The following is a 57,671-nucleotide window of genomic DNA, read 5'->3' on the forward strand; positions in this document are numbered from 1 at the left end:
ACGGCGTGCGCCGGTTCTCCGCATCGACCCAGACCACCGTCTCGCCGTCGATTTCCAGGCGTTGGGCCAGCGAATGGCTCCAGCCAAAACCGAGGCCGCCGTCGAGTTCCACGGCGCTGGTGCGATACAAACGGGTGAACTCGAACGGCAGCAGCCCATCAAGCACGCCGTCAGTCAGGGTCAGCAGTTCTTCGCCGGAGACCAGCGACACCGGGCAGCCGTTGGTGCACGTCAGCGCGGCACAATCGGCGCTGTCGCCGTTGGGGTTTTTCGCCTGAACCGAAACATCATCCCGATGTTCCTGCCAGCCAAGCCGTGTCTTGGCTTCGGATTTGTTGCGAGCAATGGCGACCGGATTGTCCACTAAGACATCCGCTGCTCCCGCCGCACTGATCTGTAGAGGCACCGCTGGCGCAGGCCTCAGCGGTGCGTTCCGGGCATTGAGCATCAACGGTTTGAGTGCGCTCGCATGAATGCTCAGATCAGAGCGCCTCGCCAGCTCCGACATCCGTAAACCCGCGGCAGCCAACCAACGCCGAGCACGCTCGGACTTGATCTTGTTGAGCACCTTGACGCTGATGCCGAGCTTCAAGCCTGTAGGACCGGTCAGTCGCACGAGCAGGAAACTGATCAACAGCTCTGTGCGAACTTGCGCCACGACTTCAGCGATGTATTGCGGCGGCAGCATCCGCAGCCAACTGGTGAAAGCCGCCAGATGAATGAACATCAATGGTTCGTCGCTTAGCACCAGCAACACATTGGCGATGGTTTCGGACGAGGCCTTCAGCAGCGCCTCAATTTCCGCTTCGCTCAAGTACTCCAGGAGCTTTGCGCTATTGGCCTGGAGGTCGGAGATCAGGGCGTAGAGCTGCTTAACGTCATCCCACAAGCCGTGCAGCGAGTTTTCGAAGCCACGCCAGTCAGCGCGTTGCAGCATGCCGTAGCGTTCAATGAAGGCTGCCTCGGAAAACCCGGCCCACAAAGGTTGAAACTCGGTACTCCATTCATTGCGCAACCAGCCTTCGAGTTCGCCGAGGACGCCTTGATAGGAGTCGTAAAGCGCCTTGACGTGATCGCGGGTGACGTTGGGAAAAAAGGTGATGCGATAGCGATTGCCGCGCCAGCAGTCGGCGACTTCAAGGATGCCGCTGGGGCCGATGGTTTTATGAATCGGCTTGCCATACTGCGGTTCGCCCTGGCCTTCGTTGATTAACGGCTCAAGCATCACCGGCGTATTGCCGATGGGCACGAAGCGCGCGGCTTCAAACATGTGCACCAGTGTCAGCGGGCCGTTGGCCGGGCACATGGCAATCGTTGAACTGACGGGAGTGGTGGATTTCTTCGATGCGCTGAGGCGAACTTCATGGCCGACCTTGAACACCTGCTCGACATCCAGAGTCCCGCCGGCCCAGAAGCTTTCAGCCCAGGCTTCGTAATCGTTGAGACAGAGACGGAAATCACCGAGCAGCGCTTCGATGTCCGGCTGCTTCGGGTTCATCGCAGCCACCACCAGCAAGCCGATGGTGTTGTTCAGGGCCAGCAGCTTGTCGGGATCGAACATTCGCGGTCTTTCGCTCGGGTGAAGAGGGAGCGCGAAACTCTGCGATGGATCAATCGAGAAAGAAGTCGGGAAAAACGGTATTTGGTGTAGGGCGAATCGCTAAATCATCGATATCGCTTCTGCGCGGCTCGGGTTTTGCCCGTTGCTCCATGTCGCCGCCGCCCGCTATGCTGCTGAACCCTTTAATCAATCACGGAGCCGGCTGCACCTGAGCCGCCTGGGATGTCATTGAAAACGGATCAGATGCGATGAATGCAGCGCTGGATGAGTTCGGCCCGATCAAGGCCGTGATTTTCGATATGGACGGCTTGCTGCTGGATACCGAGGGCATTTACACCGAGGTCACGTCGATCATTGCCGGGCGTTACGGGCGGACCTTCGACTGGAGCCTCAAGCAACACATCATCGGTCGCGGTGCCGGTGACCTAGCACGTTACGTGGTCGAGGCGCTGGACCTGCCAATTACAGCCGAAGAGTTTCTGCTGATCCGCGAGCCGTTGATGCGTGAGCGTTTTCCTACAGCACAGGCGATGCCTGGCGCACAGGAACTGGTCCGGCATCTGAAGGCTCACAACATTCCCATTGCGGTGGGCACCAGTTCGTCGAGTCAGTCGTTCGGCCAGAAAACCACGCTGCACCGCGATTGGTTCGCCATGTTCGACTTCATCGTCACCGCCGATGACCCGGAAGTCGGCGCGGCCAAACCGGCACCGGACATCTTTCTGACCGCAGCGCGGCGTTTGGGTGTCGCACCGCAGGATTGTCTGGTGTTCGAGGATTCGCCGTTCGGTGTCACGGCGGCGAAAGCAGCGGGGATGACGGCGATTGCGATTCCGGATGCGGCCATGGCTGACGAAAAATACGCACACGCCGATGGCATTCTTCGTACGCTGAAAGCCTTCAAGCCGAGTGCGTTTGGCTTGCCGGCGCTTGAGTGGGTTTGACGATAAAAAATGTGGGAGCAAGCCCGCTCCCACATTTGGATTGCGTTTAACTCATCAGGCGCCAAAACCACCGTCGATGGTCAGGCTCGCACCCGTGATATAGCCGGCCTCGGGACTGACGAGGTAGGCGACAAAACTGGCGATCTCTTCGGCTTTGCCATAACGCCCTACAGCCATCAGCGGGATCAGGCTGTCGGCGAAGTCGCCATCGGCCGGGTTCATGTCGGTATCGACCGGGCCCGGTTGCACGTTGTTGATGGTGATGCCTTTAGGGCCGAGGTCACGGGCCAGGCCCTTGGTCAGGCCGACCAGCGCCGATTTGCTCATGGCGTACGGACCGCCACCGGCGAAGGGCATGCGATCGGCGTTGGTGCTGCCGATGTTGATGATCCGGCCGCCTTCGGTCATGTGTTTGGCCGCGGCCTGGGTGGCGATGAACACGCTGCGCACGTTGATGGCCAGGGTCTGGTCGAAATCTTCGAGTTTGAAATCTTCCAGCGGTGCAACGGCCAGCACACCAGCGTTGTTGACCAGGATATCCAGTCGACCAAAGGTCTCTACCGTCGCCGTAACTGCGTTGCGAATGGCTTCGGCGTCGGCACTGTCAGCCTTGATGGCCAGGGCCTTGCCGCCGTTGGCGATGATGGTGTTTTGCAGTTCTTCAGCCTTTGCCGTGGAGCTGACGTAGGTGAAGGCAACGGTCGCGCCTTCAGCGGCCAGGCGTTTGACGATGGCTGCGCCGATGCCCCGGGAACCGCCTTGAATCAATGCCACTTTGCCGCTGAGGTTCTGAGTAGTCATATCGATCTCCAAGTCCCGAGGCGAGATGTCCCGGTTGATGGAGCCTAGTATCGATTCAGGATTGCAGGCTGTGTAGACGGTAATTGCTATAGTCTGTGTAAACCAGAAGTTTATAGTGATGCGCCATGGAAACCTTCAGCAGTATCGAATGCTTTGTACGCAGTGCCGAAGTCGGCAGCTTCGCCGAAGCCGCGCGGCGCTTGAGCCTGACGCCGGCGGCGGTGGGCAAAAGCGTGGCCAAACTGGAAGCACGACTGGGTGTGCGGCTGTTTCAGCGCAGCACCCGCAGCCTGACGCTGACCGAGGCCGGTCAGCTGTTCTTGAGTCAGGTCAGTGCCAGCCTGACGACCATCCAGAACGCCGTTGCTCATCTGGCCAACGCCGAAGGGCGGCCGGCGGGGACTTTGAAAGTCAGCATGGGCACGGTGTTCGGGCGATTGTATGTCGTGCCGCTGCTTGGCGAATTTCTACGGCGCTTTCCGGCGATCAATCCGGACTGGCATTTCGACAATCGCCAGGTCGACCTGATCGGCCAGGGTTTTGATGCAGCGATTGGTGGTGGCTTTGAGCTGCCCCAAGGCGTGGTAGCGCGCAAGCTGGCACCGGCGCATCGGGTGTTGTTGGCTTCAGCAGATTATCTTGCGCGACATGAAGCGATCACGGAACCGGAGGACCTTCAGCATCACGACGGCATCCTGATCCGGTCGCCGCAAACCGGACGCGTGCGTTCCTGGCAGTTGATCGGCCGCAGCCCCCAACACTGCCGCCCGTTGATGATCAAGGCTCGAATGACCATGAGCGATTCGGATGCGGCATGCGCCGCCGCAGCACAAGGCCTGGGCATTGCGCTGGTGAGCATGCCGTTTGCGGTGAATTATCTGGAGGCGGGCACGTTGCAGCGAGTGCTGCCGGACTGGTACATCGATGACGGCAGTATTTCGATCTACTACGCGGAACATAAACTGCTGCCGGGCAAGACCCGGGCGTTTGTTGATTTCATTATCGAGCAGTTTGCGGAGCAGGGGTTGGGGCAGCGGTTCAGTGCAATTTGAACAGGGCTGAAACCGAGGCGTGGCCATCGCGGGCAAGCCACGCTCACACAGGTTCTGTGCCTGCCTCAATAATGAAAACGACGCAGATCCTGTGGGAGCCAGGCTTGCCCGCGATGAACGATAACGCGGTCTATCGCATAAACTTCTGCGGCCAGCCAATGATGTTCTTTGGCCGCGGTGTCGCATAAGTCCGCACTTTCGAGGTCGACAATCCCAACCGCACCAACGACTCGGCGATGGTTACCGCCGCCGTCACACCATCAATCACCGGCACGCCGGTACGTTGGCGGATCTGCTCATCCAGCCCGGCCATGCCGCCGCAGCCCAGGCAGATCACTTCGGCTTTGTCCTGGGTCACCGCCAACTCGGCTTGATGCACGATGGCCTCCAATGCGCGTTGCGGTTCGTGCTCCAGTTCCAGCACCGCCAGACCGCTGGCTCGCACCGAAGCGCAGCGGTCCCAGAGCCCGGAGAGTTTCAGGCGATCTTCGATCAGCGGCACGGTGCGGTCGAGCGTGGTGACGACCGAATAGGCGTGACCGAGGAACATCGCGGTGCTCGCCGCAGCGTCGGTGATGTCCACCACGGGCACGTTGAGCAATTCCTGTAGACCTTCGCGGCCGTGTTCGCCATAGCCGGCCTGGATCACGGCATCGAAGGGTTGGTCGTATGACATTACCCGGTCCATGACTGCGATAGCGGCTAGGTAGCTTTCGAAATTACCTTCGATGGAGTCGGCACCGAAGAAGGGCGTCAGGCCGACGATTTCCGTGCCGGGTGCGGCCACGGCCTGGGCCGAGCGGGCGATGGCCTGGGTGATGGATTCGGTGGTGTTGACGTTGACCACGAGAATTCGCATGGGAAGTCCTTATAGCGGGTGGTTCTGCGGCCCGACGCTGCCGGGCCGCGATGGAGTTAATGGCTGACGTTGTCGACCGCGATGGCTTCGCCGCTGACGTCGGCGTAGTGCGGTTGGCGTTTGGCGATGATCAGGTAGAGCAAGCCGGCAATCGCGGCGCCAATCAGCCAGGAGAACGGCGACACCAAATGGAAGCCCGGTACCAGCGCCAGGACGATGGCGATCAGGGCTGCGGGAATGAATGCCGCCACGGCGCGCAAATTGACTCCACGGCTGTAGTAATAAGCGCCGTTCGGGTCTTCGCTGTACAACTGCGGCACGTTGACCTGACCTTTTCGTACAAGCCAGTAGTCGACCATGATCACGCCATACAACGGGCCGAGCAGCGCGCCGAGACCCGACAGGAAGTACACGATCACCAATGGGCTGTTGTAAAGGTTCCACGGCAGGATCAGCACGGCGATGGTCGCGCTGATCAACCCCGCGCGGCGGAAGGTCAGGTATTTCGGCGCCAGGTTGCTGAGCACAAAGGCCGGGGCAACGAAGTTGGCCATGATGTTCACCGCCACGGTGACGATCAGGAACGCCAGGCAACCGAGGACCAGGAAGAACGTGTTGGGAATCGAGGCGATGATTTCTGTCGGGCTTTCGATGATCCGCCCATTGATCTGAAATTGCGCGCCACACAGCAGGACGGTGATGGCGGCGAACACCAGAATGTTGACCGGCAGACCCCAGAAGTTTCCGACCTTGATGGTCTTGCGGCACGGCGACGAGCGCGCGAAGTCGCAGAAGTTGAGGATCAGCGTGCCGTAGATCGCCAGCCACAGTGCGCCGCCGGCAAAGATGTTGCGCCACATCTCGCCACCGGTCAGTGGCTCACGGATCGACCAGGCGATGGTTGCGTTGGCCTGAAAGTACATCCAGGCGGCGAGGGCGGCGACGGTCAGCAAAATCACCGGCCCGGCAAACGCCTCATAACGCCGCACCATCTCCATGCCGTAGGCGAGGATCGCCAATTGCACGAACCAGATTGCCACGAAACACACCCAGCCCAAGGTCGACAAACCGAGAATCGAGTCGTGGTCGTAGTCTGCGAATCCGGGGTGGACGGCGGTCAACAACACGCGGAAGACCACTGATGCCAGGTAAGTCTGAATGCCGAACCAGGCGATGGCGATCACGGCACGGATCAGCGCAGGAATCTGCGCGCCATGAATGCCGAAACTGATCCGGCTGATGACCGGAAACGGCACACCGGTCTTTTGGCCCATGTAGCCGGACAGGTTCATGAAGAAGTACACCAGCGCGGCGCCGATTCCCAGGGACAGGAGAATCTGCCAGCCGCCAAGGCCCAAAGCGTAAAGACCGATGGCGAACGAGTAGTTGGCGATGTTGTGCACATCGTTGGTCCACAACGCGAAGATACTGTAGCGACCCCAGCGTCGGCCTTCGGCCTTGGTTGGCGCGAGGTCTTTGTTGTGCAGGCGGGGGCTGAGCACGACAGATTCAAGTGTTGGATCAAAAGCGGTTTGGGTGGCGTGGGAGGAGGGTAGATCCAGCGCAATATTGTTGTTTGAGAGACTTGTACGCATTCCGGCAGGCTCCTGATGCTCGACACCGCGATGACTGTGCATGAGCGCTTGGCTCGACAAATCTTCGTCGCGGTGTAGCGAATATCATTGGTTACGGGGCATCTGCAGCCTGTACGGGATAGGGCGCTTCAGGCTTGCGGATCTAAAGTGTGTGTATGCTTTGATATGATTGTATACAAAACATGTATGCACTTAAGCGAGTTCCATGCCAGTGGAAGCATCTATGAAATGCGCTGCTCATTTCGTTTTGTTATGGCTTTTCGCCAAGTGACTGAAAAATAGAAAATATAAATTGACCGGTTGAACAGGTATTTATTTTTCTGAAGAGGTTCGGAAAGGTTTGGCAGGGTTGGGAGGCGAAAGAATGTAACTTTTTGGGGCGTAGAAACAAAAAATTGCACACATAAATGCCACCGATGGTGACATTCGTGTGTACACATTTTTTGAGCCGCACACGCACCCTGTAGGAGTGAGCCTGCTCGCGATAGCGGTAGATCAGCCGACACACATGTTGATTGTCAGTCCGTCATCGCGAGCAGGCTCGCTCCTACAGGGGGTTACGCTTTGGATTTGCTGATGATATTCCCCGCATGCAACCCACATTCTTTCTGGGTGGCTTCTTCCCACCACCATCGGCCTTCGCGCTCATGCTGGTTCGGCAGCACCGGGCGGGTGCACGGTTCGCAACCGATGCTGATGAACCCGCGCTCATGCAGGCTGTTGTACGGTAGCTCCAGCATGCGGATGTAGCCCCAGATCTCTTCGCTGGTCATCTGCGCCAGCGGGTTGAACTTGTACAGGGTGCGTTCCGGGGTGGAGAACGCGGTGTCGATTTCCATCACCGCGACGGCACTGCGGGTGCCCGGGCTCTGGTCACGGCGCTGGCCGGTGGCCCAGGCTTTCACGCCGGACAGCTTGCGGCGCAGCGGTTCGATCTTGCGGATGCCGCAGCATTCGCCATGGCCGTCCTTGTAGAAACTGAACAGGCCTTTTTCCTTCACGAACGGTTCGAGTTTGGTGTAGTCCGGCGACACCAGTTCGATGTCGATCTTGTAGTGCTCGCGCACCTGATCGATGAAGCGGTAGGTCTCGGGATGCAAGCGGCCGGTGTCGAGGCTGAACACCTTGACGTTCTTGTTCAGCTTCCAGGCCATGTCCACCAGCACCACATCCTCGGCGCCGCTGAAAGATATCCACAGGTCATCGCCGAACTCGGCAAACGCGAGTTTCAGGATGTCCTGGGCGGATTTGTTGGCATAGGTCGTGGCGAGTTCCACGACGTCGAACGTTGGGCTCATCAGGGCGGCTTCCTACAGGTCGGTGGCGCTGGGCGCTCTATATGGGGCCGATGGTAACAAAAAGCTGCGCCGCTCGGGGCGTCCTCTGCGTTGCGCGGTGGGGGAGGAGTCGCTAGAGTTCGGCCTCGCTCGACTTAATAAACAATACAAATGGGAGTGTCTTGTGGAAATTGCCTGTCTGGATCTTGAAGGTGTGCTGGTCCCGGAAATCTGGATCGCCTTTGCCGAAAAAACCGGGATCGAATCCCTCAGGGCCACCACCCGGGACATTCCCGACTACGACGTGCTGATGAAGCAGCGCCTGCGGATTCTCGACGAACACGGCCTGAAACTCGCCGACATCCAGGAAGTGATCGCCACTCTCAAGCCGCTGGACGGCGCGGTCGAGTTCGTCAACTGGCTGCGCGAGCGCTTCCAGGTGGTGATTCTGTCGGACACGTTCTACGAGTTTTCCCAGCCGCTGATGCGTCAATTGGGCTTCCCGACCTTGCTCTGCCATCGTCTGATTACCGACGACACCGGGCGGGTGACCAGCTATCAGTTGCGTCAGAAAGATCCCAAGCGGCAGTCGGTCCTGGCGTTCAAGAGCCTCTATTACCGGGTGATCGCGGCGGGCGATTCCTACAACGACACCACGATGCTGGGCGAGGCGGATGCCGGGATTCTGTTCCATGCGCCGGATAACGTGATTGCCGAGTTCCCGCAGTTCCCGGCGGTGCATACGTTTGAGGAATTGAAGCAGGAGTTCATCAAGGCGTCTAACCGCACTTTAGGCCTGTAAACCCGCTCACCTGTAGGAGCTGCCGAAGGCTGCGATCTTTTTATCCTGTTGTTAAGAGCAAGATCAAAGGATCGCAGCCTCGTTTCACTCGACAGCTCCTACAGGGGCAGGGTGTCAGAGGTTTTGCAGGGTATCGAGCAGCACCTTCACCTTGGTGATCGATTCCTGATATTCAGCTTGCCACTCGGAATCGGCGACGATTCCGCCACCGCCCCAGCAACACACCTGCCCATCCTTGGCCAGCAAACTGCGAATGGCGATGGAGCTGTCCATCTCGCCGCGCACGTCCAGATACAGCAATGAGCCGCAATACAACCCGCGTCGCGTCGGTTCCAGTTCGTCGATGATCTGCATCGCCCGAATCTTCGGCGCGCCGGTGATCGAGCCGCCAGGGAAGCTGCCGGCAATCAGGTCCAGCGCATCGCGATCATCCGCCAGTTCGCCGGTCACGCTGCTCACCAGGTGATGCACGTTCGGGTAGCTTTCCAGGCTGAACAATTCCGGCACCGATACCGAGCCGGTGCGGCAGGTGCGGCCGAGATCGTTGCGCAGCAAGTCGACGATCATCAGGTTTTCCGCGCGGTCCTTGGGGCTCGCCAGGAGTTCGGCGGCGTTTGCTGCGTCTTCGGCAGGCGACAGACCGCGCGGGCGCGTGCCTTTGATCGGGCGGGTTTCCACATGGCGCTCGCTGACTTTGACGAAGCGCTCCGGCGACAGGCTCAAAACGGCGCCGCCATCGGGCAGGCTCTGAAAACCGGAAAACGGTGTCGGGCACGCCAGCCGAAGTGCGCAGTACGCGGTCCATGGATCACCTTGGCAGGGTGCACGGAAACGCTGGGCGAAATTAACCTGATAGCAATCGCCAGCCTGGATGTACTGCTGGATGCGCTCGATTGCCTGGCGATACTGCTCAGCGCTCAGGTCGGCGTTCATCGGCGCTTGCAATTTGAACGGCGTGGCCGTTTCAGCTACAGGCTGACTGAACAGCTGAATCAGGCGCTGACGTTCGCTGTCGAGCAGCGTCGGGTGAAACACCAGTTGGCTGGTGGCCTGTTGGTGATCGCTGATCAGCGCCCAGGCGTACAAGCCGAAACGTGCGTCCGGCAATTGCAGATCGTCCTGTGCCTGGCTTGGCAGGTTCTCCAGGTGCCGACCGAAGTCGTAGCTCAGATAACCGATCAAACCGCCGGCGAACGGCAGGTCATGGGCGACCGTTGCTTCACCGAGTTGTTTCAGCTTGTCGCGCAGGCGTTGCAGGAAATCGCCGCCACTTTCGTCGGGCGATACCGTCAGTTGTTCCAGCGGCCAGGCGCTGAGCAAGTCGTAACGACCGCGGTCGGCGCTGGGGCGGCCACTGTCGAGCAGCACGGCGCCGGGCGCATGACGAATGGCCGCGAAGTACTCGGCGGGGTTGGCGCGATAGGGGAGCGGGTGTACGGAACAGGTCAGCATGGGCGGGGTAGATCAGCCATCGAGGCGGGGGGGCGATTGTAGTCCCCCCGGGGAGTTGCTCCTAGAGGGGATGTGTGGGATCAACCTTCAACCGGCGGAATATGCCCAAACATTTCCTGCACAAATGCCACGCGCTCTTCGACGGTTTCGATCACACCGCGAGCCTTCAGTTCTTCCAGTCGCGCCTCGACGGCATGGGTGCGCAACGTCAGGCCGCAATCGTTGGCAATCTGGATGTTCAAGCCCGGACGGGCATTGAGTTCCAGGATCAGCGGGCCTTTTTCCTGGTCCAGCACCATATCAACGCCGATGTAACCCAGCCCGCACAGCTCATAGCAACCGGCGGCGAGTTTCATGAAACCGTCCCAGTAGGGCAGTTGCACGCCGTCCACCGCATTGGTGGTGTCCGGGTGTTTGGTGATGATGTTGTTCAACCAGGTGCCGCGCAGCGTCAGGCCGGTGGCGAGGTCGACGCCGACGCCGATGGCGCCCTGGTGCAGGTTGGCCTTGCCGCCGGACTGCCGGGTCGGCAGGCGCAGCATGGCCATCACCGGGTAGCCCATCAGCACGATGATGCGGATGTCGGGCACGCCTTCATAGCTGATGCTCTTGAAGATCTGGTCCGGTATCACCCGGTATTCGATCAGCGCCCGGTCGCGGTGCCCACCGAGGGAGTACAGACCGGTGAGAATGCTGGAAATATGGTGCTCGATTTCTTCATGGGGGATGATCTTGCCGGACACCGTGCGGTAGCGACCTTCGAAGCGGTCGGCGACGACAATGATGCCGTCACCGCCGGCGCCCTGGGCCGGCTTGATCACGAAATCGTTGCGCCCGTCGATGATCTCGCCGAGCTTGTCGATTTCCTTCTCGGTGGAGATCACGCCATACAACTCCGGCACATGGATGCCGGCGGCGATCGCACGTTCCTTGGTGATGATCTTGTCATCGACAATCGGGTACAGGCTGCGCTTGTTATACTTGAGCACGTAGTCTGCGTTACGCCGATTGATGCCCATGATGCCCCGGGCTTCCAGGGCCCTCCAGGTTTTCCAGAAGCCGAACATCAAGCGTCAGCCTTTTTCAGGAAGGCCTTGAAGCGCACCAGTTCGGTCAGGCGGTAGCCGCGATAACGACCCATCGCCAACATGAAGCCCACCAGAATCAGCAGGATCGCCGGGAAGGTGAACACGAAGTACACCAGTTCCGGCACGCTCATGATCAGGTGCGCCAGGGACGCGGCGAACAGCGTGCCGATCGCCACTTTCATGGCGTGGCTGGCGCCGCGTTCTTCCCAGGTGATCGACAGGCGTTCGATGGTCATGGTCAGGATCACCATCGGGAATAGTGCCACCGACAAGCCGCGCTCCAGGCCGAGCTTGTGGCTGAACAGGCTGATCGCCGCGATCAACACCACCACGAACGTCAGCACCACCGACAGTCTCGGCAGCATTTGCAGCTTCAGGTGTTCAAGGTAGGAACGCAGCGACAGCCCCAGTGCGGTGATGATCGTGAACAGCGCGATGCCGAAGCCGAGCTGGGTTTCGCGGAAGGCCAGGGCGATCAGCACCGGGGTAAAGGTGCCGAGGGTCTGCAGGCCGATCAGGTTGCGCAGGATCAGGATCACCAGCACGCCGATCGGGATCATCACCATGATCATGAAAGTTTGCTGGGTTTGCAGCGGCAAGCCGTACAGCGAGTATTCGAGGAAATTGGCGTCGGTGTTTTCGTCGGTCAGCTTGGCGAGGCGAATGGCGTTCATTTCGCTGTTGTTCATGCTGAAAGTGACAGTGGCTTTCTTGCCGCCATCGACGGTGATCAGGTTTTCGTCGCCGGTCCACCACAGCAGGCGGTCGGTCGGCAGGCCTTGTTCACCGGTTTCCGGGTTGAAGTACAGCCAGTCGGTGCCATTGAAGCTGCGCAGCCAGAGTTCCGGGGTCTGCGGTTGGTCGGCCACCAGACGGATGGTGTGGACTTTTTCCACCGGCACGTGGGCGATGGACAGCAACAGTTCGACGATCTTCGCCTTGTGCGCCGGCGTCGGGTCACCGGCCAGCAGCATCTTGGCATTGTCGTCGTTGCTGTTGTTGACCCGCTTGATCGCTTCGCTGATGAAGGTCTCGACGTCCGCCGAATGCTGGCGGATCGGCGCGAGCAGCGCTTCGGCGGCGAGTTTCTCCGCGCCTTCCACGGCAATGCTGTCGCGGAAGGTCGGGCCTTTGATCTTGGCTTTTTCAGCGGTGTAGCGCTTGGTCAGCACCAGGCGGTAATAAAGCGTCTGGTTGCCCTTGGCCCGACGTGCCGACCAGGTGACCTTGCGGTTACCGTCGACCCGGTTCACGGCCACGCCGTAGTTATTGGAGATGAAGCTCTCGTTGAGGCTCACGTAGTCGCGGCTCAGTGGCGGCACGAACATCTGGATCTTGACCGGGTCCTTGGCACTGGCGACGAACTCGACCTTGGCGTCGATGTTCCACAAGTCGTCGGTGGCGTCTTCGGTCACGGGAATGCCCAGCACGAAGATCTGATAGGCCGTAACTGAAATGCCCAGCACCACCAGGATGGCGATCAGCATTTTCAGATGAAGGGTAAGAGAGCGCATTGGAATTACTCTGCGGTATGAGCGTCGGTAGCGCAGGCGGGTTTGCCGGCAGCGTATTTAAGACTGGGGTCGACCAGCGCATCGAAGCGTTTGAGCGCTTCGGAGCCGATCAAGAGCGGGTATTGGAAGGCACTTCGGTCAGTAAGGTTCACTTCGATGCTGCGCAAAGCCGAGCCCATGCAGATATCCAGCTCGATCACCGGACGGGCGGTGTACTTCTTGCCTTCTTCCGGATCGTAGTCGCCGGCCCGGCGCTTGATCTTGCTGACGCGGGCCAGCGGGCGTTCGATCGGGTGTGAATGCGCGGCGTCGATGGCCAGATAGAAACGCACCCAGGATTCGCCATTGCGTTTGAAACGCTTGATGTCGCGGGCGCTCAGGGAAGCGGTTTTCGCCCCGGTATCGAGTTTGGCGGCCACTTCCAGGTCGATGCCGCCCAGCGACGCGTATTCGTTGAGGCCATACACAGTCTTTTCCCCCGCCATCGCTGCGCCAGGCAAGAAAAGAAAATAAAGGAATGCGGGGAAGGGCTTGAGTCTCATAAATCCTGGTGCGCAGCGGTCCGTACTTTGATTCAAGACCCTGGCATCGCTGCGCAAGCTCCTCGTATGCCTATCAGCTATTTATGACAGACAGTGCAGATGTGACAAACAAATGCGGGCGGCATTCTAGCACGGTGGGTTTGTGGCGCCAGCGCTGGCGGCTGGCTATAAGCAGACGGACTGCTTCGTTATGGTGCGGTCGGTTATTAGCCGATTGTCAACAATATCCAATTATCCTTTGACTAAGGCGGGCGTATTCGCTAGTTTTTGCGGCATTGGCTTTCAAGGTGTCGACAATATGCTGGATCAACTCGATCCCCCGGTTTCTACCCAAGATGATACGGAGACGCTTTCCGAGAATGTCTTCCGCCGTATTCAAGCGGCCATCGTCAAAGGCGAGATCGCTCCGGGCAGCAAAATCTCCGAACCGGAACTGGCGCGCACCTATGGCATCAGTCGTGGGCCGCTGCGCGAAGCTATCCATCGCCTGGAAGGTCAGCGCCTGCTGGTGCGCGTGCCGCACGTCGGGGCGCGGGTGGTTTCGCTCAATCACGCCGAGCTGCTGGAGCTCTATGAGATTCGCGAATCCCTCGAAGGCATGGCCTGTCGTCTGGCCGCCGAGCGCATGACCGTCGAAGAAATCAACGAATTACGCCAAGTGCTGGAAACCCACGAGCGCGATGAGGCTTTCCAGGCCGGTCGCGGCTACTACCAGCAGGAAGGCGATTTCGACTTTCACTACCGAATCATCCAGGGCAGCGGCAACCGCACCCTGACGCAAATGCTCTGCGGCGAGCTCTATCAACTGGTGCGCATGTACCGCATCCAGTTTTCCACCACGCCCAATCGCCCGCACCAGGCCTTTGCCGAACACCACCGAATTCTCGATGCCATCGCCGACCGTGACGGTGAACTGGCCGAGTTGTTGATGCGCCGTCACATCGGCGCCTCCAAACGCAACATCGCCCGTCACTACCAGGACGGCGCCAACCCGACAGCCAAACGAGGTGAGTCATGAGTTTGAACAAGAGCACTCCAGGCCAGCGTTTCCGCGATGCGGTCGCCAGCGAGCATCCATTGCAAGTGGTCGGCGCGATCAACGCCAACCACGCGCTGCTGGCCAAGCGCGCCGGTTTCAAGGCGATCTACCTGTCGGGTGGCGGTGTGGCTGCCGGCTCCCTCGGCGTGCCGGACCTGGGCATCACCGGCCTGGATGACGTGCTGACCGACGTGCGCCGCATCACCGACGTCTGCGACCTGCCGTTGCTGGTGGATGTAGACACCGGTTTCGGTTCCTCGGCGTTCAACGTGGCGCGCACCGTCAAGTCGATGATCAAGTTCGGCGCGGCGGCGATTCACATCGAAGACCAGGTCGGCGCCAAGCGTTGCGGCCACCGTCCTAATAAAGAAATCGTTTCGCAGCAGGAAATGGTCGACCGCATCAAGGCAGCCGTTGATGCGCGTACTGACGACAGCTTCGTGATCATGGCCCGCACCGACGCCCTGGCGGTGGAAGGTCTGGAGTCTGCCCTGGATCGCGCCGCCGCGTGCATCGAGGCTGGCGCCGACATGGTGTTCCCGGAAGCCATCACCGAACTGGATATGTACAAGCTGTTCGCCAACCGCGTGAAAGCGCCGATCCTGGCCAACATCACCGAATTCGGCGCGACCCCGCTGTACACCACCGAGCAACTCGCCGCTGCCGACGTGTCGCTGGTGCTGTATCCGCTGTCCGCCTTCCGTGCCATGAACAAAGCTGCGGAAAACGTCTACACCGCGATCCGCCGCGACGGCACGCAACAGAACGTCATCGACACCATGCAGACTCGCATGGAGCTTTACGATCGCATCGACTACCACACCTTCGAGCAGAAGCTCGATGCGTTGTTTGCGGCGAAAAAATGAAGATCAAAAGATCGCAGCCTCCGGCAGCTCCTACATGAATCGCGCTCCCCTGTAGGAGCTGTCGAGTGCAACGAGGCTGCGATCTTTCGAGAACCACCCGAATAACCTGATGAAGCACAATTTGCCGATTCCCTAACAAATTCAAGAAAATTGGAGGCAGAAATGGCCGAAGCAAAAGTACTCAGTGGCGCCGGGCTCCGTGGCCAGGTAGCCGGGCAAACCGCACTGTCCACCGTGGGCCAGTCGGGTGCCGGTCTGACCTATCGTGGTTATGACGTTCGTGAACTGGCGGCTGACGCACAGTTCGAAGAAGTCGCTTACCTGCTGCTGTACGGCGAACTGCCGAGCAAGGCGCAACTGAGCGCCTACATCACCAAGCTGAGCAAGCTGCGTGACCTGCCGCAAGCGCTGAAAGAAGTGCTGGAACGCATCCCCGCCGACGCCCACCCGATGGACGTGATGCGTACTGGCTGCTCGTTCCTGGGCAACCTGGAACCGGAGAACAACTTCTCCGAGCAACACGACAAGACTGACCGCCTGCTGGCTGCATTCCCGGCGATCATGACCTACTGGTATCGCTTCAGCCACGAAGGCAAGCGCATCGATTGCGTGAGCGACGAGCAGTCCATCGGCGGCCACTTCCTGCACCTGCTGCACGGCAAGAAGCCGAGCGAGTTGCACGTCAAGGTGATGAACGTTTCGCTGATCCTCTACGCAGAGCACGAGTTCAACGCTTCGACCTTCACTGCACGTGTTTGCGCGTCGACCCTGTCCGACCTGTATTCGTGCATCACCGCAGCCATCGGTTCGCTGCGCGGTCCGCTGCACGGCGGCGCCAACGAAGCGGCGATGGAAATGATCGAGCGCTTCTCGTCGCCGGAAGACGCGATCAAAGGCACCTTGGGCATGCTGGAGCGCAAGGACAAGATCATGGGCTTCGGCCACGCGATCTACAAGGACAACGATCCGCGCAACGAGGTGATCAAGGGCTGGTCGAAAAAACTCGCCGACGAAGTGGGCGACAAAGTGTTGTTCCCGGTTTCCGAAGCCATCGACAAGACCATGTGGGAACAAAAGAAATTGTTCCCGAACGCCGACTTCTACCATGCCTCGGCGTACCACTTCATGGGCATTCCGACCAAGCTGTTCACACCGATTTTCGTCTGCTCGCGCCTGACCGGCTGGGCCGCCCACGTGTACGAACAACGCGCGAATAACCGCATCATCCGTCCAAGCGCCGAATACACCGGCGTTGAACAGCGCAAGTTCGTGCCAATCGAACAACGCTGAATGGTGAGGGCCGGTTAACCGCGAACCTGTAGGAGCCGAGCTTGCTCGCGATGACGGACTGACATTCAACATTGATGTCGACTGATACACCGCTATCGCGAGCAAGCTCGGCTCCTACAGGGGATCGGTTTCAATGCAATACCAGGCCCCACCTTTTGAAACTACCGTGACCCGAGTCCTGACCGATGAACACTGAATTCCGCAAATCGCTGCCCGGCAGCCAACTGGATTACTTCGACGTCCGTGCGGCAGTCGAAGCCATTCAGCCCGGCGCCTACGACACCCTGCCGTACACCTCTCGCGTACTGGCGGAAAACCTTGTGCGTCGCTGCGACCCGGCCACGCTTACCGAATCCCTGAAGCAATTCATCGAGCGCAAACGCGACCTCGATTTCCCTTGGTTCCCGGCCCGCGTGGTGTGCCACGACATTCTCGGCCAGACCGCACTGGTCGACCTCGCCGGCCTGCGTGACGCCATCGCCCTGCAAGGCGGTGACCCTGCGCAAGTCAACCCGGTGGTGCCGACGCAACTGATCGTCGACCACTCCCTGGCCGTCGAGCGCGGTGGCTTCGATCCGGAAGCGTTCGAGAAGAACCGCGCCATCGAAGATCGTCGCAACGAAGACCGTTTCCACTTCATCAACTGGACCAAGAAGGCGTTCAAGAACGTCGACGTGATTCCGCCGGGCAACGGCATCATGCACCAGATCAACCTGGAGAAAATGTCTCCGGTGATCCAGGTGCGTGACGGCGTGGCGTTCCCTGACACCTGCGTCGGTACCGACAGCCATACCCCGCACGTCGATGCGCTGGGCGTGATTGCCATCGGTGTCGGTGGTCTGGAAGCCGAGAGCGTGATGCTCGGTCGCGCATCGTGGATGCGTCTGCCGGAAAGCGTCGGCGTCGAACTGACCGGCAAGCTGCAACCGGGCATAACCGCCACCGACATGGTGCTGGCGTTGACCGAGTTCCTGCGCAAGCAAAAAGTGGTTGGCGCATGGCTGGAATTCTTCGGCGAAGGCGCATCAAAGCTGACCCTCGGCGACCGCGCGACCATCTCCAACATGGCCCCGGAATACGGCGCCACCGCGGCGATGTTCTACATCGACCAGCAAACCATCGACTATCTCAAGCTGACCGGTCGTGAAGACGAGCAGGTGCAACTGGTCGAGAACTACGCCAAGACCACAGGCCTGTGGGCTGACAGCCTGAAAGGCGCGCAATACGAGCGCGGCCTGACCTTCGACTTGTCCTCGGTGGTGCGCAACATGGCCGGCCCGAGTAACCCGCACGCCCGCGTCGCGGTGTCGGATCTGGCCGCCAAAGGCATCGCCGGTCAGTGGGACGATGTGCCGGGTCAAATGCCGGACGGCGCGGTCATCATTGCCGCCATTACCAGCTGCACCAACACCAGCAACCCGCGCAACGTGATTGCCGCCGGCCTGCTGGCACGCAACGCCAACAAGCTCGGCCTGACCCGCAAGCCATGGGTCAAGTCGTCCCTGGCACCGGGTTCGAAAACCGTCGCGCTGTACCTCGATGAAGCTGGTTTGACCGATGAACTGGACAAGCTCGGCTTCGGCGTCGTCGCCTTCGCCTGCACCACGTGCAACGGCATGTCCGGCGCACTGGACCCGGTGATCCAGCAAGAGATCATCGACCGTGACCTGTACGCCACTGCCGTACTCTCCGGCAACCGTAACTTCGACGGCCGGATTCACCCGTACGCCAAGCAAGCGTTCCTTGCATCGCCGCCACTGGTGGTCGCTTACGCCATTGCCGGGACCATCCGTTTCGACATCGAAAAAGATGTGCTGGGCGTGGTCGATGGCAAGGAAATTCGTCTGAAAGACATCTGGCCGAGCGACGAAGAAATCGACGCCGTGGTGAAGGCCTCGGTGAAGCCTGAGCAGTTCCGTCAGGTCTATATCCCGATGTTCGCCATCCACGAAGACACCGGCCCGAAAGTTACGCCACTGTACGACTGGCGTGAGATGAGCACCTACATCCGCCGTCCGCCGTACTGGGAAGGCGCACTGGCCGGTGCACGTCCGCTCAAGGGCATGCGCCCGCTGGCGGTGCTGCCGGACAACATCACCACCGATCACCTGTCGCCGTCCAACGCGATCATGCTCGACAGCGCCGCTGGCGAATACCTGGCGAAAATGGGCTTGCCGGAAGAGGATTTCAACTCTTACGCGACTCACCGCGGTGACCACCTGACTGCGCAGCGCGCAACCTTCGCCAACCCGAAACTGTTCAACGAAATGGTTCAGGAAAACGGCAAGGTCAAGCAGGGTTCGCTGGCTCGCGTAGAGCCGGAAGGTCAGGTCATGCGCATGTGGGAAGCCATTGAAACCTACATGGATCGCAAGCAGCCGCTGATCATCATCGCCGGTGCAGACTACGGTCAGGGTTCGTCCCGCGACTGGGCGGCGAAAGGCGTGCGTCTGGCCGGTGTGGAAGCGATTGCCGCCGAAGGTTTCGAGCGCATTCACCGCACCAACCTGGTGGGCATGGGCGTGTTGCCGCTGGAGTTCAAGCCGGGCACCAACCGCCACACCCTGGCGATTGATGGCAGCGAAACCTACGACGTCATCGGTGAGCGCACCCCGCGTGCCGATCTGACACTGGTGATCCATCGCAAGAACGGCGAGCGCGTCGACGTGCCGGTGACCTGCCGCCTCGACACCGCCGAAGAAGTGTCGATCTACGAGGCTGGCGGCGTGCTGCAACGCTTCGCCCAGGACTTCCTCGAAGAATCGGCGGTTGCCGTTTAATACTGCTGTGCAAACACGGGACTTTAAGTCCCGTGTCTGTTTTCAAGGTTAGGAGTAAGAGCACATGGCTCACGCAGCTCAGATCAAGATTCCCGCAACCTACATGCGCGGCGGCACCAGCAAAGGCGTGTTTTTCAGCCTGAAAGATTTGCCTGAAGCGGCACAGGTTCCCGGCCCGGCCCGCGACGCTTTGCTGCTGCGCGTGATCGGTAGCCCCGACCCGTACGACAAGCAGATCGACGGCATGGGCGGCGCGACGTCCAGCACCAGCAAAACCGTGATCCTGTCGAAAAGCATCAAAGCCGATCACGACGTCGATTACCTGTTCGGTCAGGTGTCCATCGACAAGCCATTCGTGGACTGGAGCGGCAACTGCGGCAACCTGTCGGCGGCCGTCGGTTCGTTCGCCGTCAGCAATGGTCTGGTCGATGCCAGCCGCATTCCGCACAACGGTGTGGCGGTGGTTCGCGTGTGGCAGGCCAACATCGGCAAGACCATCATCGCCCACGTGCCGATCACCAACGGTGAAGTGCAGGAAACCGGCGACTTCGAACTCGATGGCGTGACCTTCCCGGCGGCTGAAGTGCAGATCGAGTTCCTCGATCCGGCGGCGGACGAAGAGGGCGGTGGCGGTTCGATGTTCCCTACCGGCAACCTCGTGGATGATCTAGAAGTACCCGGTGTGGGCACCTTCAAGGCGACCATGATCAACGCTGGCATCCCGACGATTTTCGTCAATGCCGAAGACATCGGCTACAAGGGCACCGAGCTGCAAGGCGCGATCAACGGCGACCCGAAAGCCTTGCTGATGTTCGAAACCATCCGCGCTTACGGCGCACTGCGCATGGGCCTGATTTCCAACGTCGACGAAGCAGCCAAGCGCCAACACACGCCGAAAGTGGCGTTCGTGGCCCAGCCGGCGGACTACGTTTCGTCCAGCGGCAAAGCCATTGCGGCAGGCGATGTCGACCTGTTGGTGCGTGCGCTGTCCATGGGCAAGCTGCACCACGCGATGATGGGCACGGCGGCAGTCGCCATCGGCACGGCGGCAGCGATCACCGGCACGCTGGTCAACCTCGCGGCGGGTGGCACTGAACGCAACGCGGTGCGCTTCGGCCATCCGTCCGGCACCTTGCGCGTTGGCGCCGAGGCCAGCCTGGTGAACGGCGAATGGACTGTGAACAAGGCGATCATGAGCCGCAGTGCGCGGGTGTTGATGGAAGGGTTTGTGCGAGTGCCGGGTGATTCGTTCTAACCAACACAACCTCCTGTAGGAGCTGCCGAAGGCTGCGATCTTTTGATCTTGATTCTAAAAACAAAGTCAAAAGATCGCAGCCTTCGGCAGCTCCTACAGTTGATCTGATTGCAAAAAAAGAATGAAGTAACCAACCGAGATTTGTCCCTGAACCGAGGTCCCATCAACGACCCACTTCATAGAGTGAATCGAACATGAGTGCCAACGTCGACCTGAACAACCGCCCCGACTACGACAAGGTCCTGCAGGACATTGCCGATTACGTTCTCAACTACAGGATCGAGTCCAAAGAGGCGCTGGATACCGCGCGCAATTGCCTGATCGATACCTTGGGTTGCGGCCTGCTGGCCCTGCGTTTTCCCGAGTGCACAAAGCATCTTGGACCTGTGGTCGAAGGCACTGTCGTGCCATTCGGTGCGCGCGTGCCGGGGACCAGTTACCGACTCGATCCGGTGAAGGCGGCGTGGGACATCGGTTGCATCGTGCGCTGGCTCGACTACAACGACACCTGGCTCGCCGCCGAGTGGGGGCATCCGTCGGACAACCTCGGCGGCATTCTCGCGGTGGCTGACCATTTTTCACAAAAACGCCTGGCCAATGGCGAAGCGCCGCTGACTGTTCGTATAGTTCTTGAAGCGATGATCATGGCCCATGAGATTCAAGGCGTGATCGCACTGGAAAACTCGTTCAACCGCGTCGGCCTCGATCACGTCATCCTGGTGAAAGTCGCTTCGACCGCGGTCACTGCCAAACTGATGGGTGCCAACCGCGAGCAGTTGTTGTCGGCGTTGTCCCATGCGTTTGCTGACGGTCAGGCGTTGCGCACCTATCGGCATGCGCCGAATGCCGGCTCGCGCAAGTCGTGGGCGGCAGGCGATGCGTCGAGTCGTGGTGTGCGTCTGGCGGATATTGCGATGCGCGGCGAGATGGGTATTCCCGGTGTTCTGAGTGCCAAACAGTGGGGGTTCTACGACGTATTGTTCAGCCATACCAACAATGATCTGGCGCTCAAGCCTGAAGACAAGCGGGAGTTCAGCTTCTCGCGGCCGTACGGCAGTTATGTGATGGAAAACGTGCTGTTCAAGATCAGTTTTCCGGCCGAGTTCCACGCACAAACGGCGTGTGAGGCGGCGGTGACGTTGCACCCGCAGGTGCGTAATCGTTTGCATGAAATCGACAAAATCGTCATCACCACGCATGAGTCGGCGATCCGCATTATTTCCAAGGTCGGCCCGCTGGCCAATGCCGCTGATCGCGATCACTGCATCCAGTACATGACCGCTGTACCGCTGGCCTTCGGCAATCTGGTGGCCGAGTACTACGAGGACGATTTCCACAAGGCGCATCCAATCATCGATGTGCTGCGCGACAAAATGGTCATCGTCGAAGAGCCGCGCTACACCCGTGAATATCTGGAGGCGGATAAACGCTCGATCGCCAATGCGGTTCAGGTATTTTTCAAGGATGGGTCCAGCACCGAGAACGTGGTGGTGGAGTACCCGATTGGCCATCGTCGGCGTCGGGTCGAAGGCATTCCGTTGCTGGAAGACAAGTTCAAGGCGAACTTGCTGACACGATTCACCGTGCAGCGCAGCGAGGAGATTTTTGCGTTGTGCAAGGATCAGCAGAAGCTTGAAGCGACAGCGGTGAACCGGTTTGTGGATTTGTTCGTGATGTAGAAAGAATCTTGTAGGAGCTGCCGCAGGCTGCGATCTTTTGACTTTGATTTCTATAAACAAGATCAAAAGATCGCAGCCTGCGGCAGCTCCTACAGAAGCGTGACCGGAATTACTTGAACCGCCGCTCCACACCTTTCTCCACAAGGATTTTCGCGGAGATTTCTTCCACGGAAAAATGCGTCGAGTTGATGTTCGGAATGTTCTCGCGGCGGAACAGGTTTTCCACCTCGCGTACTTCGAACTCGCATTGGGCGTAGCTCGAATAGCGGCTGTTGGGCTTGCGCTCGTTGCGGATCGCGGTGAGGCGGTCGGGGTCGATGGTCAGGCCGAACAGCTTGTGCTGGTGGGCGCGCAGGGCAGCGGGCAGTTGCAGGCGCTCCATGTCGTCTTCGGTCAGCGGGTAGTTGGCCGCGCGGATGCCGAATTGCATCGCCATGTACAGGCACGTCGGCGTCTTACCACATCGCGACACGCCTACTAGTATCAGGTCGGCCTTGTCGTAATAGTGCGTGCGGGCGCCGTCGTCGTTGTCGAGGGCGAAGTTGACCGCCTCGATACGCTCCATGTAATTGGTGTTGGCACCGATGGAGTGGGACTTGCCCACGGTATAGGAAGAATGCTCGGTCAGTTCCTGCTCAAGGGGTGCCAGGAACGTCGAGAAAATGTCGATCATGAAACCATTCGAGGTAGCGAGAATCTCACGAATGTCCTGATTGACGATGGTGTCGAAGATAATCGGACGGAAGCCGTCGGCTTCGGCGGCTTTGTTGATTTGTTGTACCATGGCCCGCGCTTTGTCCACGTTGTCGATGTACGGCCGCGTGACTTTGCTGAAGGTAATGTTTTCGAACTGCGCCAGGAGGCTCTGGCCGAGGGTTTCGGCGGTAATGCCCGTGCCATCGGAGATAAAGAAAGCAGATCGTTTCATTTGCACCTTGGGCCTTAAGCTAGTGACGAATCTTGGATATGATAGGCGCGATTTGCCGGCCGCCATTGGCCCGCATTCTCACTTATTTTCCAGGTCCAGGCCATATAGCCGGCAAATGCCCATTCAAGCAGCCGGCTTCTGAGCTTTTCCAACACAGTTAGTGGAGAGATCACCTTGGTAGAGTACGTAGTTTCCCTCGACAAGCTCGGCAAAGACGACGTTGAGCACGTGGGGGGCAAGAACGCATCCCTGGGCGAGATGATCAGCAACCTTGCAGGTGCCGGTGTATCGGTGCCCGGTGGCTTCGCCACGACCGCTCAGGCGTATCGTGATTTCCTGGAACTGAGCGGCCTGAACGATCAGATCCATGCGGCCCTCGACGCCCTGGACGTCGACGATGTCAACGCCCTGGCCAAGACCGGTGCCCAGATCCGTCAATGGATCATGGAAGCCGAGTTCCCTGAAAAACTGAATGCCGAGATCCGCACCGCGTTCGCCGCGCTGTCGGCCGGCAACCCTGACGTGGCCGTGGCCGTGCGTTCTTCCGCTACCGCAGAAGACCTGCCGGACGCTTCTTTCGCCGGTCAGCAGGAAACCTTCCTCAACATCCGTGGTGTCGAAAACGTCATTCGCGCCGCCAAGGAAGTGTTTGCCTCCCTTTTCAACGATCGCGCGATTTCCTATCGCGTGCACCAGGGCTTCGACCACAAGTTGGTAGCCCTGTCGGCCGGCGTACAGCGCATGGTCCGCTCCGAAACCGGCACTGCCGGCGTGATGTTCACCCTCGATACCGAATCGGGCTTCCGTGACGTCGTGTTCATCACCGGCGCCTACGGCCTGGGTGAAACCGTCGTGCAAGGCGCGGTGAACCCGGATGAATTCTATGTCCACAAAGGTACGCTGGAAGCCGGTCGCCCTGCGATCCTGCGCCGCAACCTGGGCAGCAAAGCCATCAAGATGATCTACGGCGACGAGGCCAAGGCCGGTCGTTCGGTCAAGACCGTCGATGTCGACAAGGCTGATCGCGCACATTTCTGCCTGAGCGACGCCGAAGTCAGCGAACTGGCCAAACAAGCGATGATCATCGAGAAGCACTACCAGTGCCCGATGGACATCGAATGGGCCAAGGACGGTGACGACGGCAAGCTGTACATCGTGCAGGCCCGTCCGGAAACCGTGAAGAGCCGCACCCAGGCCAACGTCATGGAACGTTACCTGTTGAAAGAAACCGGCACCGTGCTGGTCGAAGGTCGCGCCATCGGCCAGCGCATCGGCGCCGGCAAGGTCCGCATCATCAAGGACGTGTCCGAGATGGACAAAGTCCAGCCAGGCGACGTTCTGGTGTCCGACATGACCGACCCGGACTGGGAACCGGTCATGAAGCGCGCCAGCGCCATCGTCACCAACCGTGGCGGTCGTACCTGCCACGCGGCGATCATCGCCCGTGAGCTGGGTATCCCGGCCGTGGTCGGTTGCGGCAACGCCACCCAGCTGTTGAAAGACGGCCAGGGCGTGACCGTTTCCTGTGCTGAAGGCGACACCGGTTTCATCTTCGAAGGCGAGCTGGGCTTCGACATCAAGAAGAACTCCGTGGACGCCATGCCGGACCTGCCGTTCAAGATCATGATGAACGTCGGCAACCCGGACCGCGCCTTCGACTTCGCACAGCTGCCGAACGCCGGTGTGGGCCTGGCCCGCCTGGAGTTCATCATCAACCGCATGATCGGCGTGCACCCCAAGGCACTGCTGAACTACGACGGTCTGCCGCTGGACATCAAGGAAAGCGTCGACAAGCGCATTGCCGGTTACAACGATCCGGTCGGCTTCTACGTCGAGAAACTGGTTGAAGGCATCAGCACCCTGGCTGCAGCGTTCTGGCCGAAAAAGGTCATCGTGCGTCTGTCGGACTTCAAGTCCAACGAATACGCCAACCTGATCGGCGGCAAGCTCTACGAGCCGGAAGAAGAGAACCCGATGCTGGGCTTCCGTGGCGCTTCGCGTTACATCAGCGAATCGTTCCGTGATTGCTTCGAACTCGAATGCCGCGCCCTCAAGCGCGTGCGCAACGAGATGGGCCTGACCAACGTCGAAATCATGGTGCCGTTCGTCCGTACTCTGGGCGAAGCGAGCCAGGTGGTGGATCTGCTGGCCGAAAACGGCCTGGCCCGTGGCCAGAACGGCCTGCGTGTGATCATGATGTGCGAGCTGCCGTCCAACGCCATTCTGGCGGAAGAGTTCCTCGAATTCTTCGACGGTTTCTCCATCGGTTCCAACGACCTGACCCAGCTGACGCTTGGCCTGGACCGTGACTCCGGTATCATCGCGCACCTGTTCGACGAGCGTAATCCGGCCGTCAAGAAACTGTTGGCCAATGCCATTGCCGCCTGTAACAAGGCTGGCAAGTACATCGGCATCTGCGGTCAGGGCCCTTCGGACCACCCGGACCTGGCCAAGTGGCTGATGGAACAAGGCATCGAAAGCGTTTCGTTGAACCCGGACTCCGTGCTGGAAACCTGGTTCTTCCTGGCGGAAGGTCAAGCTTCGGCCTGACAGTGTGAGAACGGCTCGCTCCCTGTAGGAGCACAGCTTGCTGGCGATGGCGATTTTGAAGACGCCATCGCGGGCATGCCTTGCTCCTACAGGGGTGGTCGTTTTTTGAGATTGAAGTAGGGCGGGCTCCATCTGGATGCCGCCCTTTTTTGTGCAAGAGATTATGCAAAGCAGCAGCAACCTATTTCCTGTCGCTCTGATCAGCGCCGAGCGGCGCGGTGATCTGAGCGAAGATGTTTATCGTTTGAAACCGGCCAACAGCCCGGATCCGAGTGTCGAGCTGGCGGTCACCCGCCTGGGCTTGGCCGATGAGCCTGCCGTGCGCGGCGTGCCGGTGATCCTGCTGCACGGCAGCTTTTCCAATCGACGCTTCTGGTTTTCCCCTAAAGGCCTGGGCCTTGGAGCTCATCTGACGCGTCTGGGATTCGATGTGTGGATTCCGGAAATGCGCGGTCACGGCTTGTCCCAACGCAACCAGAACTACCGCAAGAACCGCGTTGCCGACTACGCGCGTTACGATCTGCCGGCCATTGGCGCCTTCGTGCGCGAGCAGAGCGGCCAGGTCCCGCACTGGATCGGCCATTCACTCGGCGGCATAACCTTGGCAGCCGCGCTGGGCGGTGAGTACATCGGCGAGCCTGTGGTCGCGTCTGCGGCGTTTTTCGGTACGCAAGTCAGCCGCACCTACTGGCCGCTGAAAATCCCGCCGGTGGAGTGGAGCGGTCGCTTCATCCTCAAGCGCTTTGCCCAGCTGTCCGGTTCCCGACTCAAGCGCGGCCCGGAGGACGAGCCGATTGGCCTGGCCCTGGAAAGCATGCGTTGGTACGGTTTGTTCGGGCGCTTCGGCGATGCCGACAAGGACTGGTGGGCCGGCTTGGCTAACGTTCAGGTGCCGGTGCTGGCCGTGAGTGCCGTCAGCGATCATCAGGACCCGGCCTGGGCTTGTCGCAAGCTGTTCGAGCAGATCGGTTCCGAGCACAAGCAATTCATCAACCTGGGGCGCGAGCAGGGCTTTGGCGACAATTTCGGTCATGTAGAAATGCTGGTCAGCAAAGCCGCACAGGCGGAGGTCTGGCCGATGGTGGCCCGTTGGCTGGCGGATCAGCAAACACCTCTGTTGGGTGAGCAAGCGAACCTGGCCACGGCAAACTAAGCTGGACGCTCTATCAGGGGCATTTCGCTCTGATCGGCTTGCGGCTAAGATATGACGGATTGAGCTGTTCTGGTCATTTTCGATGATTGATTCATCAATGATGTTCGTGCCGTCTTCCTCTTTACAGGAGTTTTTCGATGAACCATTACCTCACGCCTGACCTGTGCGACGCCTATCCGGAGCTGGTGCAGGTGCTGGAACCGATGTTCAGCAATTTCGGCGGCCGTGATTCCTTCGGCGGCGAAATCGTGACCATCAAGTGCTTCGAAGACAACTCGCTGGTCAAGGAGCAAGTCGAGCTGAAGGGTGATGGCAAGGTCCTGGTGGTCGACGGTGGCGGTTCCCTGCGTCGCGCGTTGCTCGGCGACATGCTGGCCGAGAAAGCCTCGAAAAACGGTTGGGAAGGGCTGGTGATCTACGGTTGCATCCGTGACGTCGACGTCATCGCGCAAACCGATCTGGGGGTTCAGGCCCTGGCCAGCCACCCGATGAAAACCGACAAGCGCGGTATCGGCGACCTCAACGTTGCCGTGACATTCGCCGGCGTGACCTTCCATCCTGGCCACTACATCTACGCGGACAACAACGGCGTGATCATCTCGCCGAGCCCGCTGAAAATGCCTGAGTAAGATTTGATCCAAGGAATGCGGATGTTCGAGGAAGAAAACGCGCAATGGGGGCTGGTACATGCCTTGGTGCTGGATGGAAAAGGCGGCGCGCGTTCGATAGCCCGGACAGAACTCGATGACTTGCAGCTGCAGGCCCATGAAAGCCTGTGGCTGCACTGGGATCGCAGTCACCCGCAAACCCAGACCTGGCTGCGCAAATCCAGTGGCCTGAGTGAGTTCAGCTGTGACCTTTTGCTGGAAGAAAACACCCGTCCGCGGCTTTTACAGCTTTCCGACAGCGAACTGCTGCTATTTTTGCGTGGGGTAAACCTTAATCCGGGTGCCGAACCTGAAGACATGGTGTCGGTACGGATCTTCGGTTCCGCCCAGCGGGTGATTTCCCTGCGTTTGCGCCCGTTGCGCGCCACCGAAGAGCTGCTGGTGCAACTGGAGGAGGGCAAGGGACCGAAAACCGCCTCCGAGCTCATTCTTTATATGGCGCAGTACCTCACCAACAAGGTCCAGGATCTGGTCAGTTGCCTCTCGGAAGTGGTCGATGAGGAAGAAGAAAAGCTGGATGCCGACGAACGGTATACACCGGAACACGGTGCTGTTTTGCAAATCCGTCGCCGGGCTGCTGCGTTGAAGCGGTTCCTCGCTCCGCAGCGGGATATTTTTGGTCAGCTGACGCGGATCAAATTGCCCTGGTTCGTCGAAGACGATGGTGATTACTGGAACGAATTGAACAACAGCCTGACCCGCTATCTCGAAGAGCTCGAATTGACCCGAGAGCGCGTGGGGCTTGTCCTGGAGACTGAAGACCGGCGATTGAGCGTGCGCATGAACCGCACGATGTATCGCTTCGGGATCATTACCGGGATCTTTTTGCCGATGAGTTTTTTGACCGGTCTTTTGGGGATCAACGTCGGGGGAATTCCGTTTTCCGAAAGCCCTTACGGCTTCCTCGTCGCCTGCCTGCTGATGCTCTCGGTGGCGCTCGGGCAGTGGTGGTTGTTCCGACGTTTGCGCTGGGTGTAACGGTAAAGCATGTGACCCGACCAAATTTGACCGCGTCTTTCACAGACATCACGAGAGGTGCGTATGCACGATCCGTTTGAACAGTCTTTGCGCGACATGCTCAAGGCATCACCGTCCACCCGGGACGACGATGCGTGCCTTGGCCGTGTACTGAAAACCGCCAACCGCCAGGTCGGCGCCGGCGATCTGTTCAGTCTGCTGGGCCGCTGGCTGCCCGCGCTGATGATCGCCCTGAATAACGGATCGGCCCACGTTGCGCCGGTGTCCCGTCTTCGTAAACCTACCGCTCGCACTGCTGATAAGGCTGATTGAATATGGAACTTGATCTCTGGACACAGAGCCTCGTCACTGCAATGACTGCGTTATGGACCAAAGTTGCGAACTTCATTCCAAACCTGTTCGGCGCACTGGTTGTGCTGCTGTTGGGTTTTGTCGTAGCCAAGTTGCTGGACACGCTGCTTTCCAAATTGCTCGCCAAACTGGGCCTCGATCGCCTGATGGGCGGCACCGGCCTGACCAAGTTGTTGTCCCGCGCCGGCCTGCAAGTGCCGATTTCCACGCTGATCGGCAAAATCGTCTATTGGTTCGTTCTGCTGATTTTTCTGGTTTCTGCCGCAGAATCCCTTGGACTTGAGCGAGTTTCAGCTACGCTGGATATGCTTGCGTTGTATTTGCCGAAGGTATTCGGCGCGGCGCTGGTGTTGCTGGTCGGTGTCTTGCTGGCGCAATTGGCCAATGGCCTGGTGCGCGGTGCGGCAGAAGGCGTAGGTCTGGACTACGCTTCAGGGCTTGGGCGAATTGCCCAGGGCTTGGTGATCATCATCAGTATTTCGGTTGCGATCAGCCAGTTGGAGGTCAAGACTGACCTGCTCAACCATGTGATTGTGATCGTTTTGATTACCGTTGGTCTGGCGGTTGCGCTGGCCATGGGTTTGGGAAGCCGGGAAATTGCCGGTCAGATTCTTGCGGGAATCTATGTGCGTGAGTTGTATCAGGTTGGGCAACAAGTGCGTGTTGGAGAGGTCGAAGGCCAGATCGAAGAGATCGGCACGGTTAAAACCACATTGCTGACCGATGAGGGTGAGCTAGTCTCTCTTTCCAATCGGATCCTCCTTGAGCAGCATGTGAGTAGCCGCTAACCCGGCAAACCCTGCTAATGTATGCCGCCGCAAAATGCCGCCTGATGCTGGCTGCGGCGGACATTGACCTGACTGTCGGCCCGACTTGTTTTGAATAAAGCCCAATCGTTATCCATGCGCTACGACCCCCGCGAGCTCTCTGATGAGGAGTTGGTCGCGCGCTCGCATACCGAGCTGTTTCACGTAACGCGCGCCTATGAAGAACTGATGCGGCGTTACCAACGAACATTATTTAACGTCTGTGCACGATATCTCGGGAACGATCGCGATGCAGATGATGTCTGTCAGGAAGTCATGTTGAAGGTGCTGTATGGCCTGAAGAACTTCGAGGGCAAATCGAAGTTCAAGACATGGCTATATAGCATCACGTACAACGAGTGTATTACGCAGTATCGGAAGGAACGGCGAAAGCGTCGCTTGATGGACGCATTGAGTCTTGACCCCCTTGAGGAAGCGTCCGAAGAAAAGACGCCGAAACCCGAGGAGAAGGGCGGACTTGATCGCTGGCTGGTGTATGTGAACCCGATTGACCGTGAAATTCTGGTGCTACGATTTGTCGCAGAGCTGGAGTTTCAGGAGATCGCAGACATCATGCACATGGGTTTGAGTGCAACAAAAATGCGGTACAAACGCGCTCTAGATAAATTGCGTGAGAAATTTGCAGGCATTGCTGAAACTTAGTTCAGCGCAAATATCTCTTACGTGTAGGCAAGTTCTGTTAGACTTGCCGCCGAGTTGTCCCCCGGTTTGCGGGACTGCTTCACAATCACCAGATGGGGATTTAACGGATGAAACTGAAAAACACCTTGGGCTTGGCCATTGGTTCTCTTATTGCCGCCACTTCGTTCGGCGCTCTGGCACAGGGCCAAGGCGCAGTTGAAATCGAAGGCTTCGCAAAGAAAGAGTACTACGACAGCACTCGTAACTTCAAAAACGACGGCAACCTGTTCGGTGGTTCTGTTGGTTACTTCCTGACCGACGACGTTGAACTGCGTCTGGCTTACGACGAAGTGCACAACGTACGTTCCGACTCCGGTCAGAACATCAAGGGCGCGGATACCGCTCTGGACGCTCTGTACCACTTCAACAACCCGGGCGACATGCTGCGTCCTTACGTCTCGGCCGGCTTCTCCGACCAGAGCATCGACCAGAACGGTTCGAACGGTCGTGACCGTTCCACCTTCGCCAACGTTGGTGGCGGCGCCAAGCTGTACTTCACCGACAACTTCTACGCCCGTGCCGGCGTTGAAGCTCAGTACAACATCGACCAGGGCAACACCGAGTGGGCTCCTAGCGTCGGTATCGGTGTGAACTTCGGTGGTGGCTCCAAGCCTGCTGCTGCTCCAGTTCCAGCACCAGCTGAAGTTTGCTCCGACAGCGACAACGATGGCGTTTGCGACAACGTTGACAAGTGCCCTGACACCCCAGCCAACGTAACTGTTGATGCTGATGGCTGCCCAGCAGTTGCTGAAGTTGTACGTGTTGAGCTGGACGTGAAATTCGACTTCGACAAGTCGGTAGTCAAGCCAAACAGCTACGGCGACATCAAGAACCTGGCTGACTTCATGAAGCAGTACCCATCCACCACCACTACTGTTGAAGGTCACACTGACTCCGTCGGTCCTGACGCTTACAACCAGAAACTGTCCGAGCGTCGTGCAAACGCCGTTAAGCAAGTTCTGACCAACCAGTACGGTGTTGAATCGTCCCGCGTTCAGTCTGTTGGCTACGGCGAATCCCGCCCAGTTGCCGACAACAAAACTGACGCTGGCCGCGCTGTAAACCGTCGCGTAGAAGCGCAGGTTGAAGCTCAAGCTAAGTAATTAGCCCGCAGCTCTGAGAAAAGCCCGGCTTAGGCCGGGCTTTTCTTTGTCTGCGATTTGGTGTTCCTACCCGGTTTATGCGGTGATATCGAAAGATCGCAGCCTGCGGCAGCTCCTACACAGATACCGCTTGCAACCTGTAGGAGTTGCCGAAGGCTGCGATCTTCTGCTCTTCTTCGCAGGCCGCAACCGCTCCAATAACCAAAATAGCCGGGCTTTTCAGCTCGAAGTCATGGGCATCTTTTTCCATTGCTGCCAGATCGCTTCGGCATTCCCGCTGATGCGGCAGCGAAGCGTTTTCGATCATCGCCACCGGCATGTCTGCCGTCATCCCGCCGGCCAGCAACTGCTCACGAATTTCGCTGAGCTTGGCCACACCCATGTAGATCACTAAAGTCGTGCCGCTTTGGGCCAGTGCTTGCCAGTTAAGGCTGCTGTCGTCCTGGGTATGGGCGGTGACCAGTGTCACGCCGCGCGCCACACCGCGCAGGGTCAACGGTATATCGCATTGCGTCGCACCGGCGAGCCCGGCCGTGATGCCATTAACCAGTTCCACCTCAACCCCACGTTCGCGCAGCCACTGCGCCTCTTCACCGCCACGTCCGAAAATGCACGGGTCGCCGCCCTTGAGTCGCACCACGCATTTGCCCTGGCGCGCATAACGCAGCATCAGACGATGAATGAACGCTTGCGGGGTAGACCGGCAGCCTCCGCGTTTGCCCACGGGAATGATCCGCGCCTGGTTGCAATGTTCGAGGATGGCGGCATTCACCAGATCATCGATCAGCACCACATCCGCCTCGCTCAACGCCCGCACAGCTTTGAGGGTCAGCAATTCCGGATCACCAGGGCCCGCGCCCACCAGCCAGACTTTTGCGTTCATCGTGTTTTCCTCATTTGGGCCGACATCAGCCATGAAATACCGCAAACAACAGCGCCAGATTTGCCACCAATGACAGCAGCGCCAGCGTTCGCCATACCTTCAACGGTTCGCGCTCCAGCAGCGGTCGTGGGCGCACGGTCAAGCTGTGCCGCTCGCCCTGTTCGATCAGCAGCAGCCATTCTTCCGCCGTTTCAAAACGCAGCGTTGGATCCGCGGCAACCGCGCGTTCCAGACTTTGTGTGAGCCACTCCGGCAAGTCGGGCCGATAGCGACTGGCGCTGACCGGTACGCCGAATCGTGGGCGTTGAAACGCTTCGATTTCGCCGTAGGGGAAATGCCCGGTCAGCAGGTAATACAAGGTCACGCCGACTGCATAGAGATCCTGTTGCGGGGTCGGCGCTTCACCGCGAAACGCTTCTGGTGCAATGAAACTTGGCGTTCCGGGCAGGGTAGAAGGCTGGTCTTCGGACAATCCGGGGCAGTAAGCAAGTCCGAAATCCAGCAGGCGCAACTCACCATCGTCCCCCAGCAGCAGGTTCTCCGGTTTGATGTCGCGGTGCAGAATCTGCCGCCGATGCAGCATGCCGACCGCTCGAAGCAAGCGTTCGGCGAGGTCCTGCCATTGCGCCAGCGGCATTGGCCCGACCTGTTCATGCAGTTGCGCCAGGGTCGCTCCGGGATATTCGCGCATCACATAGTACAAATGCTGGCGCTGACTGGCGGCATGAACTTCAGGAAAATGCCGCCCGGCCACGCGCTTGAGAAACCATTCCTCCGACAGCAAGGCTTGCCCCGCCTGATGATCGTCATGCAGGCGGCCGGGCAAGGTTTTCAGCAACCAGGGTTGCTGCTGGGTGTCACGCACCCGATAGAGCAATGATTGCTGGCTCTGACCGAGGATTGCTTCGACGTGCCAGCCCTCGAAATCCTGTCCCGGTTTCAGTGCCGGCGGCAGCGGCCATTGCTGCAAGTGAATCAAAGCATCGCCAATGCTGGTTTCACCGAGGGCATCGACCCGCACCAGTAAGGCGCTGGCGTTATCCTGGCTGCCGGCCAAGTGCGCGGCGCTGACCAGCGTTTGCGCGGCACTGTGCAGATCCGGTTGATCACGCAGGATCGCGGCAATCGCGGTGTCGCCCAGAACCGCCCAGATCCCGTCGCTGAGCAGGACGAAGCTCTCATCGAGACGCAGTTCACCGTCGAGAAAATCCAGCACCAGATGCTGATCCAGGCCTAGCGCCCGCTTGAGCACATGCTGCATGCCGGGCTGATCCCAGACGTGATCCTCGCTGACTCGCTGCAAATTATCCCCGTGCCAGCGATACACCCGGCAATCGCCGACGTGAGCCAGGGTAAAACGCCTGCCACGCAGCACCAGAGCGCTCACAGTGGTCAATAGCGGTTGTCCGCCACCGTTGGCCTGCAACCAGCGGTTCTGCGCCAGCAGCAGGCGATCAAGGGCTTGTGCGACGCCCCAGGTTTCCGGGGTGGCGTAGTAATCCAGTGCCAGGGCCTGCAACGTCGAACGCGCGGCCAGGCCACCATCGGCGCACTGGCTGACGCCGTCGGCGATGGCGAACAGATAACCCTTGCTGGCTGCCAGCGCCGGGGCCGGCGTCACCAGGCGCAGGGCGTCCTGATTCTCGGCCCGTGGGCCGGTGGCGCTGGCTTCGGCGAAACTCAGTTGCAGGCTCATTAAGACCTCAGACCCGCGCAGCCGTCACGGCAGCCGAACCCCAGGTGGTTCTCCAGCGGCGTTTCACACCGTGCAGACCGAACCACGCGAGCACCGCGAGGCTGGCGAACAACCACAAGGCCATCTGGTAGCTGCCGGTGCTTTGCTTGATCGCACCCATGCCAGCCGCGAGGGCAAAGCCACCGATGCCGCCGGCCATGCCGATCAGGCCGGTCATCACGCCGATCTCACGGCGAAAACGCTGCGGGACCAGTTGGAAAACCGCACCGTTGCCTGCACCCAAACCGAGCATGGTGCAGACGAAAAGCGCCAGGGCTGCGTAGGAACTTGGCAGGTTGAAACCGACGGCTGCAATGCAAATCGCGGCGACCGTGTACATCCCCAAAAGAGTTCGAATACCACCGAAACGGTCGGCCAGGGCACCGCCCAATGGGCGCATCAGGCTGCCACCGAACACGCAGGCAGCGGTGTAGTAACCGGCGGTCACCGGGCTCAGGCCGTATTGGTCGTTGAAGTAGCCGGGCAGGGCGCTGGCCAGGCCGATGAAACCACCGAAGGTCACGCTGTAGAAAAACATGAACCACCAGCTGTCACGGTCGCCCAGCGCCTTGAAGTAATCAGCCACCGACTTGGCTTTCGGCCGCTCAGGGGCATTTTTGGCCAGCCAGGCGAAGACAATCAGGGTCAGGATCAGCGGGATCAGCGCGAAGCCGAACACGTTGCTCCAGCCAAACGCGGCGGCCAGCACCGGCGCAATCAGTGCGGCCAGCACGGTGCCTGAGTTGCCCGCGCCGGCAATGCCCATCGCCTTGCCTTGGTGCTGCGGCGGATACCACTGCGAGGCTAGCGGCAGGGCAACGGCGAATGACGCGCCAGCCATGCCGAGGAACAGTCCCAACAGCAGCGCTTGCTCATAACTGTGGATACCGAGTTTCCAGGCGCCGAACAGCGCGCAGATGACGATCACCTGACCGATCAGGCCGGCGGTTTTCGGTGACAGGCGATCAGCCAGCATGCCCATCACAAAGCGCAGGATCGCCCCGGCCAGGATCGGCGTTGCCACCACCAGTCCACGTTGTTGGGTGGTCAGATGCAGGTCGCCGGCGATCTGCACCGCCAAAGGGCCGAGCAGGTACCAGACCATGAAACTCAGGTCGAAGTAGAGGAAGGCTGCGAACAGGGTCGGGGTATGGCCGGATTTCCAGAAGCTTGAATTCATCGCGCACCTCAAACTGAATAGGAGTCTCGAACGGGAGCCAAAACAAAAAAACGCCGCCACCTGATTCGCCGGGAGGCAAATGAGGTGAGCGACGTCTTTGTCGTAGATTGGGCAACCGCCGTTGGTTACCTGTGGTGATTACTTAGCCAGATCTGTGCCACATGCCGATTTTTGTGGTGTAGGGAAAAGATCGCAGCCTTCGGCAGCTCCTACAGTCGGAATGCGTACACCCTGTAGGAGCTGCCGAAGGCTGCGATCTTTTGATGCTCAACCCAATAATTCACTCATCGCAATAATCTGCTCCGCCACCTGAATCAACTTCTGCTGGCGGCTCATGGCCTGGCGGCGCATCAGGGTGTAGGCCTCTTCCTCGTTGCAATCCTTCATCTTCATTAGCAGTCCTTTGGCCAGCTCGATGCGCTTGCGCTCGGCCAGTTGCTGGTCGCGGGCGTGCAGTTGGGCGCGCAGGGCCTGGTCGCTTTCGAAGCGCGCCATAGCCACGTCGAGAATCGGCTGCAAGCGTTGGGCATGAATACCTTCGACGATGTAGGCGCTGACCCCGGACTTGATCGCCTGGCGCATCACATCGGGGTCGTGTTCGTCGGTAAACATGACGATGGGTCGCGGCTGGTCGCGGCTGACCAGCACCACTTGCTCCATGACATCGCGGCTCGGTGACTCGGTATCGATCAAAATCACATCCGGACGCACCGTTTCGACGCGTTCGGGCAGGTCGATGGTCAACCCGGACTCGTCGATCACTTCGAATCCGGCCTCGGTGAGGGCCGCTTTCAGGCGTCCGACTTTTTTCGCGGTGTCGTTGATCAGCAGGATACGCAACATGTTCGCAGTCTCCTGTCAGCGGCTGGCGAGGCGGGGCGAGCTGTCGCTCATGGCGTGCAGCTTGAAGCTGCGGGCATAGCCGACCGGATCGGAACCGTCCCAGACTTTGCCGTCGATCAACTGGCTGCTGCGCATCTCTTTGCCCAGTGATGCGACGCCGACTGCACTGGCGGCCTCACGGTACAAGTCTAGTTGCTGGACCTGGCGGGCAACGGCGAGGTAATCCGGGTCGTCGCGCAACAAGCCCCAGCGACGGAACTGGGTCATAAACCACATGCCATCGGACAGGTACGGCAGATTGACTTCGCCAGCGCCATGGAAGCGCAAGGCGTGCGGGTCTTGCCAGCGATTACCCAGGCCGTCGGCGTAGTCGCCCAGCAGGCGCGGTTCGATGCATTCGAGCGGTGCGTCGAGGTACTGCGGTGCACTGAGCAATTGCGCGGTGCTGCGACGATTCTCGGTGTTGTCTTCGATGAAGCGGCTGGCTTCGAGGATCGCCATCACCAACGCTCGGGCGGTGTTGGGATACTGCTCGACGAAGGCGCGGGTGCAGCCGAGGACTTTTTCCGGATGATCGGGCCAGATCGTTTGAGTGGTGGCCAGGGTAAATCCGAGATCCTGTTGAACCGCGCTGGCAGACCACGGTTCGCCAACGCAGAAGCCGTCGATGCGCCCCGCTTGCAGGTGCGCGACCATTTGCGGCGGCGGCACCACCACACTGTCGACATCCAGTAGCGGATGAATGCCCTGGCTTGCGAGCCAGTAATACAGCCACATGGCGTGGGTGCCGGTAGGAAAAGTCTGGGCGAAGGTCAGTTTTGGGCGACTTTGGTGCACGTGCCGGTGAAGTGCTTCAGGACCGGTCACGCCAAGGCCCTGCAAGCCATGGGAGAGGTTGATGCTCTGGCCGTTCTGGTTCAGGCCCATGAGAACCGCCATGTCGGTCGCAGCCACGCCGCCGATGCCCAGGTGCACGGCGTAGATCAAGCCGTACAGGCTATGGGCGGCATCGAGTTCACCGCTGACCAGTTTGTCCCGCAGATTGGCCCAGGATGATTGACGCTTGAGATTCAGGGTCAGGCCGTAGGGCTGGGCGAAACCCTGGGTAGCAGCCACCACCACCGAGGCGCAGTCGCTCAAGGCCATGAAGCCGAGGTTGATTTCGGTCTTTTCCGGGGCATCGCTGCCATTGACCCAGGCCAGAGGGCCGGCTGATGGTTCGTTCATCGATTTCGCACCTTCAAAAAAAACGTCGTCCCAGACCTTTCTACAAGCAAGGCCGGGTGACGACGCCATTGTCCTTGCACACATTCCGCCGTTGGCCTGTGTGCTGATGACCGAACGGCTGCAAGGCATATGCCATCGCCCGCTGTTTTTATCGTTGCGCCTCGCTAGCGCCCCCCATGCCCGGCTATAATCGCCGCCTCATTTCGCCGCCAATCGAGTCAAATCCGCCCATGTACACCCTGGCCCGTCAGCTGTTGTTCAAACTTTCCCCGGAAACCTCCCACGATCTGTCCCTCGACCTGATCGGCGCAGGCGGACGCCTGGGGCTCAACGGCTTGCTGTGCAAGGCGCCGGCGAAAGTACCGGTGAATGTCATGGGCCTGGACTTCCCGAACCCGGTGGGTCTGGCGGCGGGCCTGGACAAGAACGGTGCGGCCATCGACGGCTTTGCGCAGCTGGGTTTCGGTTTTGTCGAAATCGGCACCATCACTCCGCGTCCGCAGCCGGGCAATCCGAAGCCGCGCCTGTTCCGTCTGCCGGAAGCCGAGGCGATCATCAATCGCATGGGTTTCAACAACCTCGGCGTCGATCACCTGCTGGCCCGCGTCGCAGCGGCCAAGTACAAGGGCGTGCTGGGCATCAACATCGGCAAGAATTTCGATACGCCGGTTGAGCGTGCGGTCGACGATTACCTGATCTGCCTGGACAAGGTTTATGCCCATGCCAGCTATGTGACGGTCAACGTCAGCTCGCCGAACACGCCGGGCCTGCGCAGCCTGCAATTTGGCGATTCGCTCAAGCAATTGCTGGCCGACCTGGCTACACGCCGTGCGGAACTGGCGCTGCGTCACGGCAAACACGTGCCGCTGGCGATCAAGATCGCTCCGGACATGACCGACGAAGAAACCGCGCAGGTTGCGCAAGCATTGATCGAAACCGGCATGGACGCGGTCATCGCCACCAACACCACCCTGAGCCGCGTGGGCGTCGAAGGCATGGAACATGGTGACGAGGCGGGCGGTCTGTCCGGCGCACCGGTTCGCGACAAGAGCACCAATACCGTGAAAGTGCTGGCGTCGGAGCTGGGCGGTCGCTTGCCGATCATCGCGGCGGGTGGCATCACTGAAGGCAAGCATGCGGCAGAGAAGATTACCGCGGGTGCGAGCCTGGTGCAGATCTACTCGGGCTTCATCTACAAAGGCCCGGCGTTGATCCGTGAGTCGGTAGACGCGATCGCAGCCCTGCGCTGATCCTTTGTAGGAGCTGCCGAAGGCTGCGATCTTTTGATCTTGTCTTTTACAAAAGCAAAATCAAAAGATCGCAGCCTTCGGCAGCTCCTACAGGGTAATAGTGTTTTTTGCAGACATAAAAAAGGGCTCCTTTATAGGAGCCCCTGGGCCGGAGCCCGCCGTCCGGATGGGACGTGCGTGGTTAATTCAGTACAAATCAGATTGTCGTGTCGGAGTGTTGTGCCCTGTGTTAGCCGACGGCGTGAAGTTCGTTGAGTCTGTGGATTCCCGCAGTGCCGGTCATACCGTCCCAGTTGTCGCCGCGTCCTTCTCGCCAGCCGTTAATCCAGGCTTGACGTACCGACGGTAGAGTAAATGGGCAAAGCTCACGGGATTTGCCACCAACGCCATATTGATATCCGCGCAAAAATGCTCTTTCCAACGGATCACGCTTAAGTCTTCTCATAGGGTGTTGCCCTCACTTGTTGACTGTATTTATCGCGTCGACCTCAATCGAGGTCAGGCAGAAAAACTCTGCCGTTGGGGGCTCGTTGCCGGCGTGACGAGCCAAGGTGTTGGCGTCATTGCGGCGCCAACCTGTGTTGAGTTCTAACCAATGCGTCACATCGAGGGAATGATCGTTTTGTCATAAAGAAGTAACTGTTCATGTGCTAAGGCCATAAGTAACTGGATGTTCGCTGCGTATTTTTTAGGCAAACCCCGGTATGATCGGCCCTGCGTTGGATGATCGGCTTAATCCTTTGGCGAGAATGCCTCCCGTTACCGGGAAGGACTATTCGACGAAGGGTCGACTTATGTCATTTTGTTGCATCAACTTTTTTATCTGTCCTTGCATCTAAGCTCACTTAACCCGGGCAGCAGGGGTGGAACGGCACACCTTCGTGCCACGCGGGCGCTCTTCGAGAAAAGCGCCTGATTGAAAACCGGGCCGGCAATGCGTTGCCGGTCCACTCAGCCAAAGGCTCTGAAATCCTCATGTCCGACCGTTTCGAACTCTTCCTCACTTGCCCAAAAGGCCTTGAAGGCCTGCTCATCGAGGAAGCCGTCGGGCTTGGCCTTGAGGAAGCACGTGAGCACACCTCAGCCGTGCGCGGCATGGCCACCATGGAAACCGCTTATCGCCTGTGCCTGTGGTCGCGTCTGGCCAACCGGGTACTGCTGGTGCTCAAGCGTTTCCCGATGAAAGACGCTGAAGACCTCTATCACGGCGTACTCGACATCGAGTGGCAAGACCACATGCTCAACGACGGCACCCTGGCCGTTGAATTCAGCGGTCACGGCTCCGGCATCGACAACACCCACTTCGGCGCCTTGAAGGTCAAGGATGCCATCGTCGACAAACTGCGTACCCCGCAGGGTGACCGTCCGTCTATCGACAAGCTCAACCCGGACCTGCGCATTCACCTGCGTCTGGACCGTGGCGAAGCAATTCTCTCCCTTGACCTGTCCGGCCACAGCCTGCACCAGCGCGGCTATCGCCTGCAGCAAGGTGCGGCGCCGCTGAAGGAAAACCTTGCGGCCGCCATCCTGATCCGTTCCGGCTGGCCGCGCATTGCAGCCGAAGGCGGCGCACTGGCTGACCCAATGTGCGGTGTCGGTACGTTCCTCGTCGAAGCAGCGATGATCGCCGCCGATATGGCGCCGAACCTGCGTCGTGAGCAGTGGGGCTTCACCGCCTGGCTTGGTCACGTCCCGGCACTGTGGAAAAAGCTTCACGAAGAAGCGTCCGAGCGTGCCGCTGCCGGTCTGGCCAAGCCGCCGCTGTGGATTCGCGGTTACGAAGCCGATCCGCGCCTGATTCAACCGGGCCGCAACAACGTCGAGCGTGCCGGCCTGAGCGAGTGGATCAAGATCTATCAGGGCGAAGTCGCGACGTTCGAGCCGCGTCCGGACCAGAACCAGAAAGGCCTGGTGATCTGCAACCCTCCGTACGGCGAGCGTCTGGGTGACGAGGCGAGCCTGCTCTATCTCTACCAGAACCTCGGCGAGCGTCTGCGTCAGGCCTGCCTGAACTGGGAAGCGGCGGTGTTCACCGGCGCGCCGGACCTGGGCAAGCGCATGGGCATCCGCAGCCACAAACAGTATTCGTTCTGGAACGGCGCGCTGCCGTGCAAGCTGCTGCTGATCAAGGTGCTGCCGGATCAATTCGTCACTGGCGAACGTCGTACCCCGGAACAGCGTCAGGCCGAGCGTGAGCAGGCGGCATACGATGAGGCGCCGAGCGAACCGCAAGAACGCCAGTACAACAAGAATGGCAACCCGATCAAACCGGCTCCCGCACCGGCCCCGGTGATCGAGCAGCCGCGCCTGAGCGAAGGCGGGCAGATGTTTGCCAACCGCCTGCAAAAGAATCTCAAGGCGATGGGCAAGTGGGTCAAGCGTGAAGGCATCGATTGCTACCGCGTCTACGATGCCGACATGCCGGAATACTCCATGGCCATCGACTTGTATCACGATTGGGTACACGTCCAGGAATACGCCGCGCCGAAATCCATCGATCCGGAAAAAGCCTCGGCGCGCATGTTCGATGCGCTGGCGGCAATCCCGCAGGCGTTGAACATCGACAAGAGCCGCGTGGTGGTCAAGCGCCGCGAGCGTCAGAGCGGCACCAAGCAGTACGAGCGTCAGGCTGCGCAGGGCAAGTTCGTTGAGGTCAATGAAGGCGGGATCAAGCTGCTGGTGAACCTCACCGACTACCTCGACACCGGTCTGTTCCTCGACCACCGGCCAATGCGCATGCGGATTCAGAAAGAGGCGGCCGGCAAGCGCTTTCTCAACCTGTTCTGCTACACCGCCACCGCCAGTGTGCACGCGGCCAAGGGCGGCGCGCGCAGCACCACCAGCGTCGACTTGTCGAAAACTTATCTGGACTGGGCGCGGCGCAATCTGTCGCTGAACGGTTTCTCCGACAAGAACCGTCTGGAACAGGGCGACGTGATGGCCTGGCTCGAAGCCAGCCGCGACGAATACGACCTGATCTTCATCGACCCGCCGACCTTCTCCAACTCCAAGCGCATGGAAGGGGTGTTCGACGTGCAGCGGGATCAGGTGCAATTGATCGACCTGGCCATGGCACGCCTGGCAGCGGGTGGGGTTTTGTACTTCTCCAACAACTTCCGCAAGTTCGATCTGGAGCCAAATCTCAGCGAGCGTTATGCGGTCGAAGAGATCAGCGCACAGACCATCGATCCGGATTTTGCGCGTAATCCCAAGATCCACCGCGCCTGGAAAATCACGGCTCGTTGACACCTGACCTCCTTGGATCCACAGAGCCTTGATTTTCAAAGGCTCTGGGATTCTTTCAGGGCTGGTCAAATTAGTGGCTAATAGCTATAACTCAACTCAGGGCCAAAGGGCTTTCCCGCACCTGGCGTTTTGAGTTGGGTTTTATGTCGTTGCACGCCGTGCGCCCAAAGATCCTGGGTTTTATCAGCGAAGATGTCTCGGCCTGGCTGGTCGCGCTCCTGGTTTTGCTCGTCGGCGGGATTCTCACGGGATTGCTGGCGTGGTCGACGCTCAATCTGTTTCACCATCAATTGCGGCAACGTTTCCAACTGCTGGCCAGTGAACGTTACAGCCGTATCGAAGAACGTTTCGAAGATCAGGAGCAGCGCCTCGATGGCCTGCGCCGGTTCTTTGCCAATTCCGATTCGGTTTCCCGAGAGGAATTCAACGGTTACACCCAACCTCTTTTGCATCGCACCCAGGCGTATTCGTTTGCCGAACGGGTGAGTCGCGACGAACGCGCAGCCTTCGAGCGCCGCGCGCGGGATGAGGGCTTGAGTGACTTTACCCTGCGCGAACTCAACGCTGACGGCCAGCTGCAATTGGCCGCAGAACGGGATGAGTACGTGGTGGTGCTGTACAGCCAGACGCAAAGCAAACTCGGCTCGCCGCTGGGCTACGATTTGCTGGCGCAACCGTTGCGGCGCGCGACCCTGGAACGGGCCGACCAGCATGGTCGCATGGCGGTCTCGCAACCGATGCACCTGGTCAGCATTGAACCGGCGTATGCGCGTGGTGTGCTGCTGGTCGCGCCGGTGATGCTGCGCAATCAACCGGACGCGTCGACGAGCAAACCGTTCGGCTACGTCATGGCCGTGATCAGCATGCGTCAGCTGCTGGCTGACGGTCTGCCGGAGGCGGGCCGGGATTATCTCTCGGTGCGTATCCTCGACCTGTCCATCGATGACCAGCATGAAGTCCTGTTTGAATCGCCGAATCCGCCAGCCGTCAGCGAATTGTCCGCGACCCGGCTGTTGCGCCTCGCGGATCACGAGTATCAAGTCGACATCCAGCCCAGCGAAGCTTTCCTGCAGGCCAACCATTCCTCGGTAACCACATTGGTGGTGCTCGGCGGTTTGCTCAGTGTGCTGCTCAGTGCCTTGCTCTACGTGCTGGTCAGTCAGCGGCAACGGGCGTTGAAAATGGTGGAGCAACGGACCGAAGAACTGCGCGCCCGCGAACTGGAATTGCGCGGCACCCACGGCCAGTTGCGCGGCGTGCTGAATGCCGCGACCCAAGTGGCGATCATCGCCACGGATCTGCGAGGGGTGATCAGCACCTTCAATGCCGGCGCCGAGCAGATGCTCGGATATACCAACGCCGAAGTAGTGGGGCACATGACCCTGGAGAATCTGCACCTGCCCCGGGAGCTTGCCGCGCGTTCCGTCGAGTTGAGCGCGCGTTTCGGCAAACCGGTCCCGACCTGTCACGCGATGTTGGTCGAAGGTAGCGTGGGTGGCGGTCATGAGGCGCGGGAGTGGACGCTGGTGCGGGGCGATGGCAGCCATTTGAGCGTCAACATGCTGGCCACGCCGGTACTCGACGAGCAAGGCCTGTGGGTCGGGCATCTGGCGGTGTGCATCGACATCACCGAGCGCAAACGCGTGCATGAAGCCTTGGCCGCGCGGGATCTGTTGTTGAAGAAACTCAGTGCCCATGTGCCCGGCGGCATCTATCAATTCAAGATGGAATTCGACGGGCGCTTCAGCGTCATCTATGCCAGCGACGGCATTCGCGAGATCTACGAACTCGAACCCGACGTGCTTCTGCTCAACGCCGAGGCGATCTTCACGCGGATTCATCCCCAGGACACCACGCGCGTACGCGCTTCGATCCGTGATTCGGCGGATACCCTCGGCCATTGGCGCGAAGAGTACCGCGTGCAGTTGCCGCAACGTGGCCTGCGCTGGGTCCGTGGCGAGGCGACGCCGGAAGAACTGCCGGGCGGTGGTGTGCTGTGGCATGGCTACATTTCGGACATTACCGACATGAAGCGGGTGGAAGAAGAACTGCGTGCGCTGTCGGTCACCGATTCGCTGACCGGCATCCATAACCGCCGCTATTTCCAGGAGCGCCTGACCACCGAGATGGCCCGGGTGGAGCGTGGCGGCGGTGAACTGTCAGTGATCATGCTCGACATCGACCATTTCAAGCGCATCAATGATCAGCACGGCCACGCCGTCGGCGATCGGGTGCTGCAAGTGGTGTGCGAGCGCATCGGCCATCGGTTGCGGCGCACGGACGTGTTCTGTCGCCTTGGCGGTGAGGAATTCATGGTGTTGTGCCCGGACATCGACGGCGAACAGGCTTATGTGCTGGCGCTGGAGTTGTGGCAAGGCTTGCGCAGCTCACCGATCGATGAGGTCGGTGTCGTCACCGCGAGTTTCGGGATTGCCAGTTGGCGGGTCGGCGAGGGCGCGGATGCGCTGCTGCTGAGAGCGGACTCGGGGGTGTATGCGGCGAAGCAGGAAGGCAGGGATCGGGTGCAGGGCGAGACGAATTAAAAACGGCAGCTCCTACAGGGCTGTGTAAACCTGTAGGAGCTGCCGAAGGCTGCGATCTTTTGACTTTTGGGGCTTACAACACGGATGCCGTCTGCGGCAATTTCGGCTGGCGATACAGGTCCAGCAGCACCTGATCCAGAACCGACGATGCACCGAACGGGGCCTTGTCGTTGAGGATCGCCACCACCGCCCAGGTATTGCCGTTGACGTCGCGGCTGAAACCGGCGATGGCGCGCACGGTGTTCAGGGTGCCGGTCTTGACGTGGGCTTCACCGCGCATCGCGGTGGTCTTCAGGCGTTTGCGCATGGTGCCGTCGGTGCCGGCAATCGGCATCGAGCTGATGTACTCGGCAGCGTAAGGGCTGTGCCACGCGGCTTGCAGCATCGAAGCCATTTCCCGGGCGCTGACGCGTTCGGCGCGGGACAGGCCGGAGCCGTTCTCCATCACCAGGTGCGGCGCGGTGATGCCTTTCTTCGCCAGCCACTGGCGCACTACGCGCTGGGCAGCCTTGGCGTCATCGCCATCGGCGTCGGTGCGGAATTTCTGCCCCAGGCTCAGGAACAGCTGCTGGGCCATGGTGTTGTTACTGTACTTGTTGATGTCGCGGATGATTTCCGCGAGGTCCGGCGAGAATGCCCGCGCCAGCACCTTGGCATCTTTCGGCGTCGGCGCCAGCACATCCTTGCCCTGAATGCTGCCACCCAACTCTTTCCAGATCGCGCGCACGGCGCCAGCGGTGTAGGTCGCGTGGTCGAGCAGTGACAGGTAAGTCTGCGAGCTGCAGCCTTCACCCAGCTGACCGCCGACCGTCACGGTCACGCTGCCATCGGCCTGAGGCACCGGGTTGTAGCGCACGCCGCCGGTGCATTGCTTGGAGTTGAGGGCCTTGACCTGATTGTCGATGCGGATGCTGGCGATCGGAGGCTCAACGGAGACCAGCACCTTGCCCGAATCGTTACGTGCAACGAATCGCAGGGCCTTGAGGTTGACCAGCAGCGCATCGGGTTTGACCAGGAACGGCTTGTTCTCGTCGTTGCCGTCGTCGTTGAACTCGGGCAGTTGCGGTTGCACGAAGAAGTTCTTGTCCAGCACCAGGTCGCCGGTGACCTGGGTCACGCCGTTGGCGCGCAGATCGCGCATCAGCAGCCAGAGTTTTTCCATGTTCAGCTTCGGATCACCGCCACCCTTGAGGTAGAGGTTGCCGTTGAGGATGCCGCCGCTGAGGGTGCCGTCGGTGTAGAACTCGGTTTTCCACTGGTGATTCGGGCCGAGCATTTCCAGTGCCGCATAGGTGGTGACCAGTTTCATGGTCGACGCCGGGTTGACCGACACATCGGCGTTGAAAATGGTCGCAGTGCCGGGGCCGGTGAGCGGAATCATCACCAGCGACAGGGCGTTGTCTTGCAACTTGCTGGCCTTGAGGGCTTTTTCAACGTTGGGCGACAGAGCGGTGTTGATCGATTCAGCGGAAGCGGGGAGGGCCAGCGGCAAAAGAAGGCTGGCGAGCAGCAATGGACGCAACGATTTGATCATGTGAAATAAAACCCTACAGCCGAGGGGGAAAAGACGAGGGCATGAACATGAAAGCCCTCCGCGGTCATGAAAGTGTCGGCATTATGCCCCAAGGTGTCCTGGCTTGTGCCGTGCCTTGGCCTTCTAATCCGCTATTTTTTTACCGGCGGTAGGCTGCGGCCGTTCAGAGACGGGCAATTGGCGGCTTAAACTGCTAAAGTGCCGGCCGTTATTACTTAAGAGGATTGTTCCAATGGCGACTAACCGTTCCCAGCGTCTGCGCAAAAAACTGTGCGTCGATGAATTTCAAGAGCTGGGTTTCGAGCTGAACCTGGATTTCAAAGAAGATTTGGCTGATGAAGCCATTGATGCTTTCCTCGATGCGTTCCTTAAAGAAGCCATGGAAGCCAACGGTCTGGGTTATGTTGGCGGCGACGACTACGGTCTGGTTTGCCTGCAGAAGCGTGGCTCGGTCAGCGCTGAACAACGCGCCGCCGTTGAAGCCTGGCTCAAAGGCCGCACCGAGCTGACCAGCGTTGAAGTCAGCCCGCTGCTGGACGTCTGGTACCCGGAAAAGCCGATCAATCCGGTAGCTTGATGTTCTGAAGAACGGCGACCTTTGAGTCGCCGTTTTTTTTGATCAAAGGATCGCAGCCTCGTTGCACTCGACAGCTCCTACAAAGGAATGCGAACTCTGTAGGAGCTGTCGAGTGCAACGAGGCTGCGATCTTTCAGCTTTTACGCCAGTTCAAAATCAGCAAAGTCACCACCCCTGCCACAATTCCCCAGAACGCCGATCCGATGGAAAACAGCGTCAGCCCCGATGCCGTGACCATGAAGGTGATCAGCGCCGCTTCACGTTCCTTCACTTCACTCATGGCAATGCTCAGGCCATTGATGATCGAGCCGAACAGCGCCAGTGCGGCAATCGACAGCACCAGCTCCTTGGGCAACGCGGCAAACAGCGCCGCCAATGTCGCGCCGAACACTCCGGCGATCCCGTAGAAAATCCCGCACCACACCGCCGCCGTGTAGCGTTTGCTGCGATCTTCATGGGCATGCGGCCCGGTGCAGATTGCCGCGCTAATGGCGGCCAGGTTGATTCCGTGGGAGCCGAACGGCGCCAGCAGCAACGAGGCGATGCCGGTGGTGGTGATCAGCGGCGAGGCCGGCACGCTGTAGCCATCGGCGCGCAATACGGCGATGCCCGGCATGTTTTGCGAAGTCATCGCCACCACGAACAGCGGGATGCCGATGCTGATCGTCGCCGCCAGGGAGAAATGCGGCGTGGTCCAGACCGGCGTCGCCACTTCCAGATGGAAACCGCTGAAGTCCAGTAACCCCATGAGCCCCGACAGCGCCGTGCCGATCAACAACGCGCCCAATACCGCGTAGCGCGGTGACAGGCGCTTGATCACCAGGTAAGTGAAGAACATGCCCAGCACCAGCGCGGTGCGGTGCTGGGCAGCGACGAAAATTTCGCTGCCGATCTTGAACAGAATCCCCGCCAGCAAGGCCGCCGCCAAGGATGCTGGAATTTTTTTCACCAGCCGTTCGAAGCTGCCGGTCAGGCCACAAATAGTCACCAGCACCGCGCAGGTAATATAGGCGCCGATGGCTTCGCCGTAACTGACACCGCCCAGGCTGGTGATCAGCAGCGCCGCGCCCGGAGTCGACCAGGCAATGGTGATCGGCGTGCGATAGCGCAGCGACAGGCCGATCGAGCAAATCGCCATGCCGATGGAAATCGCCCAGATCCACGAGGAAATCTGCCCGCTGGTCAGGCCCGCCGCTTGTCCGGCCTGGAACATCAGGACCAGGGAGCTGGTGTAGCCGGTCATCATCGCGATGAACCCGGCGACGATGGCCGAAGGTGAAGTGTCGGCCCATGGGCGCAGGCGGGTTTGCGTGGCGTCGTTCATGACAGCGCTGTTCCTGTACTTTTCGAAGGTAAAACCAGGGTTCAAGCCTAAACTCAAAAGTAACCGAACGTTGCTATACAGCAGAAGCGACAAACAGCCATACAGTCGTGTTGCCACTAACCATTGTGTACAATCGCAGTGTTTTTTACGCGATACTTGCCAGCGACCCACTGTGCCGTATTACAGTCACGGTCAATTCGCCGCAGTTCTCCCGACTCGAGTGCCCATGAACGAACAGTTGCAGCCCCTAAAGAAACAACCGCGAGCAGGCAAAGCCGGCCGTAGCGGTACCCAGGACGATATTGTCTACGCGCATATCTTCGAGGCCATCCTCGAACAGCGTCTGGCGCCCGGCACCAAGTTGAGCGAAGAAGCGCTGGGGGAAATTTTCGGGGTCAGCCGCACCATCATTCGCCGCGCCTTGTCGCGCCTGGCCCATGAAGGCGTGGTGTTGCTGCGTCCGAATCGCGGCGCCGTGGTCGCCAGCCCGAGCGTGGAGGAAGCCCGTCAGGTGTTCATGGCCCGCCGTCTGGTGGAGCGCGCGATCACCGAACTGGCCGTGCAACACGCGACCGCCGAGCAGATCGCCGAATTGCGCCAGATGGTCAACGACGAACGCGACAGCTTCTCCCGTGGCGATCGCGGCGCCGGCATCCGTCTGTCGGGCGAATTCCACCTGAAACTGGCCGAAGCGGCGAAAAACGCGCCGCTGATCAGCTTCCAGCGCAGCCTCGTATCCCAGACGTCGCTGATCATCGCCCAGTACGAAAGCGGCAACCGTTCCCACTGCTCCTACGACGAGCACACCCAGTTGATCGACGCCATCGAAAAACGCGACGGTGAACTGGCGGTGAACCTGATGATGCATCACATGGATCACATCGACAGCAAACTCAACCTCGATGAGGAAAGTGCGTCGGATGATCTGCATGCGGTGTTCTCGCATTTGTTGCAGACCAAAAAGCCAGGGCGCTCGCCGGCCAAGCTCTGAAAGATCGCAGCCTCGTTTCACTCGACAGCTCCTACAGAGGAATGCGCTCCATGTAGGAGCTGCCGCAGGCTGCGATCTTTTGATCTTTCTGACAGGCAATAAAAATCCTCCGGACTGAAAAGTGCGGGGGATTTTTTATGCCCGAAGAAAACTCAGCGCTGATGCACCAGATTCCCCGCCGCATACGTCTGCTGCACAGTCCGGTCATCCCCCAGCGTCATCAACACAAACAACGACTCGGCGATGTTGTTGGCCTGTTTCAGGCGATAGCTCAGCAGTGGTGTGGCGTTGTAGTCCAGCACCAGGAAGTCGGCATCGGTGCCCGGTTGCAGGTTGCCGATCTTGTCCTCAAGACGCAGTGCGCGAGCGCCGCCGAGGGTCGCCAGGTACAGCGACTTGAACGGACTCAAACGCGCACCTTGCAGCTGCATGACCTTGTAGGCTTCGTTGAGGGTTTGCAGCAGCGAGAAACTGGTGCCGCCACCGACGTCGGTGCCGATGCCGACATTCAGTTTGTGCTTCTCGGCCATTGGCAGGTTGAACAGGCCGCTGCCGAGGAAGAAGTTCGAGGTCGGGCAGAACGAGATGGCCGAACCGGTTTCCGCCAGGCGCGCGCACTCGTCATCGCACAAATGCACGCCGTGGGCGAACACCGAACGCTCGCCGAGCAACTGGTAGTGGTCATAGACGTCCAGGTAGCCCTTGCGCTCCGGGAACAGCTCCTTGACCCACTCGATTTCCTTGAGGTTTTCGCTGATGTGGGTCTGCATGTACAGATCCGGGTATTCGGTCAGCAACTGGCCGGCGAGAGTCAGCTGTTCCGGGGTACTGGTCGGCGCGAAGCGTGGGGTCACCGCATAGTGCAGGCGGCCCTTGCCGTGCCAGCGCTCGATCAGCGCCTTGCTTTCGAGGTAGCTGGATTCAGCGGTGTCGGTCAGGTAGTCGGGGGCGTTGCGGTCCATCATCACTTTGCCGGCGATCATGCGCAGGTCGAGCTGCTCGGCGGCTTCGAAGAACGAGTTCACCGATTGCGGATGCACGCTGCCGAACACCAGCGCGGTGGTGGTGCCGTTGCGCAGCAGTTCCTTGATGAAAATGTCTGCGACTTCGTCAGCGTGGGTCTTGTCGGCGAACTGGCTTTCGCACGGGAAGGTGTAGGTGTTGAGCCAGTCCAGCAGCTGCTCGCCGTAGGCACCGACCATGCCGGTTTGCGGCAGGTGGATGTGGGTGTCGATGAAGCCGGGGGTGATCAGCGCGTCCTGATAATGGGTGATTTCAATGTCTGCGGGCAGGGTCGGCAGCAATTCGCTGGCGTGGCCAAGGGCGCTGATTTTGCCGTTATCGACCACCAGCAAACCGTCTTCGAAATACTCGTACGAGGCTTCGATGCCCACTTCGGCAGGGTCGGCGATGCTGTGCAGGATGGCGGCGCGGTAGGCTTTGCGAGTCAGAGGCATGAGAATTCTCAGTTAGAGGCTTGGCTGCGGCGTGAGGCAGGCAGCAGTTTGGCAATCGATCCGGCGCTGGAAGTTTGCTGGCCGAAATTCGCGTTATAGGTGGCGATGATTTCGCCGGCGATGGAGATGGCGATTTCCACAGGCAACTTGCCTTTGACTTCGCCGATGCCCATCGGGCAGCGCATGCGTTGCACGACGCCGCTGTCGAAACCACGGTCGCGCAGGCGATGTTCGAACTTCACCCGTTTGGTCTTCGAGCCGATCAGGCCGAAGTAGGCGAAGTCGTTGCGCTTGAGGATCGCGGCGGTGAGTTCGAGGTCGAGTTGGTGGTTGTGGGTCATCACGATGCAATAGCTGCCGACCGGCAGATCGTCGATTTCATCCACAGGCTCTTCGGAAACGATCTTGCGTACGCCGTGGGGGATCTGCTCGGGAAACTCTTCTTCCCGCGAGTCGATCCAGCGCACCCGGCAGGGCAGGCCAGCGAGCAATGGCACCAGCGCGCGGCCGACGTGGCCGGCACCGAACACGGCGATCTGCGCTTGCACCTGGCCCATGGGTTCAAACAGCAAAACGGTCGCGCCGCCGCAGCACTGGCCGAGGCTGGCGCCGAGGCTGAAGCGCTCCAGATGCGTGTCCTGCTTACCGCTGGCGAGCATGTCGCGGGCGATCTGCATGGCTTTGTATTCCAGGTGTCCGCCACCGATGGTGTCGAAAGTCTGGTTCGCGCTGATGACCATCTTCGAACCGGCATTGCGCGGCGTCGAGCCGAGCTCTTCGATGATAGTCACCAACACGCAGGGCTCACCCTGGTTTTGCAGGTCGGCGAGGGCGTCGATCCAGTTGTACATAAACACCTCAACATCTCTGTTGTCAGTTCGGGCCTCATCGCTGGCAAGCCAGCTCCCACAGGATTTGAGTTGATCCAAACTCTGTGAACACCACAAAACACTGTGGGAGCTGGCTTGCCAGCGATGGCCGCACCTCGGTCCTAGAGCGGAGCCAACTCGACTTCAGCTTCGGCCGCTTTCGCCACCTTCAACTGGCGCATCTGCTCGCAACCCCACAACACCCGCTCCGGCGTCGCCGGTGCGTCGATTTTCGGTTGATGCTTGTAATCACCGAGGCTCGCCACGGCGTCCTTGATCGCGCACCACGCGGCGATGCCGAGCATGAACGGCGGTTCGCCCACGGCCTTGGAATGGAACACCGTGTCTTCCGGGTTCTTGCGGTTTTCCACCAGCTTCACCCGCAGATCCAGCGGCATGTCGGCCACGGCCGGGATTTTGTAGCTGGCCGGGCCGTTGGTCATCAGCTTGCCTTTGTTGTTCCACACCAGTTCTTCCATGGTCAGCCAACCCATGCCCTGGATGAAACCGCCCTCGACCTGGCCAATGTCGATGGCCGGGTTCAGCGAGGCGCCGACGTCGTGGAGGATGTCGGTGCGCAGCATCTTGTATTCGCCGGTCAGGGTGTCGACCAGCACTTCGCAGCACGCCGCGCCAAAGGCGAAGTAGTAGAACGGACGACCGCGCGCCTGGCTGCGGTCGTAGTAGATTTTCGGGGTCTTGTAGAAGCCGGTGCTCGACAGCGACACCTGGGCGAAATACGCCTGCTGGATCAACGCTTCAAAGGTCAGGATGTGATCGCGAACCCGTACGTGGCCGTTGTGGAATTCGACGTCTTCTTCGGTGACTTTGTACTGACGCGCAGCAAATTCGACGAGGCGTTTTTTGATGATTTCTGCCGCGTTCTGCGCAGCCTTGCCGTTCAAGTCGGCACCGCTGGACGCTGCGGTTGGCGAGGTGTTTGGCACCTTGTCAGTGTTGGTCGCGGTGATCTGCACGCGGTCCATTTCCACCTGGAACACTTCGGCCACGACCTGCGCGACCTTGGTGTTCAGGCCCTGGCCCATTTCGGTGCCGCCATGGTTCAGGTGGATGCTGCCGTCGGTGTAAACGTGCACCAGTGCACCGGCCTGATTGAGGAAGCTTGCGGTGAAGGAAATGCCGAATTTTACCGGGGTCAGCGCCAGGCCTTTTTTCAGGATCGGGCTGTTGGCGTTGTAGCGACGGATCGCTTCGCGGCGCTCGGCGTACTGGCTGCTTTCTTCCAGTTCGGCGGTCATCTCTTCGAGCATGTTGTGCTCGACGGTCTGGTAGTAGTGGGTGACGTTGCGCTCGGTCTTGCCGTAGTAGTTGGCCTTGCGCACGGACAGCGGATCAAGGGCCAGATGGCGCGAGATGGCGTCCATCACTTCTTCGATGGCGACCATGCCTTGCGGGCCGCCGAAACCACGGTAGGCGGTGTTCGACGCGGTGTTGGTCTTGCAACGGTGACCGTTGATGGTCGCGTCGCCCAGGTAGTACGAGTTGTCGGAGTGGAACATCGCGCGGTCGACAATCGAGGCCGACAGGTCCGGCGAGCAACCGCAGTTGCCGGCCAATTCCAGGTTGATGCCGTGCAGACGACCGGTGCTGTCAAAGCCCACGTCGTACTCGACGTAGAACGGGTGACGCTTGCCGGTCATCAGCATGTCTTCGACGCGCGGCAGGCGCATCTTGGTCGGCTGGCCGGTGAGGTGCGCGATCACCGCGCACAAACAGGCCGGGCTCGCCGCCTGGGTTTCCTTGCCACCGAAACCACCGCCCATGCGGCGCATGTCGACGACGATCTTGTTCATCGACACGTCCAGCACTTCCGCCACCAACTTCTGCACTTCGGTGGGGTTCTGCGTGGAGCAGTAGACGATCATTCCGCCGTCTTCGGTCGGCATCACCGAAGAGATTTGCGTTTCCAGGTAGAAGTGCTCCTGGCCGCCGATGTGCAGCGTGCCCTGGATACGATGTTCGGCAGTCGCCAGCGCCGTGGCCGAATCGCCACGTTGATGGGTATGACTGTCGAGTACGAAGTGGCGCTTGCGCAGGGCTTCGACCACGTCCAGCACCGGCTCCAGATCTTCGTATTCGATGATCGCGGCCATGGCAGCCTTGCGTGCGGTTTCCAGGTCTTTCGCCGCGACGGCGATCACCGGTTGGCCGACGAATTCCACGGTGTCGATGGCCAGCAACGGATCGCCAGGCAGCAGCGGACCGATGTCTTTCAGGCCCGGTACGTCTTCGTGGGTGATGGCGATGCGCACGCCTTCGAAGGCGTAGCAGGGCGAGGTGTCGATGCTGATGATTTTCGCGTGGGCGCGGTCCGACAGGCGCGCATAAACGTGCAGTTGGTTCGGAAACTCCAGGCGGTCGTCGATGTACTGCGCTTCGCCGGACACATGCTTGGCGGCGCTGTCGTGCTTGACGCTGCGGCCGACACCGGTGGTCAGGTCCTTGGCGAACAGTTCAGCCAGTTCGGCCTGGGTCTTCTCTACGGCGTGATGATTAGACATAAGCGGTCACCCGAGTCTCGATGTGCGGTGTTTGCAGTTCGATGAAGTATTTGCGCAGCAGGTTTTGCGCGCTGAGCAGTCGATATTCCTTGCTGGCGCGGAAGTCCGAGAGCGGTGTGAAGTCTTCGGCCAAAGCGGCGCAGGCGCGTTCAATCGTGGCGTTGTTGAACGACGCACCGATCAGCGCGGTTTCGCAACTGTTGGCACGTTTCGGAATGGCCGCCATGCCGCCGAAGGCCACGCGGGCATCGGCGATCACGCCGTTGTCGAGGCGGATGTTGAAGGCTGCGCACACCGCAGAAATGTCATCGTCCAGACGCTTGGAAACTTTGTAGGCGCGGAACAACTGCTCGGCGCTGGCACGCGGCACGATGATCTTCTCGATGAACTCGCTTTCCTGACGCGCGGTCACGCGGTAATCGATGAAGTAGTCTTCCAGCGCCATGGTGCGGCGGGTTTCACCCTTGCACAGGACGATTTGCGCGCCGAGGGCGATCAGCAGCGGAGGCGAGTCACCGATTGGCGAGGCGTTACCGATGTTGCCGCCCAGGGTGCCCTGGTTGCGGATCTGCAAGGAGGCGAAGCGGTGCAGCAATTCACCGAAGTCCGGGTACTCGGCGTTCAAGGCCTCGTAGCAGTCGGAGAGGGCGGTCGCGGCGCCGATTTCCAGTCGATCGTCGAAGCGTTCAATGCGCTTCATCTCGGCGACGTTGCCGACGTAGATCATCACCGGCAGGGTGCGGTGGAACTGCGTGACTTCCAGCGCCAGGTCCGTACCGCCGGCCAGCAGGCGCGCCTGGGGATAAGCGTCGTAGAGATCAGCCAGATCGGCCACGGTCAGCGGCACCAGGCAACGCTTGTCACCGCTGTTCAGTTCCCCGATGTCGGTAGGCGCGATGGCTTTCAGGCGCGCAATGGTTTCGGCTTCACGGGCATCGAACTGATCCGGTTTTTTGCCGCGGCAGGACTGCTCGGCGGCTTCCAGGATCGGCCGGTAGCCGGTGCAACGGCAGAGGTTGCCGGCCAGCGCTTCGTGAGCCTTGGCATGATCCGGTGCATCGCTGTTCTTTTGCAGGGCAAACAGCGACATCACGAAACCGGGAGTGCAAAAGCCGCACTGCGAACCGTGGCATTCGACCATGGCTTTCTGCACGCTGTGCAGTTCGCCTTTGTGTTTGAGGTCTTCAACGCTGATGAGCTGTTTGCCGTGCAGTGACGAAACGAACGTCAGGCACGAGTTGAGGCTGCGATAGCGAATATGTTCGCGGCCCGAGTCATCCGTCTGCAACTCGCCGACCACCACGGTACACGCGCCACAGTCACCGCTGGCGCAGCCTTCTTTGGTGCCGGGTTTGCCCACATGGTCGCGCAGATAATTGAGCACGGTCAGGTTCGGGTCCAGGGCGTGCTCGCTACGGAGTTCCTGGTTTAGTAAAAACTGGATCACGGAAGGCCTCGCAGACTCATTATTGTTGTTAACCGATGTGACCGAATTTAGCAGGTCTGACTTTTCGGTCAATGATTTTCTGACTTAAAGGTCAGGAAAATGCATTTTGTCGACTAACAACCTGTTTCTTCATTATTGACCCTCGCGGGCTTGCCTGCTTTTTGCTTGAATCGTGCCAAAACCCCCGGTAGGGCTCTGCGCCATGACGTATCAATTGCGCTACACTGCGCCGCTTGTGCAGATCGAAGAGTTTGAAGGACAACCATGACGTTCAAGGCGCCGGACAGCCTCGCCGAGCAAATCGCTCATCACCTCGCCGAACGCATCATTCGCGGCGAAATGAAGCCCGGGGAGCGCATCCAGGAACAGAAGGTCACGCAGGCGCTCGACGTCAGCCGCGGTTCGGTCCGCGAGGCCTTGCTGATCCTTGAGCGTCGCCACCTGATTGCGATTCTGCCGCGACGTGGCGCCCATGTGACGGAACTCACCCCGCACAAGGTACAGAGCCTGTGCACGCTGATGAGCGAGATGTACATCCTGCTCGCCAACGCCGTGGCCACTGGCTGGAAAGTCCAGGCCGACCTGGCGCCGTTCGTGCAGATTCAGCAGCGCCTGACGGCCAGCTACGAGCGCCAGGACATCCATACCTTCGTCGACGACAGTTTCAGCGTGATGCGCGCCACGTATGGGTTCGCCAACAACCCGTATTTGCAGGAAACCGTCGAGAATCTGCAGCCGGCCATGAGCCGTGCCTATTTCCTTGCACTGGATCAGCGCAAGGCTTCGATGAGCGAGTACCTCGAACTGTTCGAACGCCTGCTCGCCGCCGTGATTGCCCGTGACTTTCCACAGATTCGCGAAGTGCTGACCGCCTATGGCCAGCGCAGCTGCGATCTGGTGATCTCCGCCCTGACGGACGCCTGATCTTGCGGCTCAAGTGCATCAAACTGGCGGGGTTCAAGTCCTTCGTCGATCCGACCACGGTGAACTTCCCCAGCAATATGGCGGCGGTGGTCGGGCCCAATGGTTGCGGCAAGTCGAACATCATCGATGCCGTGCGTTGGGTGATGGGCGAGAGCTCGGCCAAGAACCTGCGCGGCGAGTCGATGACCGACGTCATCTTCAACGGTTCGACCAGCCGCAAACCGGTGAGCCAGGCGAGCATCGAGCTGGTCTTCGATAACTCCGACGGCACCTTGCTCGGTGAATTTGCCGCTTATGCGGAAATTTCCATTCGCCGCAAAGTCACCCGCGACAGCCAGACCACTTATTACCTCAACGGCACCAAATGCCGTCGCCGTGACATCACCGACATCTTCCTCGGTACCGGTCTCGGCCCGCGCAGTTACTCGATCATCGAGCAGGGGATGATCTCCAAACTGATCGAGTCCAAACCGGAAGACCTGCGTAACTTCATCGAAGAAGCGGCGGGCATCTCCAAGTACAAGGAGCGTCGGCGCGAGACCGAAAACCGTATCCGCCGCACCCACGAAAACCTCGAACGCCTGACCGACCTGCGCGAAGAGCTTGAGCGTCAACTCGAACGCTTGCACCGCCAGGCCGAGGCCGCGAAGAAGTATCAGGAATACAAAGGCGAGGAGCGTCAGCTCAAGGCCCAGTTGTCGGCCCTGCGCTGGCAAGACCTGAACGATCAGGTCGGCCAGCGCGAAGCGATCATCGGCACCCAGGAAATCAGTTTCGAAGCCTTGGTGGCCGAGCAGCGCAACGCCGATGCCAGCATCGAACGCTTGCGCGACGGGCACCATGACCTGTCCGAGCGCTTCAATCTGGTGCAGGGGCGCTTCTATTCGGTCGGCGGCGACATCGCCCGGGTCGAGCAGAGCATCCAGCACGGCCAGCAGCGCTTGCGTCAGTTGCAGGACGATTTGAAAGAAGCCGAGCGTGCGCGCCTGGAAACCGAGTCGCACCTGGGCCACGACCGCACGTTGCTGCTGACCCTCGGCGAAGAGCTGGACATGCTCACGCCCGAGCAGGAAGTCACCAGCGCCGCCGCTGAAGAAGCGGCCGCCGCGCTGGAAGAATCAGAAACCACCATGCACGGCTGGCAGGAGCAGTGGGACACGTTCAACCTCACCGCCGCCGAGCCGCGTCGTCAGGCCGAAGTGCAGCAGTCGCGGATCCAGCAACTTGAAACCAGCATGGAGCGTCTGGCCGATCGTCAGAAGCGTCTCGGCGAAGAACGGACTTTGCTTTCGGCGGACCCGGAAGACGCGGCGATCATGGAGCTCAGCGAGCAGCTCGCTGAATCCGAGGCGACCCTTGAAGATTTGCAGACCAGTGAAGAGGCTCAGGTCGAAAAGCTTGAGCAACTGCGCCAGCAATTGCAGCAGACGCTGACGGCGCAGCAACAGGCTCAAGGCGATTTGCAGCGACTCAATGGGCGTCTG

Annotated in this window: 46 protein-coding genes (1 of these 46 running past the window's edge); 24 read left to right on the top strand and 22 right to left on the bottom strand. The window is 59.8% G+C overall.

What is annotated here, in order from left to right; translation table 11 throughout:
* Positions 1-1,561 (bottom strand): DUF6531 domain-containing protein (locus ACM110_RS17990; protein WP_416128825.1); only part of this gene is annotated, 1,561 nt, incomplete at its 3' end.
* A gap of 248 nt (positions 1,562-1,809) precedes the next feature.
* Between ACM110_RS17990 and ACM110_RS17995 the strand changes: the two genes are divergently transcribed.
* The gene (locus ACM110_RS17995; RefSeq protein WP_416128826.1) at positions 1,810-2,505 is read left to right on the top strand and encodes an HAD-IA family hydrolase; all 696 of its coding nucleotides are present in this window, start codon (positions 1,810-1,812) and stop codon (positions 2,503-2,505) included.
* A gap of 54 nt (positions 2,506-2,559) precedes the next feature.
* Here the strand turns inward: ACM110_RS17995 and ACM110_RS18000 are convergent, their stop codons facing one another.
* On the bottom strand, positions 2,560-3,306 hold the full coding sequence (locus ACM110_RS18000; protein WP_416128827.1) for a 3-oxoacyl-ACP reductase family protein: 747 nt from the start codon (positions 3,304-3,306) through the stop codon (positions 2,560-2,562).
* Positions 3,307-3,431: 125 nt separating this feature from the next.
* Here ACM110_RS18000 and ACM110_RS18005 point away from each other — a divergent pair, with 125 nt between their 5' ends.
* Entirely contained in the window at positions 3,432-4,358 is a 927-nt protein-coding gene (locus tag ACM110_RS18005; protein WP_338585525.1) for a LysR family transcriptional regulator, read from the top strand.
* Positions 4,359-4,488: 130 nt separating this feature from the next.
* Here ACM110_RS18005 and ACM110_RS18010 read toward each other — a convergent pair whose 3' ends face one another.
* From ACM110_RS18010 to ACM110_RS18020, 3 genes are all read right to left on the bottom strand, one after another.
* On the bottom strand, positions 4,489-5,217 hold the full coding sequence (locus ACM110_RS18010; protein WP_416128828.1) for an aspartate/glutamate racemase family protein: 729 nt from the start codon (positions 5,215-5,217) through the stop codon (positions 4,489-4,491).
* 56 nt (positions 5,218-5,273) lie between these two features.
* Positions 5,274-6,812 carry an NCS1 family nucleobase:cation symporter-1 gene (locus tag ACM110_RS18015; protein WP_338585528.1) on the bottom strand — a complete coding sequence of 513 codons (1,539 nt, stop codon included), beginning with the start codon at positions 6,810-6,812 and terminating at the stop codon, positions 5,274-5,276.
* 557 nt (positions 6,813-7,369) lie between these two features.
* Entirely contained in the window at positions 7,370-8,110 is a 741-nt protein-coding gene (locus ACM110_RS18020; protein ID WP_007971943.1) for a phosphoadenylyl-sulfate reductase, read from the bottom strand.
* Between the two features lie 163 nt (positions 8,111-8,273).
* Here ACM110_RS18020 and thrH point away from each other — a divergent pair, with 163 nt between their 5' ends.
* Entirely contained in the window at positions 8,274-8,891 is a 618-nt protein-coding gene (thrH, locus tag ACM110_RS18025; protein ID WP_416128829.1) for a bifunctional phosphoserine phosphatase/homoserine phosphotransferase ThrH, read from the top strand.
* A 114-nt stretch (positions 8,892-9,005) separates the two neighbouring features.
* On the opposite strand, the gene pabB is transcribed toward thrH, so the two are convergent.
* The 4 genes from pabB to ACM110_RS18045 all read right to left on the bottom strand — a co-directional run bounded on the left by pabB (position 9,006) and on the right by ACM110_RS18045 (position 13,487).
* On the bottom strand, positions 9,006-10,343 hold the full coding sequence (gene pabB, locus ACM110_RS18030) for an aminodeoxychorismate synthase component I (RefSeq protein ID WP_416128830.1): 1,338 nt from the start codon (positions 10,341-10,343) through the stop codon (positions 9,006-9,008).
* An 80-nt stretch (positions 10,344-10,423) separates the two neighbouring features.
* Entirely contained in the window at positions 10,424-11,410 is a 987-nt protein-coding gene (locus ACM110_RS18035; protein WP_416128831.1) for an alpha-L-glutamate ligase-like protein, read from the bottom strand.
* Positions 11,410-12,945, bottom strand: a complete 1,536-nt coding sequence (locus ACM110_RS18040) for an inactive transglutaminase family protein (RefSeq protein ID WP_416128832.1) — start codon at positions 12,943-12,945, stop codon at positions 11,410-11,412. Before ACM110_RS18040 ends, ACM110_RS18035 begins: the two co-directional genes overlap by 1 nt.
* A 5-nt stretch (positions 12,946-12,950) precedes the next feature.
* A complete protein-coding gene (locus tag ACM110_RS18045) occupies positions 12,951-13,487 on the bottom strand; it encodes an ATP-dependent zinc protease (RefSeq protein WP_338585533.1) in 537 nt (178 codons plus the stop codon).
* Positions 13,488-13,785: 298 nt separating this feature from the next.
* On the opposite strand from ACM110_RS18045, the gene ACM110_RS18050 reads away from it, so the two are divergent.
* The 6 genes from ACM110_RS18050 to prpD all read left to right on the top strand — a co-directional run bounded on the left by ACM110_RS18050 (position 13,786) and on the right by prpD (position 22,396).
* The gene (locus tag ACM110_RS18050; protein ID WP_416128833.1) at positions 13,786-14,505 is read left to right on the top strand and encodes a GntR family transcriptional regulator; all 720 of its coding nucleotides are present in this window, start codon (positions 13,786-13,788) and stop codon (positions 14,503-14,505) included.
* Positions 14,502-15,392 (top strand): methylisocitrate lyase, encoded by an 891-nt coding sequence (gene prpB, locus ACM110_RS18055; RefSeq protein ID WP_223544170.1) that lies wholly within the window; start codon positions 14,502-14,504, stop codon positions 15,390-15,392. Before ACM110_RS18050 ends, prpB begins: the two co-directional genes overlap by 4 nt.
* A gap of 162 nt (positions 15,393-15,554) precedes the next feature.
* On the top strand, positions 15,555-16,682 hold the full coding sequence (gene prpC / locus ACM110_RS18060) for a 2-methylcitrate synthase (protein WP_416128834.1): 1,128 nt from the start codon (positions 15,555-15,557) through the stop codon (positions 16,680-16,682).
* Positions 16,683-16,867: 185 nt separating this feature from the next.
* Positions 16,868-19,462, top strand: a complete 2,595-nt coding sequence (acnD, locus tag ACM110_RS18065; RefSeq protein ID WP_416128835.1) for a Fe/S-dependent 2-methylisocitrate dehydratase AcnD — start codon at positions 16,868-16,870, stop codon at positions 19,460-19,462.
* Positions 19,463-19,526: 64 nt separating this feature from the next.
* Positions 19,527-20,717: a 2-methylaconitate cis-trans isomerase PrpF gene (prpF, locus tag ACM110_RS18070; protein ID WP_416128836.1), complete on the top strand. Its 1,191-nt coding sequence runs from the start codon at positions 19,527-19,529 to the stop codon at positions 20,715-20,717.
* A gap of 194 nt (positions 20,718-20,911) precedes the next feature.
* Entirely contained in the window at positions 20,912-22,396 is a 1,485-nt protein-coding gene (gene prpD / locus ACM110_RS18075; protein WP_416128837.1) for a 2-methylcitrate dehydratase, read from the top strand.
* Between the two features lie 109 nt (positions 22,397-22,505).
* Here prpD and ACM110_RS18080 read toward each other — a convergent pair whose 3' ends face one another.
* On the bottom strand, positions 22,506-23,324 hold the full coding sequence (locus ACM110_RS18080; protein ID WP_416128838.1) for a pyruvate, water dikinase regulatory protein: 819 nt from the start codon (positions 23,322-23,324) through the stop codon (positions 22,506-22,508).
* Positions 23,325-23,498: 174 nt separating this feature from the next.
* Here ACM110_RS18080 and ppsA point away from each other — a divergent pair, with 174 nt between their 5' ends.
* The 8 genes from ppsA (at position 23,499) to ACM110_RS18120 (ending at position 31,635) form a co-directional block, all read left to right on the top strand.
* The gene (gene ppsA / locus ACM110_RS18085; protein WP_416128839.1) at positions 23,499-25,874 is read left to right on the top strand and encodes a phosphoenolpyruvate synthase; all 2,376 of its coding nucleotides are present in this window, start codon (positions 23,499-23,501) and stop codon (positions 25,872-25,874) included.
* A gap of 163 nt (positions 25,875-26,037) precedes the next feature.
* Positions 26,038-27,027, top strand: coding sequence for an alpha/beta fold hydrolase (locus ACM110_RS18090; RefSeq protein ID WP_416128840.1), 990 nt, complete (start codon positions 26,038-26,040; stop codon positions 27,025-27,027).
* A gap of 137 nt (positions 27,028-27,164) precedes the next feature.
* Entirely contained in the window at positions 27,165-27,656 is a 492-nt protein-coding gene (gene rraA / locus ACM110_RS18095; protein WP_416128841.1) for a ribonuclease E activity regulator RraA, read from the top strand.
* Between the two features lie 21 nt (positions 27,657-27,677).
* The gene (locus ACM110_RS18100) at positions 27,678-28,673 is read left to right on the top strand and encodes a zinc transporter ZntB (protein WP_338585541.1); all 996 of its coding nucleotides are present in this window, start codon (positions 27,678-27,680) and stop codon (positions 28,671-28,673) included.
* A gap of 63 nt (positions 28,674-28,736) precedes the next feature.
* Positions 28,737-28,985 carry a hypothetical protein gene (locus ACM110_RS18105; protein WP_020801096.1) on the top strand — a complete coding sequence of 83 codons (249 nt, stop codon included), beginning with the start codon at positions 28,737-28,739 and terminating at the stop codon, positions 28,983-28,985.
* 2 nt (positions 28,986-28,987) lie between these two features.
* Entirely contained in the window at positions 28,988-29,812 is an 825-nt protein-coding gene (locus ACM110_RS18110) for a mechanosensitive ion channel family protein (protein ID WP_008048604.1), read from the top strand.
* 90 nt (positions 29,813-29,902) lie between these two features.
* A complete protein-coding gene (sigX, locus tag ACM110_RS18115; protein WP_015096065.1) occupies positions 29,903-30,493 on the top strand; it encodes an RNA polymerase sigma factor SigX in 591 nt (196 codons plus the stop codon).
* Positions 30,494-30,600: 107 nt separating this feature from the next.
* Positions 30,601-31,635 (top strand): OmpA family protein, encoded by a 1,035-nt coding sequence (locus tag ACM110_RS18120; protein WP_416128842.1) that lies wholly within the window; start codon positions 30,601-30,603, stop codon positions 31,633-31,635.
* 115 nt (positions 31,636-31,750) lie between these two features.
* On the opposite strand, the gene cobA is transcribed toward ACM110_RS18120, so the two are convergent.
* The 5 genes from cobA to ACM110_RS18145 all read right to left on the bottom strand — a co-directional run bounded on the left by cobA (position 31,751) and on the right by ACM110_RS18145 (position 37,503).
* Entirely contained in the window at positions 31,751-32,518 is a 768-nt protein-coding gene (gene cobA, locus ACM110_RS18125) for a uroporphyrinogen-III C-methyltransferase (protein ID WP_416128843.1), read from the bottom strand.
* Positions 32,519-32,543: 25 nt separating this feature from the next.
* Entirely contained in the window at positions 32,544-34,214 is a 1,671-nt protein-coding gene (locus ACM110_RS18130; protein ID WP_416128844.1) for a protein kinase domain-containing protein, read from the bottom strand.
* A gap of 7 nt (positions 34,215-34,221) precedes the next feature.
* Positions 34,222-35,433: a nitrate/nitrite transporter gene (locus ACM110_RS18135; protein ID WP_416128845.1), complete on the bottom strand. Its 1,212-nt coding sequence runs from the start codon at positions 35,431-35,433 to the stop codon at positions 34,222-34,224.
* Between the two features lie 267 nt (positions 35,434-35,700).
* A complete protein-coding gene (locus ACM110_RS18140) occupies positions 35,701-36,276 on the bottom strand; it encodes an ANTAR domain-containing response regulator (protein ID WP_008056396.1) in 576 nt (191 codons plus the stop codon).
* 15 nt (positions 36,277-36,291) lie between these two features.
* Positions 36,292-37,503, bottom strand: coding sequence for a CmpA/NrtA family ABC transporter substrate-binding protein (locus ACM110_RS18145; protein ID WP_416128846.1), 1,212 nt, complete (start codon positions 37,501-37,503; stop codon positions 36,292-36,294).
* A gap of 230 nt (positions 37,504-37,733) precedes the next feature.
* On the opposite strand from ACM110_RS18145, the gene ACM110_RS18150 reads away from it, so the two are divergent.
* Positions 37,734-38,753, top strand: a complete 1,020-nt coding sequence (locus ACM110_RS18150) for a quinone-dependent dihydroorotate dehydrogenase (RefSeq protein ID WP_416128847.1) — start codon at positions 37,734-37,736, stop codon at positions 38,751-38,753.
* Positions 38,754-38,982: 229 nt separating this feature from the next.
* On the opposite strand, the gene rmf is transcribed toward ACM110_RS18150, so the two are convergent.
* Positions 38,983-39,198 (bottom strand): ribosome modulation factor, encoded by a 216-nt coding sequence (gene rmf, locus ACM110_RS18155; protein WP_003223300.1) that lies wholly within the window; start codon positions 39,196-39,198, stop codon positions 38,983-38,985.
* 530 nt (positions 39,199-39,728) lie between these two features.
* Between rmf and rlmKL the strand changes: the two genes are divergently transcribed.
* Entirely contained in the window at positions 39,729-41,999 is a 2,271-nt protein-coding gene (rlmKL, locus tag ACM110_RS18160) for a bifunctional 23S rRNA (guanine(2069)-N(7))-methyltransferase RlmK/23S rRNA (guanine(2445)-N(2))-methyltransferase RlmL (protein ID WP_416128848.1), read from the top strand.
* Positions 42,000-42,142: 143 nt separating this feature from the next.
* A complete protein-coding gene (locus ACM110_RS18165) occupies positions 42,143-44,542 on the top strand; it encodes a diguanylate cyclase (RefSeq protein ID WP_416128849.1) in 2,400 nt (799 codons plus the stop codon).
* Positions 44,543-44,615: 73 nt separating this feature from the next.
* On the opposite strand, the gene dacB is transcribed toward ACM110_RS18165, so the two are convergent.
* A complete protein-coding gene (gene dacB / locus ACM110_RS18170) occupies positions 44,616-46,076 on the bottom strand; it encodes a D-alanyl-D-alanine carboxypeptidase/D-alanyl-D-alanine-endopeptidase (protein WP_416128850.1) in 1,461 nt (486 codons plus the stop codon).
* A gap of 232 nt (positions 46,077-46,308) precedes the next feature.
* Here dacB and ACM110_RS18175 point away from each other — a divergent pair, with 232 nt between their 5' ends.
* Positions 46,309-46,653 (top strand): YggL family protein, encoded by a 345-nt coding sequence (locus ACM110_RS18175; RefSeq protein ID WP_007971486.1) that lies wholly within the window; start codon positions 46,309-46,311, stop codon positions 46,651-46,653.
* A 133-nt stretch (positions 46,654-46,786) separates the two neighbouring features.
* On the opposite strand, the gene ACM110_RS18180 is transcribed toward ACM110_RS18175, so the two are convergent.
* Entirely contained in the window at positions 46,787-47,977 is a 1,191-nt protein-coding gene (locus ACM110_RS18180; RefSeq protein WP_416128851.1) for a benzoate/H(+) symporter BenE family transporter, read from the bottom strand.
* 226 nt (positions 47,978-48,203) lie between these two features.
* On the opposite strand from ACM110_RS18180, the gene ACM110_RS18185 reads away from it, so the two are divergent.
* Positions 48,204-48,968, top strand: coding sequence for a GntR family transcriptional regulator (locus ACM110_RS18185; protein ID WP_150701060.1), 765 nt, complete (start codon positions 48,204-48,206; stop codon positions 48,966-48,968).
* 152 nt (positions 48,969-49,120) lie between these two features.
* Here the strand turns inward: ACM110_RS18185 and guaD are convergent, their stop codons facing one another.
* From guaD to xdhA, 4 genes are all read right to left on the bottom strand, one after another.
* The gene (gene guaD / locus ACM110_RS18190; protein WP_416128852.1) at positions 49,121-50,425 is read right to left on the bottom strand and encodes a guanine deaminase; all 1,305 of its coding nucleotides are present in this window, start codon (positions 50,423-50,425) and stop codon (positions 49,121-49,123) included.
* 8 nt (positions 50,426-50,433) lie between these two features.
* Entirely contained in the window at positions 50,434-51,276 is an 843-nt protein-coding gene (xdhC, locus tag ACM110_RS18195) for a xanthine dehydrogenase accessory protein XdhC (protein WP_416128853.1), read from the bottom strand.
* Between the two features lie 140 nt (positions 51,277-51,416).
* Entirely contained in the window at positions 51,417-53,816 is a 2,400-nt protein-coding gene (gene xdhB / locus ACM110_RS18200) for a xanthine dehydrogenase molybdopterin binding subunit (protein WP_416128854.1), read from the bottom strand.
* Positions 53,809-55,263: a xanthine dehydrogenase small subunit gene (gene xdhA / locus ACM110_RS18205; RefSeq protein ID WP_416128855.1), complete on the bottom strand. Its 1,455-nt coding sequence runs from the start codon at positions 55,261-55,263 to the stop codon at positions 53,809-53,811. Before xdhA ends, xdhB begins: the two co-directional genes overlap by 8 nt.
* Before the next feature lie 264 nt (positions 55,264-55,527).
* Between xdhA and ACM110_RS18210 the strand changes: the two genes are divergently transcribed.
* Positions 55,528-56,187 carry a GntR family transcriptional regulator gene (locus tag ACM110_RS18210; RefSeq protein ID WP_416128856.1) on the top strand — a complete coding sequence of 220 codons (660 nt, stop codon included), beginning with the start codon at positions 55,528-55,530 and terminating at the stop codon, positions 56,185-56,187.
* Positions 56,188-56,189: 2 nt separating this feature from the next.
* A protein-coding gene (gene smc, locus ACM110_RS18215; protein ID WP_416128857.1) for a chromosome segregation protein SMC crosses the window boundary here: on the top strand, positions 56,190-57,671 show its start. 2,007 nt of this gene lie beyond the right edge of the window; 1,482 of the gene's 3,489 nt are visible here — the first part of the coding sequence; it begins with the start codon at positions 56,190-56,192; its stop codon lies beyond the right edge, outside the window.

It is taken from the genome of Pseudomonas sp. NFX98 (assembly GCF_047784845.1).
In the GTDB taxonomy this organism is placed as follows: Bacteria; Pseudomonadota; Gammaproteobacteria; order Pseudomonadales; family Pseudomonadaceae; genus Aquipseudomonas.

Bases quoted from the DNA above. Each gene is read 5' to 3' on its own strand.
- ACM110_RS18105 (WP_020801096.1), top strand. From the start codon at position 28,737: ATGCACGATCCGTTTGAACAGTCTTTGCGCGACATGCTCAAGGCATCA.
- ACM110_RS18140 (WP_008056396.1), bottom strand. From the start codon at position 36,276: ATGTTGCGTATCCTGCTGATCAACGACACCGCGAAAAAAGTCGGACGC.
- ACM110_RS18010 (WP_416128828.1), bottom strand. From the start codon at position 5,217: ATGCGAATTCTCGTGGTCAACGTCAACACCACCGAATCCATCACCCAG.
- ACM110_RS18015 (WP_338585528.1), bottom strand. From the start codon at position 6,812: ATGCGTACAAGTCTCTCAAACAACAATATTGCGCTGGATCTACCCTCC.
- ACM110_RS18040 (WP_416128832.1), bottom strand. From the start codon at position 12,945: ATGCGCTCTCTTACCCTTCATCTGAAAATGCTGATCGCCATCCTGGTG.
- ACM110_RS18145 (WP_416128846.1), bottom strand. From the start codon at position 37,503: ATGAACGAACCATCAGCCGGCCCTCTGGCCTGGGTCAATGGCAGCGAT.
- pabB (WP_416128830.1), bottom strand. From the start codon at position 10,343: ATGCTGACCTGTTCCGTACACCCGCTCCCCTATCGCGCCAACCCCGCC.
- rmf (WP_003223300.1), bottom strand. From the start codon at position 39,198: ATGAGAAGACTTAAGCGTGATCCGTTGGAAAGAGCATTTTTGCGCGGA.
- cobA (WP_416128843.1), bottom strand. From the start codon at position 32,518: ATGAACGCAAAAGTCTGGCTGGTGGGCGCGGGCCCTGGTGATCCGGAA.
- ACM110_RS18050 (WP_416128833.1), top strand. From the start codon at position 13,786: ATGCTGGATCAACTCGATCCCCCGGTTTCTACCCAAGATGATACGGAG.
- xdhC (WP_416128853.1), bottom strand. From the start codon at position 51,276: ATGTACAACTGGATCGACGCCCTCGCCGACCTGCAAAACCAGGGTGAG.
- ACM110_RS18185 (WP_150701060.1), top strand. From the start codon at position 48,204: ATGAACGAACAGTTGCAGCCCCTAAAGAAACAACCGCGAGCAGGCAAA.
- prpB (WP_223544170.1), top strand. From the start codon at position 14,502: ATGAGTTTGAACAAGAGCACTCCAGGCCAGCGTTTCCGCGATGCGGTC.
- ACM110_RS18135 (WP_416128845.1), bottom strand. From the start codon at position 35,433: ATGAATTCAAGCTTCTGGAAATCCGGCCATACCCCGACCCTGTTCGCA.
- guaD (WP_416128852.1), bottom strand. From the start codon at position 50,425: ATGCCTCTGACTCGCAAAGCCTACCGCGCCGCCATCCTGCACAGCATC.
- ACM110_RS18005 (WP_338585525.1), top strand. From the start codon at position 3,432: ATGGAAACCTTCAGCAGTATCGAATGCTTTGTACGCAGTGCCGAAGTC.
- ACM110_RS18020 (WP_007971943.1), bottom strand. From the start codon at position 8,110: ATGAGCCCAACGTTCGACGTCGTGGAACTCGCCACGACCTATGCCAAC.
- ACM110_RS18000 (WP_416128827.1), bottom strand. From the start codon at position 3,306: ATGACTACTCAGAACCTCAGCGGCAAAGTGGCATTGATTCAAGGCGGT.
- rlmKL (WP_416128848.1), top strand. From the start codon at position 39,729: ATGTCCGACCGTTTCGAACTCTTCCTCACTTGCCCAAAAGGCCTTGAA.
- ACM110_RS18210 (WP_416128856.1), top strand. From the start codon at position 55,528: ATGACGTTCAAGGCGCCGGACAGCCTCGCCGAGCAAATCGCTCATCAC.
- ACM110_RS18090 (WP_416128840.1), top strand. From the start codon at position 26,038: ATGCAAAGCAGCAGCAACCTATTTCCTGTCGCTCTGATCAGCGCCGAG.
- ACM110_RS18165 (WP_416128849.1), top strand. From the start codon at position 42,143: ATGTCGTTGCACGCCGTGCGCCCAAAGATCCTGGGTTTTATCAGCGAA.
- ACM110_RS18150 (WP_416128847.1), top strand. From the start codon at position 37,734: ATGTACACCCTGGCCCGTCAGCTGTTGTTCAAACTTTCCCCGGAAACC.
- xdhB (WP_416128854.1), bottom strand. From the start codon at position 53,816: ATGTCTAATCATCACGCCGTAGAGAAGACCCAGGCCGAACTGGCTGAA.
- prpC (WP_416128834.1), top strand. From the start codon at position 15,555: ATGGCCGAAGCAAAAGTACTCAGTGGCGCCGGGCTCCGTGGCCAGGTA.
- ACM110_RS18130 (WP_416128844.1), bottom strand. From the start codon at position 34,214: ATGAGCCTGCAACTGAGTTTCGCCGAAGCCAGCGCCACCGGCCCACGG.
- rraA (WP_416128841.1), top strand. From the start codon at position 27,165: ATGAACCATTACCTCACGCCTGACCTGTGCGACGCCTATCCGGAGCTG.
- ACM110_RS18175 (WP_007971486.1), top strand. From the start codon at position 46,309: ATGGCGACTAACCGTTCCCAGCGTCTGCGCAAAAAACTGTGCGTCGAT.
- ACM110_RS18045 (WP_338585533.1), bottom strand. From the start codon at position 13,487: ATGAGACTCAAGCCCTTCCCCGCATTCCTTTATTTTCTTTTCTTGCCT.
- ACM110_RS18035 (WP_416128831.1), bottom strand. From the start codon at position 11,410: ATGTTCGGCTTCTGGAAAACCTGGAGGGCCCTGGAAGCCCGGGGCATC.
- ACM110_RS18080 (WP_416128838.1), bottom strand. From the start codon at position 23,324: ATGAAACGATCTGCTTTCTTTATCTCCGATGGCACGGGCATTACCGCC.
- dacB (WP_416128850.1), bottom strand. From the start codon at position 46,076: ATGATCAAATCGTTGCGTCCATTGCTGCTCGCCAGCCTTCTTTTGCCG.
- ACM110_RS18180 (WP_416128851.1), bottom strand. From the start codon at position 47,977: ATGAACGACGCCACGCAAACCCGCCTGCGCCCATGGGCCGACACTTCA.
- ACM110_RS18100 (WP_338585541.1), top strand. From the start codon at position 27,678: ATGTTCGAGGAAGAAAACGCGCAATGGGGGCTGGTACATGCCTTGGTG.
- prpD (WP_416128837.1), top strand. From the start codon at position 20,912: ATGAGTGCCAACGTCGACCTGAACAACCGCCCCGACTACGACAAGGTC.
- prpF (WP_416128836.1), top strand. From the start codon at position 19,527: ATGGCTCACGCAGCTCAGATCAAGATTCCCGCAACCTACATGCGCGGC.
- ACM110_RS18110 (WP_008048604.1), top strand. From the start codon at position 28,988: ATGGAACTTGATCTCTGGACACAGAGCCTCGTCACTGCAATGACTGCG.
- ACM110_RS18120 (WP_416128842.1), top strand. From the start codon at position 30,601: ATGAAACTGAAAAACACCTTGGGCTTGGCCATTGGTTCTCTTATTGCC.
- ACM110_RS17995 (WP_416128826.1), top strand. From the start codon at position 1,810: ATGAATGCAGCGCTGGATGAGTTCGGCCCGATCAAGGCCGTGATTTTC.
- acnD (WP_416128835.1), top strand. From the start codon at position 16,868: ATGAACACTGAATTCCGCAAATCGCTGCCCGGCAGCCAACTGGATTAC.